The 57,237-nt window shown below is 71.6% G+C and carries 52 protein-coding genes and 1 tRNA gene (2 of these 53 running past the window's edge); 11 read left to right on the top strand and 42 right to left on the bottom strand.

The window, feature by feature from the left end; all coding sequences use genetic code 11:
- The 10 genes from der to ald all read right to left on the bottom strand — a co-directional run.
- Nucleotides 1–374: the start of a ribosome biogenesis GTPase Der gene (gene der / locus AC1DW8_RS00530; protein ID WP_056777170.1), read on the bottom strand. 1,126 nt of this gene lie to the left of the window's left edge; 374 of the gene's 1,500 nt are visible here — the first part of the coding sequence; it begins with the start codon at nt 372–374; the stop codon falls past the left edge of the window.
- Nucleotides 375–386: 12 nt separating this feature from the next.
- The gene (locus AC1DW8_RS00525) at nt 387–1,052 is read right to left on the bottom strand and encodes a lysophospholipid acyltransferase family protein (protein WP_056825378.1); all 666 of its coding nucleotides are present in this window, start codon (nt 1,050–1,052) and stop codon (nt 387–389) included.
- The gene (gene cmk / locus AC1DW8_RS00520; protein WP_056777177.1) at nt 1,049–1,756 is read right to left on the bottom strand and encodes a (d)CMP kinase; all 708 of its coding nucleotides are present in this window, start codon (nt 1,754–1,756) and stop codon (nt 1,049–1,051) included. The genes AC1DW8_RS00525 and cmk overlap by 4 nt, the downstream gene beginning before the upstream one ends.
- 59 nt (nt 1,757–1,815) lie before the next feature.
- The gene (locus AC1DW8_RS00515) at nt 1,816–2,898 is read right to left on the bottom strand and encodes a prephenate dehydrogenase (RefSeq protein WP_056777178.1); all 1,083 of its coding nucleotides are present in this window, start codon (nt 2,896–2,898) and stop codon (nt 1,816–1,818) included.
- A 46-nt stretch (nt 2,899–2,944) separates the two neighbouring features.
- Nucleotides 2,945–3,907 carry a pseudouridine synthase gene (locus AC1DW8_RS00510; protein WP_056777181.1) on the bottom strand — a complete coding sequence of 321 codons (963 nt, stop codon included), beginning with the start codon at nt 3,905–3,907 and terminating at the stop codon, nt 2,945–2,947.
- Entirely contained in the window at nt 3,904–4,560 is a 657-nt protein-coding gene (gene scpB / locus AC1DW8_RS00505; RefSeq protein ID WP_478091085.1) for an SMC-Scp complex subunit ScpB, read from the bottom strand. Before scpB ends, AC1DW8_RS00510 begins: the two co-directional genes overlap by 4 nt.
- Nucleotides 4,553–5,587, bottom strand: a complete 1,035-nt coding sequence (locus tag AC1DW8_RS00500) for a segregation and condensation protein A (RefSeq protein ID WP_478091083.1) — start codon at nt 5,585–5,587, stop codon at nt 4,553–4,555. The genes scpB and AC1DW8_RS00500 overlap by 8 nt, the downstream gene beginning before the upstream one ends.
- Before the next feature lie 14 nt (nt 5,588–5,601).
- On the bottom strand, nt 5,602–6,546 hold the full coding sequence (locus AC1DW8_RS00495) for a ParA family protein (RefSeq protein ID WP_478091434.1): 945 nt from the start codon (nt 6,544–6,546) through the stop codon (nt 5,602–5,604).
- Between the two features lie 96 nt (nt 6,547–6,642).
- Entirely contained in the window at nt 6,643–7,629 is a 987-nt protein-coding gene (gene xerD, locus AC1DW8_RS00490) for a site-specific tyrosine recombinase XerD (protein ID WP_478091432.1), read from the bottom strand.
- Nucleotides 7,626–8,741, bottom strand: a complete 1,116-nt coding sequence (ald, locus tag AC1DW8_RS00485) for an alanine dehydrogenase (protein WP_056777190.1) — start codon at nt 8,739–8,741, stop codon at nt 7,626–7,628. The genes xerD and ald overlap by 4 nt, the downstream gene beginning before the upstream one ends.
- A gap of 202 nt (nt 8,742–8,943) precedes the next feature.
- On the opposite strand from ald, the gene AC1DW8_RS00480 reads away from it, so the two are divergent.
- On the top strand, nt 8,944–9,315 hold the full coding sequence (locus AC1DW8_RS00480) for a hypothetical protein (RefSeq protein WP_478091080.1): 372 nt from the start codon (nt 8,944–8,946) through the stop codon (nt 9,313–9,315).
- Complete coding sequence (locus tag AC1DW8_RS00475; protein ID WP_056777197.1) at nt 9,312–9,923, top strand: hypothetical protein; 612 nt, start codon at nt 9,312–9,314, stop codon at nt 9,921–9,923. Before AC1DW8_RS00480 ends, AC1DW8_RS00475 begins: the two co-directional genes overlap by 4 nt.
- Nucleotides 9,924–9,954: 31 nt before the next feature.
- Here AC1DW8_RS00475 and hisS read toward each other — a convergent pair whose 3' ends face one another.
- Both hisS and AC1DW8_RS00465 read right to left on the bottom strand, forming a co-directional pair.
- On the bottom strand, nt 9,955–11,271 hold the full coding sequence (gene hisS, locus AC1DW8_RS00470; RefSeq protein WP_478091430.1) for a histidine--tRNA ligase: 1,317 nt from the start codon (nt 11,269–11,271) through the stop codon (nt 9,955–9,957).
- 29 nt (nt 11,272–11,300) lie between these two features.
- Nucleotides 11,301–12,002 (bottom strand): MBL fold metallo-hydrolase, encoded by a 702-nt coding sequence (locus tag AC1DW8_RS00465; RefSeq protein ID WP_056777199.1) that lies wholly within the window; start codon nt 12,000–12,002, stop codon nt 11,301–11,303.
- 228 nt (nt 12,003–12,230) lie between these two features.
- Between AC1DW8_RS00465 and AC1DW8_RS00460 the strand changes: the two genes are divergently transcribed.
- Together AC1DW8_RS00460 and AC1DW8_RS00455 are read left to right on the top strand one after the other, a co-directional pair.
- The gene (locus AC1DW8_RS00460; protein WP_478091078.1) at nt 12,231–13,073 is read left to right on the top strand and encodes a peptidylprolyl isomerase; all 843 of its coding nucleotides are present in this window, start codon (nt 12,231–12,233) and stop codon (nt 13,071–13,073) included.
- Nucleotides 13,070–15,181: a DUF349 domain-containing protein gene (locus AC1DW8_RS00455; RefSeq protein ID WP_478091076.1), complete on the top strand. Its 2,112-nt coding sequence runs from the start codon at nt 13,070–13,072 to the stop codon at nt 15,179–15,181. Before AC1DW8_RS00460 ends, AC1DW8_RS00455 begins: the two co-directional genes overlap by 4 nt.
- Nucleotides 15,182–15,277: 96 nt before the next feature.
- Here AC1DW8_RS00455 and AC1DW8_RS00450 read toward each other — a convergent pair whose 3' ends face one another.
- From AC1DW8_RS00450 to pdxT, 10 genes are all read right to left on the bottom strand, one after another.
- Nucleotides 15,278–17,563 carry a RelA/SpoT family protein gene (locus tag AC1DW8_RS00450; RefSeq protein ID WP_020144302.1) on the bottom strand — a complete coding sequence of 762 codons (2,286 nt, stop codon included), beginning with the start codon at nt 17,561–17,563 and terminating at the stop codon, nt 15,278–15,280.
- Between the two features lie 28 nt (nt 17,564–17,591).
- Nucleotides 17,592–18,116: an adenine phosphoribosyltransferase gene (locus AC1DW8_RS00445; RefSeq protein ID WP_082619858.1), complete on the bottom strand. Its 525-nt coding sequence runs from the start codon at nt 18,114–18,116 to the stop codon at nt 17,592–17,594.
- Between the two features lie 75 nt (nt 18,117–18,191).
- Nucleotides 18,192–19,346, bottom strand: coding sequence for a protein translocase subunit SecF (gene secF, locus AC1DW8_RS00440; RefSeq protein WP_056777207.1), 1,155 nt, complete (start codon nt 19,344–19,346; stop codon nt 18,192–18,194).
- Entirely contained in the window at nt 19,343–21,253 is a 1,911-nt protein-coding gene (secD, locus tag AC1DW8_RS00435) for a protein translocase subunit SecD (protein WP_478091072.1), read from the bottom strand. Before secD ends, secF begins: the two co-directional genes overlap by 4 nt.
- Nucleotides 21,254–21,260: 7 nt before the next feature.
- Nucleotides 21,261–21,623, bottom strand: a complete 363-nt coding sequence (gene yajC / locus AC1DW8_RS00430; RefSeq protein WP_478091070.1) for a preprotein translocase subunit YajC — start codon at nt 21,621–21,623, stop codon at nt 21,261–21,263.
- Between the two features lie 245 nt (nt 21,624–21,868).
- Complete coding sequence (ruvB, locus tag AC1DW8_RS00425; protein WP_056825368.1) at nt 21,869–23,005, bottom strand: Holliday junction branch migration DNA helicase RuvB; 1,137 nt, start codon at nt 23,003–23,005, stop codon at nt 21,869–21,871.
- Nucleotides 23,002–23,604, bottom strand: coding sequence for a Holliday junction branch migration protein RuvA (gene ruvA / locus AC1DW8_RS00420; protein WP_056777218.1), 603 nt, complete (start codon nt 23,602–23,604; stop codon nt 23,002–23,004). The genes ruvB and ruvA overlap by 4 nt, the downstream gene beginning before the upstream one ends.
- Nucleotides 23,601–24,257 (bottom strand): crossover junction endodeoxyribonuclease RuvC, encoded by a 657-nt coding sequence (ruvC, locus tag AC1DW8_RS00415; RefSeq protein ID WP_056777220.1) that lies wholly within the window; start codon nt 24,255–24,257, stop codon nt 23,601–23,603. Before ruvC ends, ruvA begins: the two co-directional genes overlap by 4 nt.
- A gap of 146 nt (nt 24,258–24,403) precedes the next feature.
- On the bottom strand, nt 24,404–25,165 hold the full coding sequence (locus AC1DW8_RS00410; RefSeq protein ID WP_056756635.1) for a YebC/PmpR family DNA-binding transcriptional regulator: 762 nt from the start codon (nt 25,163–25,165) through the stop codon (nt 24,404–24,406).
- Complete coding sequence (gene pdxT, locus AC1DW8_RS00405; protein ID WP_478091428.1) at nt 25,162–25,857, bottom strand: pyridoxal 5'-phosphate synthase glutaminase subunit PdxT; 696 nt, start codon at nt 25,855–25,857, stop codon at nt 25,162–25,164. Before pdxT ends, AC1DW8_RS00410 begins: the two co-directional genes overlap by 4 nt.
- A gap of 184 nt (nt 25,858–26,041) precedes the next feature.
- Here pdxT and kynU point away from each other — a divergent pair, with 184 nt between their 5' ends.
- The gene (gene kynU / locus AC1DW8_RS00400) at nt 26,042–27,295 is read left to right on the top strand and encodes a kynureninase (protein WP_478091065.1); all 1,254 of its coding nucleotides are present in this window, start codon (nt 26,042–26,044) and stop codon (nt 27,293–27,295) included.
- A 30-nt stretch (nt 27,296–27,325) separates the two neighbouring features.
- Here the strand turns inward: kynU and AC1DW8_RS00395 are convergent, their stop codons facing one another.
- The 9 genes from AC1DW8_RS00395 to thrS all read right to left on the bottom strand — a co-directional run bounded on the left by AC1DW8_RS00395 (nt 27,326) and on the right by thrS (nt 39,586).
- Entirely contained in the window at nt 27,326–28,345 is a 1,020-nt protein-coding gene (locus AC1DW8_RS00395) for a DUF4037 domain-containing protein (RefSeq protein WP_478091061.1), read from the bottom strand.
- Nucleotides 28,346–28,569: 224 nt separating this feature from the next.
- Nucleotides 28,570–29,508 carry a pyridoxal 5'-phosphate synthase lyase subunit PdxS gene (pdxS, locus tag AC1DW8_RS00390; protein WP_056825361.1) on the bottom strand — a complete coding sequence of 313 codons (939 nt, stop codon included), beginning with the start codon at nt 29,506–29,508 and terminating at the stop codon, nt 28,570–28,572.
- A gap of 101 nt (nt 29,509–29,609) precedes the next feature.
- Nucleotides 29,610–30,161: a LemA family protein gene (locus AC1DW8_RS00385; protein ID WP_056777231.1), complete on the bottom strand. Its 552-nt coding sequence runs from the start codon at nt 30,159–30,161 to the stop codon at nt 29,610–29,612.
- A complete protein-coding gene (locus tag AC1DW8_RS00380; protein ID WP_478091058.1) occupies nt 30,158–31,330 on the bottom strand; it encodes a glycosyltransferase family 4 protein in 1,173 nt (390 codons plus the stop codon). The genes AC1DW8_RS00385 and AC1DW8_RS00380 overlap by 4 nt, the downstream gene beginning before the upstream one ends.
- Entirely contained in the window at nt 31,327–32,346 is a 1,020-nt protein-coding gene (locus AC1DW8_RS00375; protein ID WP_478091056.1) for a phosphatidylinositol mannoside acyltransferase, read from the bottom strand. Before AC1DW8_RS00375 ends, AC1DW8_RS00380 begins: the two co-directional genes overlap by 4 nt.
- A complete protein-coding gene (gene pgsA, locus AC1DW8_RS00370; RefSeq protein ID WP_020144318.1) occupies nt 32,343–32,966 on the bottom strand; it encodes a phosphatidylinositol phosphate synthase in 624 nt (207 codons plus the stop codon). Before pgsA ends, AC1DW8_RS00375 begins: the two co-directional genes overlap by 4 nt.
- 93 nt (nt 32,967–33,059) lie before the next feature.
- Nucleotides 33,060–33,653 (bottom strand): HIT family protein, encoded by a 594-nt coding sequence (locus tag AC1DW8_RS00365; RefSeq protein ID WP_056825356.1) that lies wholly within the window; start codon nt 33,651–33,653, stop codon nt 33,060–33,062.
- A 466-nt stretch (nt 33,654–34,119) separates the two neighbouring features.
- Complete coding sequence (locus AC1DW8_RS00360) at nt 34,120–37,404, bottom strand: GH92 family glycosyl hydrolase (protein ID WP_478091053.1); 3,285 nt, start codon at nt 37,402–37,404, stop codon at nt 34,120–34,122.
- A 196-nt stretch (nt 37,405–37,600) separates the two neighbouring features.
- A complete protein-coding gene (gene thrS / locus AC1DW8_RS00355) occupies nt 37,601–39,586 on the bottom strand; it encodes a threonine--tRNA ligase (RefSeq protein WP_442296224.1) in 1,986 nt (661 codons plus the stop codon).
- A gap of 229 nt (nt 39,587–39,815) precedes the next feature.
- On the opposite strand from thrS, the gene AC1DW8_RS00350 reads away from it, so the two are divergent.
- Together AC1DW8_RS00350 and AC1DW8_RS00345 are read left to right on the top strand one after the other, a co-directional pair.
- Nucleotides 39,816–40,754, top strand: coding sequence for a GCN5 family acetyltransferase (locus AC1DW8_RS00350; protein ID WP_478091051.1), 939 nt, complete (start codon nt 39,816–39,818; stop codon nt 40,752–40,754).
- Nucleotides 40,755–41,687, top strand: a complete 933-nt coding sequence (locus tag AC1DW8_RS00345; protein WP_478091049.1) for a hypothetical protein — start codon at nt 40,755–40,757, stop codon at nt 41,685–41,687.
- Between the two features lie 16 nt (nt 41,688–41,703).
- Here AC1DW8_RS00345 and AC1DW8_RS00340 read toward each other — a convergent pair whose 3' ends face one another.
- Genes AC1DW8_RS00340 through AC1DW8_RS00330 form a run of 3 tightly spaced genes read right to left on the bottom strand, consistent with a single transcriptional unit; the run spans nt 41,704 to nt 45,186 of the window.
- Nucleotides 41,704–42,561 carry a MaoC family dehydratase gene (locus tag AC1DW8_RS00340; RefSeq protein ID WP_478091047.1) on the bottom strand — a complete coding sequence of 286 codons (858 nt, stop codon included), beginning with the start codon at nt 42,559–42,561 and terminating at the stop codon, nt 41,704–41,706.
- 7 nt (nt 42,562–42,568) lie between these two features.
- Nucleotides 42,569–43,888, bottom strand: a complete 1,320-nt coding sequence (locus tag AC1DW8_RS00335; protein WP_478091426.1) for a 3-oxoacyl-ACP reductase — start codon at nt 43,886–43,888, stop codon at nt 42,569–42,571.
- A 2-nt stretch (nt 43,889–43,890) separates the two neighbouring features.
- Nucleotides 43,891–45,186, bottom strand: coding sequence for an acetyl-CoA C-acetyltransferase (locus AC1DW8_RS00330; protein ID WP_056777258.1), 1,296 nt, complete (start codon nt 45,184–45,186; stop codon nt 43,891–43,893).
- A gap of 98 nt (nt 45,187–45,284) precedes the next feature.
- On the opposite strand from AC1DW8_RS00330, the gene AC1DW8_RS00325 reads away from it, so the two are divergent.
- Complete coding sequence (locus tag AC1DW8_RS00325) at nt 45,285–45,998, top strand: TetR/AcrR family transcriptional regulator (protein WP_478091045.1); 714 nt, start codon at nt 45,285–45,287, stop codon at nt 45,996–45,998.
- A 23-nt stretch (nt 45,999–46,021) separates the two neighbouring features.
- Nucleotides 46,022–48,061, top strand: coding sequence for an acyl-CoA dehydrogenase family protein (locus AC1DW8_RS00320; RefSeq protein WP_478091043.1), 2,040 nt, complete (start codon nt 46,022–46,024; stop codon nt 48,059–48,061).
- A gap of 108 nt (nt 48,062–48,169) precedes the next feature.
- On the opposite strand, the gene AC1DW8_RS00315 is transcribed toward AC1DW8_RS00320, so the two are convergent.
- From AC1DW8_RS00315 to AC1DW8_RS00305, 3 genes are read right to left on the bottom strand one after another with little or no spacing between them, the layout of a single operon-like run.
- Nucleotides 48,170–48,691 (bottom strand): flavin reductase family protein, encoded by a 522-nt coding sequence (locus AC1DW8_RS00315; protein ID WP_478091041.1) that lies wholly within the window; start codon nt 48,689–48,691, stop codon nt 48,170–48,172.
- A 49-nt stretch (nt 48,692–48,740) separates the two neighbouring features.
- Nucleotides 48,741–49,091 (bottom strand): hypothetical protein, encoded by a 351-nt coding sequence (locus AC1DW8_RS00310; protein ID WP_478091039.1) that lies wholly within the window; start codon nt 49,089–49,091, stop codon nt 48,741–48,743.
- A 10-nt stretch (nt 49,092–49,101) separates the two neighbouring features.
- Nucleotides 49,102–50,829, bottom strand: coding sequence for a SulP family inorganic anion transporter (locus AC1DW8_RS00305; protein ID WP_162263885.1), 1,728 nt, complete (start codon nt 50,827–50,829; stop codon nt 49,102–49,104).
- A gap of 227 nt (nt 50,830–51,056) precedes the next feature.
- Here AC1DW8_RS00305 and ppk2 point away from each other — a divergent pair, with 227 nt between their 5' ends.
- Nucleotides 51,057–51,917, top strand: coding sequence for a polyphosphate kinase 2 (gene ppk2 / locus AC1DW8_RS00300; RefSeq protein WP_478091037.1), 861 nt, complete (start codon nt 51,057–51,059; stop codon nt 51,915–51,917).
- A gap of 86 nt (nt 51,918–52,003) precedes the next feature.
- The gene (locus AC1DW8_RS00295) at nt 52,004–52,744 is read left to right on the top strand and encodes a phosphatase PAP2 family protein (RefSeq protein WP_478091035.1); all 741 of its coding nucleotides are present in this window, start codon (nt 52,004–52,006) and stop codon (nt 52,742–52,744) included.
- Nucleotides 52,745–52,820: 76 nt separating this feature from the next.
- On the opposite strand, the gene AC1DW8_RS00290 is transcribed toward AC1DW8_RS00295, so the two are convergent.
- The 5 genes from AC1DW8_RS00290 to AC1DW8_RS00270 form a co-directional block, all read right to left on the bottom strand.
- On the bottom strand, nt 52,821–53,453 hold the full coding sequence (locus tag AC1DW8_RS00290) for a phosphatase PAP2 family protein (protein WP_478091033.1): 633 nt from the start codon (nt 53,451–53,453) through the stop codon (nt 52,821–52,823).
- Nucleotides 53,450–54,805, bottom strand: a complete 1,356-nt coding sequence (locus AC1DW8_RS00285; protein WP_478091031.1) for a diacylglycerol/lipid kinase family protein — start codon at nt 54,803–54,805, stop codon at nt 53,450–53,452. The genes AC1DW8_RS00290 and AC1DW8_RS00285 overlap by 4 nt, the downstream gene beginning before the upstream one ends.
- The gene (locus AC1DW8_RS00280) at nt 54,802–56,553 is read right to left on the bottom strand and encodes a SulP family inorganic anion transporter (RefSeq protein ID WP_478091029.1); all 1,752 of its coding nucleotides are present in this window, start codon (nt 56,551–56,553) and stop codon (nt 54,802–54,804) included. Before AC1DW8_RS00280 ends, AC1DW8_RS00285 begins: the two co-directional genes overlap by 4 nt.
- Nucleotides 56,554–56,736: 183 nt before the next feature.
- Nucleotides 56,737–56,810 (bottom strand) — tRNA-Val (locus AC1DW8_RS00275).
- A 105-nt stretch (nt 56,811–56,915) separates the two neighbouring features.
- Nucleotides 56,916–57,237 carry the 3' portion of a TIGR02611 family protein gene (locus tag AC1DW8_RS00270; protein ID WP_442273393.1) on the bottom strand. Its footprint extends 158 nt past the window's final position, so only the last 322 of its 480 coding nucleotides appear in the window; its start codon lies off the right edge, out of view — the gene reads right to left on this strand; the stop codon is at nt 56,916–56,918.

Raw genomic sequence — 57,237 nt, 5'->3', positions numbered from 1 at the left:
TCCGCCTCCCAGCCGCCGGTGTCGACGATGGTGAAGCGGCGCCCGCCCCACTCGGCCTCGTAGGAGACGCGGTCACGCGTCACACCCGGCACGTCCTCGACGACGGCCTCGCGGCGCCGCAGGATGCGGTTGACCAGGCTCGACTTGCCCACGTTGGGTCGGCCGACCACGGCCACGACGGGCAGCGGGCCCTGCCCCGCGCCGTCGTCGGAGATCGGCCCCTGGGCGTCGAGCAGCGCCTGGTCCTCGGGGCTGAGCTCGAAGTCGTCGAGCCCGGCGCGCAGGGCGCGCTCCACGGCGGCGTCGTCGACGGAGGGGTCGGCGGTCGAGATCGGAGCGCCCTCGTCGATGGGGCGGGCGGTCTCGTCAGTCACGGTGTCCTCGAATCAGTGAACGTCTGTTGAGGAACCATTCTCCACCCGCGAGCGGCGTACATGTGACGCGAGGGCGTCCCGCAGGTGGTCACTGGCCAGCCGGAGACGGTCCCGACCGGGCGCAGAGGGGTCGACGACGAGCCGGAACGGGTCACCGAAGTCGACGACAAGCCGCGACCGGAAGGCCGGCCAGTCGTCCTTCGTCGCGCCCGGGATGCGCGTCCCGCTGACCGCGACCGGCACGATCTGCGCGTCGGTGCGCAGCGCGATCCAGGCGGCCCCGTGGTTGACCTGGTGCACCTCACCGTCACCGCGGTTGCCCTCGGGAAAGATCCCGATCGCACCCCCGCCCTCGAGGACGGCGCTGGCCGAGGCCAACGCCGCGCGGTCCCCGAGGGAGCGGTCGATGGGGATCTGGCCGACGTTGCGGATCGTCCAGCCCCAGAAGCCCGAGAAGGCCTCCTGCTTGACGAGGAAGCTCACGGCGCGCGGCGCCAGGCCGAAGACGAGGGGCCCGTCGAGGAACGCCGCGTGGTTGGCGACGAGGATGACCGGCCCCGTGAGCGGCACCCGCTCGGGGTGCAGGGCCGCGCCCCGGTAGAGGGTGCTGAAGATGACCTTGCCGATCGGGCGGCCGATCCGGGCCCGGTTCGGATGGGGAGCGACCGCCTGGCTCATGCCCGGGCCGCCTCGACCACCTGGAGCACCGCCTCGACCGAGCCCTCGAAGTCGAGGTGCGACGTGTCGATCGTCGTGACGCCGTCGGCGGCCACGGTGAACTCCGACACGGCGGAGTCGGCCTTGTCGCGGTCGACGATCTGGGACCGGGTCGCCGCGACGGCGTCGGCGTCGGCGGCGCCGTGCAGCTCGGTCGAGCGTCGTGCGAGCCGGGCCTCCTCGGACGCGGTGAGCAGGATGCGCACGGGCGCGTCGGGGGCGACGACTGTCGTGATGTCCCGTCCCTCGGCGACGACGCCACCGGTGGCCGCGGCGGCCTCGGAGATGAGGCGGCGCTGGAGGACCCGCAGGATCTCGCGCACGGGGATGACGGTGGCGACCGCGGAGACGCTGGTCGAGATCCCCGTCTCGCGGATGGCACCGGCGACGTCGGTGCCGCCGACCTCCACGGTCGGTGCGTCGGGATCCGTGCCGATGGACAGCGGAAAGCCTTGCGCCGCAGCGGTGATCGCGTCGGCGTCGGTCAGGTCGACACCCTCGTGGAGGCACCACCACGTGAGGGCGCGGTACATGGCGCCCGTGTCGAGGTAGCCGTAGCCGAGGGACCGGGCCACCTGCTTGCTGACGCTCGACTTGCCGGACCCCGAGGGACCGTCGACAGCGATGACGAAACCGGACAGGGGGTCCTCGGGGGTCTGCGACATGCGGACGAGGATAGTGCCTCGACCGGGCCGTCCCCGGACCCGCCCGAGGGGCGGCGCCGTCAGTCGTGCACGCGCCAGCCGAGGCGGGCGAGCTCGGCTCGCAACGGCTCGACGGACGCGGGCACGACCGAGATCTCGGCGACGCCGACGGCCTGCCCGAGCCCGTGCTCGAGGTGGAGGTCCTCGAGGTTGATGCCGGCGTGGCCGACGTCCGTGAGCAGTCGGGCCAGTGATCCCGGCTCGTCGGGGACGACGACGGAGACGACCTCGTACGCGGCGGGAGCCGCACCGTGCTTGCCGGGGATCCGTGCGTGGCCGAGGTTGCCCGCCTCGAGGACTCGGCTCAGCGTGCCGAGCGAGCCGGCGCCGTCGGCGTCCACGAGGGTGTCGAGGGCCCCGACGACGTCGTCGACCTGGTCGCGGACGTGGCGCAGGACGTCGCGCACGGCGGGTGCGTTGCCGGCGAGGATCTGGGTCCACAGCCGTGGGTCGCTCGCCGCGATCCGGGTCACGTCGCGCAGTCCCTGGCCGGCGAGACCGACGGCGGACTCGGGCAGCTCGCGCAGGCACGCGGCGACGATGCTCGCCGCGAGCTGGGGCACGTGCGAGACGGCTGCCACGGCCTCGTCGTGCTCGTGGGCCGGCATGACCCGCACAGCGGAGCCGACGGCGAGGGCGAGCTCCCGCACGCGACGCACCGCCGCGTCGGTCGAGGCCTCGTGCGGCACGACGACCCACGCCCGGCCGTCGAAGAGGTCGGCCCGGGCGGCTGCGGCGCCCGAGCGCTCGCGACCGGCCATCGGGTGTGACCCGACGTAGCGGCTCGCGTCGGCGCCCGAGTCGAGGACGACGCGGAGCACCGACTCCTTGACGGAGGCGACGTCGGTGACGACTGCGTCGGGCCACCGGCCCAGCGCGTCGACGACGACGCGAGCGGCGACGTCGGGCGGCGCCGCGACGACGACGACGTCCGGGGCGTCCGTCACGTCCTCGGCCATCTCGCCCGCCCGGAGGTCGCGCGCCAGCTGGACGGCCGTCGGTGATGGGTCGTCCAGCGACACCCGAAATCCGTTGTTGGACAGCGCGATCCCGAGACTGGTCCCGATCAGCCCAGCGCCGACGATGCGGACGTGCGTGCTCACCCCGTCAGCGTAGCGAGCCGGTCGTCCCGGGTCCGGGACGTCCGGATCACAGACCGGCGGCCTTGTAGAGCGCCCCGATCTCGGCCTTGTTGAGGCGTCGGGTGCGCCCGGACTTGAGGTCGGCGAGACGGATCGGGCCGACCTCGGTGCGGACGAGCTCGAGAACCGGGTGCCCGACCGCCTCGAGCATGCGGCGCACGACGTGCTTGCGGCCCTCGTGGAGCACCACCTCGACCATGGCCTTGCCCGGCTGGTGGTCGACGATCCGGAAGGAGTCGACGCTGACGGGACCGTCCTCGAGCTCGACGCCCTCGCGCAGGCGCTTGCCGACGTCGCGCTGCACCGGGCCGCGGATCGTCGCGACGTACGTCTTGAGGACGCCGTATGCCGGGTGCTGGAGCCGGTGGGCGAGGTCGCCGTCGTTGGTGAGCAGGAGCAGACCCTCGGTGTCGGCGTCGAGACGCCCCACGTGGAAGAGGCGCTGCTCGCGGTTGCCGACGTAGTCCTCGAGCGAGATGCGGCCGAGCTCGTCGTGCATCGTCGTCACGACGCCCTTGGGCTTGTTGAAGGCGAGGTAGACGCGGTCCTCGTCGAGGTTGACGCGGACGCCGTCGACGTGGACGACCTGGGTCTGCGGGTTGATGCGCACGCCGAGCTCCGTGACGATCTGGCCGTCGACCTCGACGCGCCCCTGCTCGATGAGGTTCTCGCAGACACGCCGCGAGCCGACGCCGCCGGCGGCCATGAGCTTCTGCAGGCGCACGCCGTCGGGGTCGTGGACGTCGATCTCGGGTGCGGGCTTGCGGTCGGGCAGCCTGGTGGGCTGGCTGGCCTTCGTCGAGCCTGCGAAGCGCGGGCCGGAGCCCTTGCCGCCGGTCTTGCCGCCGGCGCTCTTGCCGCCCGCCACGGGTCGGCCGCCACGGCGGGCGCCGCCGACGCTTCCGGGGCCTCCGGTGGGCCCGGACCCCTTCTTGCGCGGCTGGCGGGGGGACCTGGAGTACTCGCTCATGCGTGTCCTTCCTCGATGAGCTCGTCGATGACGTCGGCGTCCGGGAGGTAGGGCGCCAACGCCGGGAGGTCGTCGAGCGACGACAGTCCCATCCGCTGGAGGAAGTAGGGGGTCGTGCGGAAGAGCATGGCACCGCTCTCGCCCACGTCCTCGACCTCCTCGATGAGGCCGCGCGACGCCAGCGTGCGGACGACGCCGTCGACGTTGACGCCGCGGACGGCACTGACGCGGGCGCGGGAGACCGGCTGGCGGTAGGCGATGACGGCGAGCGTCTCGAGCGAGGCCTGGGTCAGCTTGGCCTGCTGGCCGTCGAGGACGAACTTCTCGACCACGGGCGCGAAGTCGGACCGGCTGTAGACGCGCCATCCGCCCGCCACGCTGCGGAGGGTGAACCCGCGCTGCGCGGCGGCATACTCCTCCTCGAGGGCGTGCAGGTGGATCCGCACGTCGTCGACGGGCAGCTCGAGTGCCGACGCGAGGGCGACCTCGGTCACCGGCTCGTCGACGACCATGAGCACGGCCTCGAGCGCCGAGCGGGCTCCGCCCGGGAAGTCGTTGATGTCGAAGGCGATCTGCTCGTCGGCACCCTCGCGGTCGCCGAGCACCCCGGGCTCGACGGTCGCGTCGGGCCCCTGCGCCGACTGGTCACTCATCGTCTGCTCCTCTTCGTGAGGTGGCGTCGCCACCCGTCTGCTCGGTGTCCGGCGTCGGTGCGTCACCCTCGGCGCCCTCGACGTCATCCTCGTTCTCGTCGTCCTCGTTCTCGTCGTCCTCGTCGAACTCGTCGTCGATGGCGATGTCGCCGTCATCGGTGCCCGTCCAGCGGATGTCGAGCTCGCCGAGCGCCTCGGCCTGCTCGAAGGCGATCGCCGCCTCCTTGAACAGCTCGAGCAGGGCGAGGAAGCGCGCCACGATGACGAGGGTGCTGTCGGCGTCGGCCACGAGGCTGCGGAACGAGACCTGTCCGCGGTGGCGCAGGCGCTCGACGATGATCGCCGCCTGCTCCCGGACGCTGACCTGCGGTGCGTGGAGGTGCTCGAGCCCGACGGTGGGCGCCACCTTCGGCGTCATCGCCCGGGCGGCGATCATCGCGAACTGCTCGGGTGTGATGGCGATGACGAGCTCGGGCAGCAGTGCCGCGAACTCCGGCTCGAGACCGGCCTGGCGCGGGGTGATGCGCCCGGCCGTGGCCATCCGCTCACGGAAGGTGGCCGCGATGTCCTTGTAGGCGCGGTACTGCAGGAGCCGGGCGAAGAGCAGGTCACGCGCCTCGATGAGCGCGAGGTCCTCGTCGTCCTGGGGGCCCGACTGCGGGAGCAGGCGCGAGGCCTTGAGGTCGAGCAGGGTCGCCGCGATGAGGAGGAACTCCGAGGCCTGGCCGAGGTCCCAGTCGCTGTTGGCTGCCTGGGCGGTCTTGATGTGCGCGACGAACTCGTCGGTGACCTTGGCGAGGGCGACCTCGGTGATGTCGAGCTTGTGCTTGCTGATGAGGCCGAGCAGGAGGTCGAAGGGCCCGGAGAAGACGTCGAGGTGCACCTCGAAGGGGGCCGCAGAGCGTCGCGTGATGACACCGCCGGGCGTCAGCTCCTGGGCTGGTGCGACCTCGGCTATCGGGTCCGGGGGCACGGCAGCGTCGTCGGCGTCGACCGCGGGGCGGTCGACGGTGTCCTGCTCGGTCATCAGATCACTGCGGATCAGGCCGCGCCGCCGCGCGCGATGAGCTCACGGGCGAGCTGGCGGTAGGCGTTGGCACCGGAGTGCTCGGACGAGTAGGACGTGATCGGCTCGGCGGCCAGGGTCGCGTCGGGGAACTTCACGGTGCGGCTGATCACCGTGTGGAAGACCTGCTCGCCGAAGTGGTCGACGACCGAGCGCACGACCTCCCGGCTGTGCAGGGTCCGGCTGTCGTACATGGTGGCGAGGATGCCGTCGACCTGCAGGCGCGGGTTGAGCCGGTCGGTGATCTTGTCGATCGTGTCGATGAGCAGGGCGACGCCGCGCATCGCGAAGAACTCGCACTCGAGCGGGATGATGACGCCGTGCGCGGCCGTCAGTGCGTTGACCGTGAGCAGGCCGAGCGACGGCTGGCAGTCGATGAGGACGAGGTCGTACTCGTCGACGACGGGGCGCAGGACGCGGGCGAGGATCTGCTCGCGGGCGACCTCACCGACGAGCTGGACCTCGGCCGCGGACAGGTCGATGTTGGCCGGCACGAGGTCGAGGTTGGGCGTGCGCGTGTGCTGGATGACGTCGTGGATCTCGTGGCCGCGCTCGACGAGGAGGTTGTAGATCGTCGTGTCGAGCTCCTGCGCGTTGACGCCGAGACCGACGGAGAGCGCACCCTGCGGGTCGAAGTCGATGACGAGGACCTTGCGACCGAGCTCGGCCAGCGCGGCACCGAGGTTGATCGTCGTCGTCGTCTTGCCGACGCCGCCCTTCTGGTTGCACATGGCGATGATGCGCGCGGGCCCGTGGCTCGATAGCGGCACGGGGGTCGGGAAGTCGGGCAGCGGACGGCCGGTCGGGCCCATGGCCCCGGAGCCGGCGGACTCGGTGCCGGGCAGGTGGGCGACCCGCGGGGCGGCACCGACCGGACTCTGTCGGGGCTGGTCGAGGTCCTCGGACGGCACGGACTGCATGGTGTCGTGTGACTCCTCGTTCACCGGGTGTTCCACTCCGCTCGGCCTTGCCCTGGGATGCTGCGGTCAGCCTCTCGCTGATCACGTGTGACCTTATCAGCGGGCACGGGGGTGGGCGCCCGCATAGACCTCGCGGAGTCGGTGGACCGACACCATCGTGTAGATCTGGGTGGTGGTCACGGAGGCGTGCCCGAGCAGCTCCTGGACGACGCGGACGTCCGCCCCGCCGTCGAGCAGGTGGGTGGCGAAGGAGTGGCGCAGCGTGTGGGGCGACACGTGCTCGGTGAGGTCGGCCCGCTCGGCGGCGCGGCGGATGATCGCCCAGGCCGACTGCCGCGAGAGGCGCGCCCCCCGCTGGTTGAGGAAGAGCGCCGGACCCCCTCCTCCGTGCGTGGCGAGGGCCGGACGGCCCCGGACGAGGTATGCCGTCACGGACTCGACCGCGTAGCGGCCGACGGGGACGACGCGCTCCTTGCCACCCTTGCCGTGCAGCCGGACGGACGCCACTCCCCCGCCGTTCGGGGCGGTCCCGGAGCCGTCTGCGGGTCCGGCGGTCTCGATGTCGTCGACGTCGAGGTCGACGGCCTCGCTGATGCGGGCGCCGACGCCGTAGAGGACCTCGAGGAGGGCACGGTCGCGCAGCGACTCGGGCGTGTCGCCGACCGATGCCGCCGCGAGCAGCCGTTCCACGGCCTCGATCGGGATCGCCTTGGGCAGCCGGGCGGGTGGCTTGGGCGGGGCGACGTTGGCCGCCGGGTCGCCGGCGACCTCGCCCTCGAGCGCGAGGAACCGGTGGAAGCCGCGCACGGCGACGAGCGTGCGGGCCGCGGACGAGGCCGCGAGCCCGCGCTCGCGCAGGGAGGCGAGGAAGTCGGTGACGTCGGCCTCGGTGACCCGGCTCGGGTCGTCGATCCCCTTGGCCGCCAGGAACGCTGCGTAGGAGCGCAGGTCGCGGGCGTAGGACTTGAGGGTGTTGTCGGACGCGCCCTTCTCGACGCGGACGTGGTCGAGCCACCCGCGGACGTCGCGCTCGAGGCGCGAGGGCCGTGCCGCGGGTGGCTCGGTGACGACCTGCTCGGTCAGGACAGGGCCTCGTCGAGACCGACCGACGTCATGCCGTGGGCCTCCGCGACGCCGGCGTACGTGACGTGCCCGTCGTGCGTGTTGAGACCGAGTCCGAGCGCGTGGTCGGCGCGCAGCGCGTCGCGCCACCCCTGGTTGGCGAGCTTCACGGCATACGGCAGCGTCGAGTTCGTCAGCGCGTAGGTGGACGTGTTGGGCACGGCGCCGGGCATGTTCGCGACGCAGTAGAAGACCGAGTTGTGCACCGTGTAGGTGGGGTCGGCGTGCGTCGTGGCGTGGCTGTCCTCGAAGCAGCCGCCCTGGTCGATGGCGATGTCGACGAGCACGGAGCCCGGCTTCATCTGGGAGACGAGCTCGTTGGAGACGAGCTTGGGGGCGGCCGCACCGGGGATGAGCACGGCCCCGATGACCATGTCGGCCTCCTGGACCTGCTGCTGCACCGTGAGGCGGTTGGACGCGAGGCCGTGGACCTGGTTCTCGTAGCGCCAGAAGGACATCCGCAGCTTGTCGAGGTCGGTGTCGAGCAGCGTGACGTCGGCACCCATGCCGAGCGCGATGTTGGCGGCGTTCTGGCCCGACACGCCGGCACCGAGGATGACGACCTTGGCGTTGGCCACGCCACCGACGCCGCCCATGAGCACGCCGCGGCCGCCCTGGGCGCGCATCAGCGCGTGGGCGCCGACCTGCGGGGCGAGACAGCCGGCCACCTCGGACATCGGGTAGAGCAGCGGCAGGGCCCCGGATGGCAGCTGCACGGTCTCGTAGGCGATGCCGGTGACCTTGCGCTTGACGAGCTCCTCGGTGAGCGGTTTGTCGGCCGCGAGGTGCAGGTACGTGAAGAGGGTCAGGCCCTCGCGCATCCGGTGGTACTCCTCGGCCACGGGCTCCTTGACCTTGAGCACCATCTCCGCCTCGCCCCAGACGTCGTCGGCGGAGCCGAGGATGCGGGCGCCTGCCGCGACGTAGTCGTCGTCGCTGATCTGCGAACCGACACCGGCGTCCTTCTCCACGATGACGTCGTGACCGTTCTCGGTGAGCTCGTGGACGCCTGAGGGGGTGATGGCCACGCGGTACTCGTGGTTCTTGACCTCGCGGGGGATGCCGACCTTCATGCTGCTGCACTTCCTTCCGGACTGACTCGACCATGGCGCCGTTGCCGTGGTGAGAAGGGGCCCGCAGGGGCCGCGAGCCCACTGTATCCATGGGTGTCACGGCCCGGTCACGACCTCCTGCAACTGCCGCTGACCGGCCCGGCCTCGTGCCACAGTGTGGTCACCGCCATCCGCGGCCGACGAGCTCGGAGAAGGAGGGGCCGTGACCGATCCGCCGGCGCACGAGGGATACAGCTGGCCGGTGGCGCCGGCCGGTTCACGGCCGCCGAGGCAGCGGAGGCCCTCGCGGTGGCCGGGCGGGGGCGCCATCGTGCTGACGCGGCGCCTGGGCGTCGTCGCCGGCGTGCTCTTCGCCGTGGCAGCCGTCTGGGGGCCGATCTTCCAGGGCGTGGAGCCACCCGAGGCGTTCGTGCTGCTCGTGATCGGCCTCGCGGTCGCGGCGGCGGCCACGGCTCTCCCGTCACTTCGCTCGTTCGCGGGGGGCTTCCTCGTGGCCTCCCTGGTGGGAGGATTCGCCGCTTTCATCGCCCTCGTCGTGTTCTTCGTCGTCGTCTTCGCCAACATGGGCCCGTGAAGCTCTACGCAGACACCCCCGCCCGACGCACCCGACAGCTGCTGTCCGACGTGCTCATGCTCCTGTGGATCGGCCTCTGGGTGTATGCCGGTCGCCAGGTCCACGACACGGTCGAGCAGCTGCGTGCCCCTGCGGACTCGATCACGTCGGCCGGGAAGTCCGTCAACGGGGCCCTCACGGGCGCGGGCGACCAGGCCGGGCAGCTGCCGCTCGTGGGTGACCAGCTGAAGACGTGGCTGACCCAGGCCGCCGGGTCCGGCACGACGCTCCAGCAGGCCGGGACGTCGATGGCCGACACGGTCGACACGCTCGCCCTCGGGCTCGGGATCGCCCTGGCGCTCGTGCCGATCGTCCTCGTCCTCGCGGTCTGGCTCTACGTCCGGGTTCGCTTCGTGCGCAACGCGACCCAGTCGCAGCGCTTCATCGATGCCGGTGAGGACCTCGACCTCTTCGCCCTCCGTGCGATGGCGACGCAGCCGATGCGTGCACTGGCCCGCGTCTCCGACGACCCCGCCGGGGCGTGGCGGCGCCAGGACCGTGAGGTCATCCGGGAGCTCGCCCTGCTCGAGCTGCGTGACCAGGGCCTGCGCCCGCCGCCCGGCACCTGACCTCCGCACGCGGTCGGTCGCGCACCTCGGGTCAGTCGGCTCGCGTGACCTGCGGCACGAGGTCGTCAGCCGGCGGGGTCCACGCGTCGGCGGTGGCCGGGACCTGCTCGCCGCTGCGGATGTCCTTGACCTCGTCGCCGGACTCCCCCGCCCCGGGGAACCACACGTAGGGGATGCCGCGACGCTCGGCGTAGCGGATCTGCTTGCCGAAGCGGGCTGCCGACGGTGCGACCTCGCAGGCGATCCCGCGGCGGCGCAGGGCCGTGGCCACGGCGACCGCACCCTCGCGCGACTCGTCGTCGGTCAGGGCGACGAGCACGGCGGCAGGCGTCGAGCGTGACGCGGTGACGAGCCCGCGGCCGATGAGCAGGCCGAGGATGCGGGTCACGCCGATGGAGATGCCGACGCCCGGATAGGTGTTCTTCCCGTCGCTGGCGAGGGCGTCGTAGCGGCCGCCGGAGCAGAACGACCCCCACGACTCGTGCCCGACGAACTGGGTCTCGTAGACGGTGCCGGTGTAGTAGTCGAGGCCGCGCGCGATGCGCAGGTCGGCGACGAGCTTGCCGGGGGCGTGGGCCATGCCGGTGCGGATGACGTCGGCCAGGGAGTCGAGCCCCTCGTCGAGGAGCGGGTGCTCGACGCCGAGGGCCCGGACCTGCTCGACGAAGCCGAGGTCGGCCGAGCGGATCGCGGCGAGGGCGAGGCACTGGTCGGCCTGCTCGTCCGTCGTGCCCGACTCCACGAGGAGCACCTTGACCTTCTCCGGGCCGATCTTGTCGAGCTTGTCGACGATGCGCAGCGTCCCGATGACGTCGGTGATGCCGATCCCCTGGTAGAAGCCGTTGGGGATCTTGCGGTCGTTGACCTGGATGACGAAGTCGCCCACCGGGAACCGGCTGAAGACGTCGGCGATGACGAGCGGCATCTCGGCCTCGAAGTGCGGCGAGAGCTGCCCCACGTCGACGACGTCGATGTCCGCCTGGGTGAACTCGCGGTAGCGCCCCTCCTGGGGTCGCTCCCCACGCCACGCCTTCTGGATCTGGTAGCGGCGGAAGGGGAAGGCGAGCTTGCCGGCGTTCTCGAGGACGTAGCGCGCGAACGGCACGGTCATGTCGAAGTGCAGGCCCCAGCGCGCGTCGTCGTCGCTGCCGCCGGCCAGGCGCGACACGGCGTAGATCTCCTTGTCGGCGTCCTCGCCCTGCGCGCTGAGTCGCTCGATCGGCTCGATGGACCGGGTCTCGACCGAGGAGAAGCCGTGCAGCTCGAAGGTCTCCCGGATGACGTCGAGGAAGCGCTGCTCGACGATGCGCTCGGACGGGAGGTACTCGGGGAAGCCGCTGATCGGCATGACCTTGGTGGCCTTGGGCTGCGGGGTGCTCACGCGGGCAAGTCTCTCAGGTAGGGGTTGGTGGCGCGTTCGTGGGCCATGGTCGTCGCCTGGTAGTGGCCGGGCAGCACGAGCGTCGTGTCCGGCAGCGGCAGGACGACGTCGCGCAGGCTGCGCTGCATCGCGGCCGGGTCGCCGCCCGGCAGGTCGGTGCGGCCCACCGAGCCGGCGAAGAGCACGTCACCGGTCACCATCGTCCGGTCGACGTCGACCTGGTCCCGGATGCCGTCGGGCACCCGGTCGATGCCGAACATGACCGAGCCCTCGGTGTGGCCGGGGGCGTGGAGCACGTCGAACTCCATGCCCGCGAGCGTCAGCCGGGTGCCGTCGGTGATCTCGACGACGTTGGTCGGCTCGGTCCACGTCGCCGCGGCGCCGAACTGCTGCTCGAGCATCGCGACGAGGCCCGGGTTGCTGCGTCCGAGCAGGTCGTGCAGGCGGTAGCGGTCGTCCGCGTGGATGTAGGCGGCCGTGTCGGCGCCGCAGACGGGGGTCACCGAGTAGACGTGGTCGACGTGCCCGTGCGTGAGCAGCACCGCGGCCGGCCTCAGCCGGTGCTCCGTTAGCACCTCGCGCAACGTCTCCTCCACGCCGATCCCGGGATCGACGATGACGCACTCCTCCCCGGCACCCGCGGCGAGCACGTAGCAGTTGGTGTCGAACGCCTGGGCGGGGAAGGCAATGGTCAGCACGCTGGGAGCCTAGCGACGCACCCCCACCGGGGCGGACGGCATACGCCCTCGGGACTCGGGACCGACACACTGGGTATGCCGTCCGCAGGGCTTCCGGGCGCAAATCCGCGCGTCGGAGGGGAGATGTCACGGACTCGTGACCCGTCCCGCTGCGTGCGCGCCGCAGTCGTTCCATAAAATGACCGAACGCCCGGGGACAGCCCATGTGGCCCGTACGAGGAGAGGTTCGTGACCAAAGAGCAGGAACGCGCACGTGCGCGCCGCCGCCACGAGGAACAGCAGAAGACCGCCAAGCCGCCGGTGAGCGACTCGACGCGCGACAAGCAGGTCTTCGGTGTGATCCTCGCGGTCATCCTCGTCATCGCTGCGGCCATCGTCGTGCCCAAGCTCGTCGGCAGCTCCGACACCGCCACCCCCGCGGCCGGGTCGACGACCCCTACGAGCACCCCGACGAGCTCGGGCGGGCTCGCTGCGGGCCAGAAGCTCGCGGCCGGCTGCACCGCTCCCCCGGCGAACCAGACCACCCCGAAGCAGCAGAAGCAGGTCCCGGCCAAGGCCACGGCTGCCGGCAAGACCTTCGTCGCCACGGTCAGGACCACGTGCGGCGACCTCACCTTCGAGCTCGACGGGACGAAGGCGCCGCAGACCGTCGCCTCGTTCATCAACCTGGCCAAGACCGGCTTCTGGGCCCCGAGCCCGTGCCACCGCGTCACGACCGAGGGCATCTACGTCCTCCAGTGCGGTGACCCCACGGGCACCGGTCAGGGCGGCCCGGGCTACACCTTCGGCATCGAGAACGCGCCCAAGGACGGGAAGTACCCCACCGGTGTGCTCGCCATGGCGCGCACCTCCGACCCGAACAGCAACGGCGGCCAGTTCTTCATCACCTACAAGGAAACCCAGTTGCCCACCGACGGCGGTGGCTACACGATCTTCGGGAAGGTGACCAAGGGCCTCGACATCGTCGACAAGATCGCCGCGAACAAGGCCCTGCCCCCCAGCCCGACGGACGGAACCCCCGTCTCCCCGATCAGCATCCTCAGCGTCAGCGTGACGGAGAAGAAGGCATGACCGACATCAAGCAGCCCGAGCCGGACGACACCACCGCCACCGCGACGGAGGAGCAGCCCAGCGAGGCCGCGATCGAACCGGCGGCCGAGAACGCCGACACCGTGGAAACCGTCGAGACGGTCGACGACACCAAGCCGGCCGACACGGCCGACACCGTCGAGACGGTCGACGACACCAAGCCGGCCGACACGGCCGACACCGTCGAGACGGTCGACGACACCGCGCCGGCCGACACGGCCGACGCTTCCACCCCGTCCGAGCCTGCGGCGACGACCGAGACGGCCGAGGCCGTCGCCTCGGTGGAGGCCACCGAGTCCGGCGACACGACCGAGAGCGTCGAGGCTGATGCCGAGGCCGTTCCCGTCGTCGAGCCCGTGGTCGAGCCCGTCGTCGAGACCGTGGTCGAGCCCGTGGTCGAGCCCGAGCCGGTGGCCGTGGCAGAGCCGGAGAGCGCCGAGCCGGCCGGCACCGCCCCGGAGGCAGCGGCCGAGGCGCCCGTCGCCACGCCCGAGGCCAGCGAGTCGGCCGTGGCCGAGCCCGTCGCGATGACGGCAGACGAGCCGGCGGCGGCCGCGGTCGAGACCGCGGAGGCCGCGGCGTCGGTCAGCAGCACCGAGTCCGGTGACGCCGGCGAGACTGCGGCGCCGGCGGAGACCGCGGCACCGGCGGAGGCCACGGAGGCCACGGAGGCCACGGAGGCCGCGGAGGGCGAGGAGGTCGCGGCACCCGCTGCGCCGTCCCCGGGGAGCATCCCCAAGCCCTCGTCGATCCCGACACCGGCGGCACTCGCCAAGGCCGTCCCGCACCCGACGGTCACTCCCGCCGCGCCGGCGCCGATCACGACCGACCACTCGGCCTCGGCGGCCTTCGGACGCGTCGACGAGAACGGCACGGTCTTCGTCCGCACCAAGGACGGCGAGGAGCAGGAGGTCGGCTCCTATCCCGGCGCGAGCGACCAGGAGGCACTGACCTACTTCGCGCGCAAGTACGACGAGCTCTTCGCATCGGCGGTGCTGCTCGAGCAGCGCCTGTCGCAGCCCGAGGTCCCGTCGAAGGACGTCGGTGAGGGCCTCAAGACCCTCGCGGCACAGGTCAAGGACGCGACCGTCGTCGGCGACCTCGACGCCCTCGCCACCAAGCTCGACCAGATCCAGTCCGGCCTCGCCGCCAAGCGCAACGTCGAGCAGCAGCACCGCGCCGAGGCGCGGGTGGCCGCCACGGCCGAGCGCGAGAAGATCGTGGCCGAGGCCGAGTCGATCGCCGGCCAGCCGGAGAACCGGATCCAGTGGAAGACGAGCGGCGCCCGGATGCGTGAGCTGCTCGACGAGTGGAAGGCGCACCAGCGCTCCGCCACCCGCCTCGACCGCGAGACGGAGTCGAACCTGTGGCAGCGTTTCAGCAGCGCCCGCAACGGCTTCGACAAGGCACGACGCAGCCACTTCGCCGGGCTCGACGCGCAGCACGCCGACGCCAAGGGTGCCAAGGAGCGGCTCGTCGCCGAGGCCGAGAAGCTCGCGACGAGCACCGACTGGGCTGCCACCGCAGGGGCGTTCAAGCGCCTCATGGACGAGTGGCGCCGCGCCGGTCGGGCCAGCAGGTCCGACGACGACAAGCTGTGGGCGCGCTTCAAGGCGGCGCAGGACACCTTCTTCACGGCGAAGGACGAGGTCGTCGCTGCCGAGGAGGAGCAGTACCGCGGCAACCTCACCGTCAAGGAGGCCCTGCTCGTCGAGGCCGAGGCGATCCTGCCCGTGACCGACCTCGAGAAGGCCAAGGGCCAGCTGCGCGTCATCCAGGACAAGTGGGATGCCGCCGGCAAGGTCCCGCGGTCCGACATGGAGCGCGTCGAGAAGGCCATGCGCCGCGTCGAGCAGACCGTGCGGGACGCCGAGGACCGCAAGTGGAAGTCGAGCAACCCCGAGGTCGCGGCCCGTGCCCGGGCCATGGTCGACCAGCTCGAGCGTGCCGTCGCGGACCTGCAGGACGACCTCGCCAAGGCCGAGGCGTCCGGCAGCGCGAGCAAGATCAAGAAGGCCCGCGAGGCGCTCGACGCGCGTCAGGTCTGGCTCGACCAGGCCCGCGCCGGCGTCGCCGAGTTCGGCGGCTGACGACCAGCCCCACCCACGAAAGGGCCCACCCGACAAGCGATCTCGTCGGGTGGGCCCTTTTGCGTGCCGCGTGCTGCGGTGTCCAGAGGCCGACGGCTACATCGTCGACTTGCCACCGTTGACACGGTAGACGTCGAAGACCCCGTCGATCTTGCGGACCGCCTGCATGACGTGGTCGAGGTGCGCCGGGTCACCCATCTCGAAGGTGAAGCGGGAGATGGCCACCCGGTCGCGCGACGTCTGGACCGATGCCGACAGGATGTTGACGTGCTGGTCCGACAGGACGCGGGTCACGTCGCTGAGGAGGCGATTGCGGTCGAGAGCCTCGACCTGCAGCTGCACGAGGAAGACGCTGGCGGAGCTCGGCGCCCACTCGACGTCGATGAGCCGCTCCGGGTTGGCCGTCAGCTGGTCGGCGTTGGTGCAGTCGACGCGGTGCACCGAGACGCCGTTGCCGCGCGTCACGAAACCGATGATCGGGTCGCCCGGCACCGGGGTGCAGCACTTGGCGAGCTTGACCCACACGTCCGCCGTGCCGACGACGACGACACCGGGGTCGCCCGGCTTGCGCCGGCTTGCGGCCCGCGTCGGGACCGTGGCCTCGGCGAGGTCCTCGGTGGCGCCGTCGACGCCACCCATCGACGCGACGACCTTGCCGACGACGTGCTGCGCGGAGACGTGCCCCTCGCCCACCGCGGCGTACAGCGCCTCGATGTCCTGGTAGCGCAGGTCGGTCGCGACGGCGGTCATCGACTCGTGGCTCATGAGCCGCTGGAGCGGGAGGTTCTGCTTGCGCAGCGCCTTGGCGATCGAGTCCTTGCCGGCCTCGATGGCCTCCTCGCGGCGCTCCTTGGAGAACCACTGCTTGATCTTGTTGCGGGCCCGGGGACTCTTGACGAACTGGAGCCAGTCGCGCGACGGGCCGGCGCCGTCGGCCTTGGACGTCAGCACCTCGACGACGTCGCCGTTCTCGAGGGTCGACTCGAGGGGCACGAGGCGCCCGTTGACGCGCGCGCCGATGCAGTGGTGCCCGACCTCGGTGTGGACGGCATACGCGAAGTCGACGGGCGTGCCGCCCATCGGCAGCGCGACGACCGAGCCCTTCGGGGTGAAGACGTAGACCTCGCTGCTGCCCATCTCGAAGCGCAGCGAGTCGAGGAACTCGCCCGGGTCCTCGGTCTCGCGTTGCCAGTCGAGCAGCTGGCGCAGCCAAGCCATGTCGTTCTGCGGCGTGATCTCGCCGGGACGGGCGGGGCCGCCGCCGTTGCTCTGGTCCTTGTACTTCCAGTGCGCGGCGACGCCGTACTCGGCGCGGCGGTGCATCGTGTGCGTGCGGATCTGGATCTCGACCGGCTTGCCCTGGGGTCCGATGACCGTCGTGTGCAGCGACTGGTACATGTTGAACTTCGGCATCGCGATGTAGTCCTTGAACCGGCCCGGGACCGGGTTCCACCGCGAGTGAAGGGCGCCCAGCGCCGCGTAGCAGTCGCGCACCGTGTCGACGAGGACGCGGACGGCGACGAGGTCGTAGATCTCCTCGAAGTCGCGGCCCCGCACGATCATCTTCTGGTACACGGAGTAGTAGTGCTTGGGCCGGCCGGTGACGACGGCCTTGATCTTGGCGGCCGTGAGGTCCTCGGTGACCTGGGTGCGCACCCCGGCGAGGTACTCCTCGCGGGCCGGCGCGCGCTCGGCGACGAGACGCACGATCTCGTCGTAGACCTTGGGGTAGAGCGTCGCGAACGAGAGGTCCTCGAGCTCCCACTTGATGGTGTTCATGCCGAGGCGGTGCGCGAGCGGGGCGTAGATCTCGAGCGTCTCGTTGGCCTTGCGCTTGGCCGACTCGGGGCTGACGTAGCGCCACGTGCGGGCGTTGTGCAGCCGGTCGGCGAGCTTGATGACGAGGACCCGGATGTCGCGCGCCATCGCGATGACCATCTTGCGGACGGTCTCGGCCTGCGCGGCCTCGCCGTAGGTGACCTTGTCGAGCTTGGTGACGCCGTCGACGAGCATGGCGATCTCGTCACCGAAGTCGTGGCGCAGCTCGTCGAGGCCGTATGCCGTGTCCTCGACGGTGTCGTGCAGCAGCGCCGCCGCGAGGGTGGGCGGCGTCATGCCGAGCTCGGCGAGGATCGTCGTGACGGCGAGCGGGTGCGTGATGTAGGCGTCGCCGCTCTTGCGCATCTGGCCCTCGTGGGCGCTCTCGGCGACGGCATACGCCCGCTCGATGACCGAGAGGTCGGCCTTCGGGTGGTTCTGGCGCACCGCGGTCATGAGCGGCTCGAGCACGGGGTTGCCCGCCGGCCGGGTGGCCCCGAACCGGGCGAAACGGGCGCGCACCCGCGACGGGGTGGACAGCTCGTTGCGGACGTCCTCGCTCATGCAGAGAGTCTAGGCGGTCCCTCTGTGATCAGACGGTGAGGATGGCGTTGACCGGCCGGCCCGCGAGACGGCTGCGTCCCTCGAGGAAGGCCAGCTCGAGCACGACCTCGATCGCGGCGACCGTGGCGCCGGCCCGCTCGACGAGCTGCGCGCACGCCTCGGCGGTGCCGCCCGTGGCGAGCACGTCGTCGAGGACGAGCACGCGCTGGCCGGGCTCGAAGGCGTCGGTGTGCACCTCGATCTCGGCCGTGCCGTACTCGAGCGCGTAGGACTCCTTGAGGGTCTCCCCCGGAAGCTTGCCGGCCTTGCGCACGGGCACCATGCCGAGGCCGAGCTCGTAGGCCACGGCCGCGCCGAGGATGAAGCCGCGGGCCTCGATGCCGACGACGACGTCGACCTGACCGGCATACCGCTGCGCGATGTCGCGGACGAGCTCGCCGAGGGCGGCACCGTCGGCGATGAGCGGGGTGAAGTCCTTGAAGAGGACCCCGGGCTTGGGGAAGTCCGGGATGTCACGCAGCTTGCTCGCGACGAGGTCACTGATCTGGCTCACGCCGTCTCCTGAGGTGGTCGAACGGGCGGTGCACGAACCGCGTGCGGAGGCGGGGCCGCGGATGCGGCCCCGCCGTCAGCGTCGCGACTTCGGCGCGCGCTTGGGCTGGTTGCGCGGTCCGGCCTGGGCGTACTTGTGCACGGGACGCGGTGCGCCCTCGACCGCGGAGTCGGCGCCGTCGTCGGCAGCAGCACCGGTGGCGTCCGCGCCGACGTAGGCCGGCTCACCGCCGAGCTGTGCTGCGGAGGCAGCCTGCTTGGCACCATGGCGCGCGACGTACTTGTCGAGCTCACGGACGGCGGGCTCGTTGCGACGCAGGTCGACGAGCAGCGGGGTCGCGATGAAGATCGACGAGTAGGCGCCGACCGCGATGCCGATGAAGAGGGCGAGCGACAGGTCGAGCAGCGTGCCCGGGCCGAGCAGCGTGAAGCCGACGAAGAGCACGGCCGCGATCGGCAGCAGCGCGACGACGGTCGTGTTGATCGAGCGGACGAGCGTCTGGTTGACCGCGAGGTTGGCCGCCGCGGAGTACGTCATGCGCTTGGTCCGGAACGCGTCCGCGGTGTTCTCGCGCACCTTGTCGAAGACGACGACGGTGTCGTAGAGCGAGTACCCGAGGATCGTGAGGAACCCGATCATCGACGAGGGCGTGATCTCGAAGCCGAAGAGCGCGTAGATGCCGACGGTGATGACGAGGTCGTGCAGCAGGGCCACGAGACCGGACACGGCCATCTTCCACGTGCGGAAGTAGAGCGCCATGACCGCCGTCACGATGACGAGGAAGACGATGAGTCCCCGGATCGCCTGCTGGCTGACCGACTGCCCCCAGCTCGGACCGATGAGCGACGCGCTGACCGCGCCCTTGTCGACGCCGAACTGCTGGGCGAGTGCGGTGCTGGCCTCGTCGGTGCGGTCGGCCGCAGCCTCGGACTGCACGCGGACGGTGTCCTGGCCGACGATCGTCGTGACGACGTTGCCCTCGATGCCGGCGCTGGCGATGGCGCTCTGGGCCTTCTCCTCGTAGCCCTGGCTGTTGGACACGCCCTGGACGCGGAACTCCGACCCACCGCTGAACTCGATGCCGAAGTTCAGGCCCTTGACGAAGATGCCGACGAGTGCGAGGACGATGAGCACCGCCGAGATGGCGTACCACGTCTTCTGGCGCTTGATGAACTCGATCGAGCGCTTGCCGGTGTAGAGGTCGTTGCCGACCTGGGCGAAGTTGATCATGCCTGGGCCTTCCCATCGGCGACGCGGGCCGAGCCCACGGTGGCGGGCGGGCGCTGGACGCCGGGTGCCCCGAACTGGCCGCGGCCGCGGTAGCGGACCGCCTCCTTGGCGCCGAGGCGCTCAGGGTCGAGACCCGACCACTTGTGGCCGCCGCCGAAGAACTTCGTGCGGGCCAGCAGCTGCACCGTGGGGTGCGTGAAGAGGATGACGACGAGCAGGTCGATGAGCGTCGTCAGTCCGAGCGTGAACGCGAAGCCTCGGACGTTGCTCGAGGCGAGGAAGTAGAGCACCCCGGCCGCGATGAAGTTGACGCCGTCGGCCGCGATGATCGTGCGGCGGGCGCGCTTCCACCCGGTCTCGACGGCAGCCACGAGCGGGCGACCGTCACGCACCTCGTCGCGGATGCGCTCGAAGTAGACGATGAAGCTGTCGGCCGTGACACCGATGGCCACGATGAGACCCGTCACCCCGGCCATCGTCAGGCGGAAGCCGTGCGTCGTACCGAGGACCGTCACCGCGAGGTAGGTGATGACGGAGGCCACGACGAGCGAGGCGACCGTGACGAGGCCGAGCGCGCGGTACTGGAGCAGCGAGTAGATGACGACGAGCAGCAGACCGATGAAGCCGGCCAGCAGGCCGATGCGCAGCTGCTCCTCACCGAGCTGGGGCGTGATGTTGTCCTGCGTCTGCAGGGCAAATGAGATCGGGAGGGCACCGAACTTCAGCTGCTCGGCGAGCTGCTTGGCCGAGTCGATGGTGAACGAGCCGGTGATCGAGGCCCGACCGTCGGTGATGACGGCGCGGGCCTGCGGTGCCGTGATGACGGCCTTGTCGAGCACGACTGCGAACTGGTCGAGCGGCGGCTGGGACTGCAGGCCGTAGAGGCGCTTGGTCACGGCCGCGAACTTGGCCTTGCCGGCGTCCTTGAAGGACAGTGCGACCTCGACGATGGAGGTCGGCTGGCCGTTCGGGCCGGGCTGGTAGCCGCTCGTGGCGTCGGCGATCTCGCTGCCGTCGATCTCGCTCGGGCCGAGGACGTACTTGGTGACACGGTCCTCGCCGCACGTGGCGATGGGCTGGGCTGGGTCGTCCTGGATCTTGTCGACCGCCCCGGGAGCCGAGCAGTCGAGCGCGGTGTACTCCTTGGCGACCTTCGTCGCAGCTGCGTCGGCCTTGGCCTTGTCCCAGCCGAGCCCGACGAGGCCGGTGCTCACCTGCGTCTTGATGGCGGCCTCGGTCTGCGCGGCCGTCGGCGCGGGGGCCTCGGTGGCGGCAGGTGCCGGCGTCGTCGCCGTGCCCGACGGCGTGGCCGACGGCGTCGGGGTCACCGGGGTCGTGGCGGCGCGCAGCGCGTCGGGGACGACGCCGTTCTGGGCGGTCGCGGACGTCGAGGGCGTCGCAGTGCCCGTGGCCTTCGGCGTGCCCGTGCCGGTCGCGGTGCCGGAAGGCGTCGCCGTGCCGGTGGACGTCCCGGTCGGCGTGCCGCTCGGGTTGGCCTGGCTGGCGTTGGGGTCGAGCGCCTGCACGTAGACGGCGCGGAAGCGCAGCTGAGAGGGCTTCTTCAGCGCGTCGAGCTGCTCGGCCGTCGGCTGGCCGGGGATCGCCACGACGATGCTGCGGCCGCCCTGCGTGGTGATCTCGGCCTCGGAGACGCCGTTGGCGTCGATGCGCTGGCGGATGATGTCGACCGCGCGGTTGACCTGGCCCTCGCTGATGGTCTCGGTGCCGTTGAGCTGGGGCTGGAGCACGAGCTCCGTGCCGCCCTCGAGGTCGAGCCCGAGGCGAGGGTTCATCGACCCGTCGGCCCACTTCGTCAGGCCGGCGGCGAGACCGCCGAGGGCGAGGATGATGACGACGAGCGCCAGGAGGCTCCGTCTCGCCGACTTCTTGGTGGAGCTGCGTGCCACGAAACCCTCACTGACCGTTCTGGTGGGAACCCGGGTTCGCACCCGGCGCGTCGTCGACGGGGGCGTCGTGGGCGGCCGAACCAGCGGCTGCCGCGTCGGCGGCAGCCACGTCGGCCTGCTTCATCGCCAGGGCTCGCCGGTCGAACCGGACGGTCGTGCCCTCGGCGATCTCGAGCCACGCGCTGCTGTCGTCGAGGTGCTTGATCGTGCCGTAGATGCCCGACGAGGTGACGACCGAGTCTCCGACCTCGAGCGACGAGCTGAAGTTGCGCATCTGCTTCATCCGCTTGTTCTGGGAAAAGAACAGCCAGCCCAGCAGCAGCAGGGGCAGGGCGAAAATCAGCAACGAGAGGGCCCCGTTGTTGTTCATGTCAGCTCAGTCCTTCGTGTCTTCGTCCGGTCAGCGCGCAGGCGCGCCACGACCCGTTGATCGGGTCGGCTGTCGCGTCAACGACCGGGAGCACCGGATGGTGCCGCGGCAGCGGCGATGGTGCCCGCAGGAGTCTACGTGCGCCGGTGCCGTTTGTCAGACCAAGACGGAACGGTCCCGCAGCGTGCGCGGGTCACGTTTTGGTCGCGCTCGGTGCGGGACGCGCGACCACGCCGGGCCCGGCCTCAGGCGTCGAATCGCGCGCCGCCGGCCTCGTCGATGGGCAGGGTGGCGGTCCAGAGGGCCTGCGAGTCGTGCGGTGGGGTCAGGCCCAGGTGCTCCCAAGCGAGGCTCGAGGCGGCCCGGCCACGGGGGGTGCGGACCATGAAGCCCTCGCGCACGAGGTAGGGCTCGGCGACCGTCTCGACGGTGTCGGGCTCCTCGCCCACGGCGACGGCGAGGGTCGAAAGGCCTACGGGCCCGCCGTTGAAGCGGCGGCAGAGCGCCTCCAGGACGGCTCGGTCGAGGCGGTCCAGGCCGCGCTCGTCGACGTCGAACAGCTCGAGCGCCTGACGCGACGCGGAGTGGGTGACGCGGTCCTCGCCGTGCACCTGGGCCCAGTCGCGGACCCGGCGCAGCAGGCGGTTGGCGATGCGCGGCGTGCCACGCGACCGCAGGGCGATCTCGCGGATGCCGTCCTCGTCGGCGTCGAGGCCGAGCAGGCGTGCCGACCGGTGCAGGATCGTCACGAGGTCGGCCGCGGCGTAGTAGTCGAGGTGACCCGTGAAGCCGAAGCGGTCGCGCAGCGGCGCGGGCAGCAGCCCGGCACGCGTCGTCGCACCGACGACGGTGAAGGGCGGCAGCTCGAGCGGGATGGCCGTCGCGCCGGGACCCTTGCCGATGATGACGTCGACCCGGAAGTCCTCCATCGCGAGGTAGAGCATCTCCTCGGCCGAGCGCGACATCCGGTGGATCTCGTCGAGGAAGAGCACCTCCCCCTCGGCGAGCGACGAGAGCACCGACGCGAGGTCGCCGGCGTGCTGGATCGCGGGCCCGGACGTGATGCGGATCGGCTGCTCGAGCTCGCCGGCGACGATCATCGCCAGGGTGGTCTTGCCGAGGCCGGGCGGGCCGGAGAGCAGCACGTGGTCGGGCGGCGTGCCACGACGCTTGGCGGCCTTGAGGACGAGCCCCAGCTGGTCGCGGACCCGGGTCTGTCCGGGGAAGTCGTCGAGTCGCTTGGGACGCAGCGCGGCCTCGACCTGTCGCTCGTCGGTGTCGCCGGCCGCGTCGACGATGCGCGCCGTCGCGTCGAAGGAGCCGTCGTCCCAGACGTCCGGCTCGGCCCCGGTGTCGAGCTCCCAGGAGCGGTCGACGCTCATCGGCCGAGCTCCTGCAGGGCGGCCCGCAACAGTGCCGACACCCCGGCGCCGTCGGCCGCGAGGGGAGCGATCTTGTCGAGCGCGTCGTCGGCCTGGCGCACGGTCCACCCGAGTCCGACGAGCGCCTCCCGGACCTGCTCGCGCCACGCCTCGCCGGCGTCGAGGTGGACGTGGTCGCTCTGGCCGGCCGAGCCCGGCAGGGCGCCGAGCTTGTCCTTGAGCTCGAGGACCATCCGCTCAGCGCCCTTCTTGCCGATGCCCGGGACCTTGGTCAGCGCGACGAGGTCGCCCGTGCCCAGCGCGACCCGGACGGCGTCGGGCGAGTGGACCGCGAGCACGGCCAGCGCGAGGCGGGGCCCGACCCCCGAGACGGTCTGGACGGTCTCGAAGACGTGCTTCTCGTCGTCGGTGGCGAAGCCGTAGAGCGTCAGCGAGTCCTCGCGCACGACGAGACTGGTGGCGAGCTCGGTGGGCTGGCCCAGGCGCACGGACGTCGCCGTGGCCGGAGTGGTGTGGACGAGCATGCCGACACCGCCGACGCCGACCACGACCGAGTCGAGGCCGACCTTCAGGACGGTGCCGGAGAGCGAGGCGATCATCGGGGCTGGGCTCCAGGGTGGGGTCGGGCGGTCTGGCCGGTGCGGGTGGGCTGGGTGGTCGCGGCGCGCAGCCGCTGCAGCGGTGGGGCGGCTCCCGGTGGGACCCGGCGGGGTATGCCGCTCCCCCGGTTGCCCGTGCGCGCGAGCACCTCGAGCCGCGCCTCCTCGAGCCGGCTCTGCGTGCCTCCGCGCCACACGTGGCAGATCGCGAGGGCGAGCGCGTCGGCGGCGTCGGCGGGCTTGGGCGGGGTGTCGAGCCCGAGGAGCCGGGTCACCATCGTCGTCACCTGCGCCTTGTCGGCGCGTCCGCTGCCGCTGACCGCAGCCTTGACCTCGGTGGGTGTGTGGAGGGTGACGGGCAGGCCGAGCCGCTCGGCCATGATCATGACGATCCCGGTCACCTGAGCGGTGCCCATCACGGTGGAGACGTTGGTGTCGGCGAAGACGCGCTCGATGGCCACGGCCTCGGGACGGTGCCGCGCGAACCACTGCCGCATCTCGTCCTCGACGGCGACGAGGCGCTTCGGGGTCGGGTCGCCGGACGGCGTGCGGATGACCCCGACCTCGACGAGCGACAGCTTGCGCCCCGGGACTCCGTCGACCACGCCGACGCCGCAGCGGGTGAGCCCGGGGTCGACCGCGAGGACGCGCACGGCATACCTCCCTGGGGCGTGGGGCTCTGGACGATCCGAACAGGTGTTCGGGACAACGCTAACGGGCCTCCCCCGAAAGGACGGGAGGCACGCCGGTCTCGGCGTGCCTCCTCGTCGAACCTCGGGCGCACGAGCCCTCGGCGCGGTCAGTCCTCGTCGTCGTCGAGCTGCGCGAGGACGTCGTCGGGGATGTCGCCGTTGGCGAAGACGTTCTGCACGTCGTCGCTGTCCTCGAGGGCCTCGATGACGCGGATCATCTTCTTGGCGCCGTCGAGGTCGAGCGGGACCTGGAGGTTCGGGACGAACGACGCCTCGGCCGACTCGTAGTCGATGCCGGCATCCTGGATCGCCTTGCGGACCGCGACGAAGTCGGTGGCCTCGGAGATGATCTCCCACGTGTCACCGTTGTCGTTGACCTCCTCGGCACCCGCCTCGAGCACCACTTCGAGGATGTCGTCCTCGGAGCCGGCGTCCTTGAGGACGGTCACGACACCCTTGCGGTTGAAGACGTAGGACACCGAGCCCGGGTCGGCGAGCTGGCCGCCGTTGCGGGTCAGCGCGGTGCGCACCTCGGCGGCAGCCCGGTTGCGGTTGTCGGTGAGGCACTCGATGAGCACGGCGACACCGTTGGGGGCATAGCCCTCGTACATGATCGTCTGCCAGTCGGCCGCGCCCGCCTCGGCACCCGAGGCGCGCTTGACGGCGCGGTCGATGTTGTCGTTGGGCACCGACGTCTTCTTGGCCTTCTGGATGGCGTCGTAGAGCGTCGGGTTGCCGGTGGGGTCGGCGCCACCCTGACGGGCCGCGACCTCGATGTTCTTGATGAGCTTGGCGAAGAGCTTGCCGCGCTTGGCGTCCTTGGCCGCCTTCTGGTGCTTCGTGGTGGCCCATTTGGAGTGGCCGCTCATGCAGTGTCCTCGCGTTCCGGTGACTGGCGTGCACCCGACTGCTGGAGTCGGTGCTCTCTGACGATCGAGACGAACTCGGCGTGGATCCGGCGGTCTGCCCCCACCTCGGGGTGGAAGGACGTGGCCATGAGGTTGCCCTGCCGGACCGCGACGATCCTACCGGCGGCCGGGCCCTCGCTGACGCGGGCGAGGACCTCGACGCCCGGACCTGCCTGCTCGACCCATGGGGCGCGGATGAAGACGGCGTGCACCGTGCCGGTCGTCGAGGGGTCGCCCCAGGCGTAGTCGAGGTCCTGCTCGAAGGACTCGACCTGACGGCCGAAGGCGTTGCGCCGCACCGTGATGTCGAGACCCCCGAGCGTCTGCTGGTCGGGACGCGCGTCGGCGATGCGGTCGGCGAGCATGATCATCCCGGCGCACGAGCCGTAGGCGGGCATGCCCTCGGCGATGCGCCGCAGCAGGGGCTCCCGCAGGTCGAAGGCGCGGACGAGCTTGTCCATGACCGTCGACTCGCCACCGGGGATGACGAGGCCGTCGATGGCCTCGACCTCGGCCGGACGCCGGACCGTGACGCCCTCGGCGCCGAGCGCGGTGAGGGCTGCGAGGTGCTCGCGGACATCGCCCTGGACGGCGAGGACGCCGATGCGCGGCACGCCGACGCCTTCGGCGCGACGGTCGGCGCCAGGGTCCACGGCGGGGTCCGCGGCGGGGTCGGCGGTCGTGCCGGGGAACGTGCTGATGGTGCTCACCGGGTCAGCGTAGAGCGCTCGTCGTGACGGACGCGCCACGGGTCGGGCTGCGAGAACCGTCTCGGATGCCAGACGTCCGCGGAGGCGGCCCTGACATCGGCACGATGCCACCGGATACGTTGCGGCCATGACGACGGTGCACACCCACGACGACCTGACCGCCCGCGCCGAGCAGGCCGATGCCGCCTCCCCGCTCCGGGGCACCCGCGACCTGTTCACCCTCCCCGACGACGTCATCTACCTCGACGGCAACTCGCTCGGCGCCCTGCCGAGCGCGGTTCCGGCCGTCATCGACGACGTCATGCACCGCCAGTGGGGCGAGCGCTTGATCCGATCGTGGAACGAGGCCGACTGGTGGGGCGCGCAGACCCGCGTCGGCGACCTCGTCGGCCGTCTCGTCGGTGCTGCTCCCGGGCAGGTGGTCGTGACCGACTCGACGTCGGTCAACCTCTTCAAGGCGGTCATCGGCGCCGGACGGCTGCGGCCCGGCCGCCGCGTCGTCATCACCGACCCCGACTCCTTCCCCACCGACCTCTACATGACCGAGTCCGCGGCCGAGCTGGCCGGCCTCGAGGTGCGCCGGGTCCACCCGCGCGACGCCGTGGCCGCCATCGCCGAGATCGGTGACGCCCTCGCGCTCGCCTCCTACTCGAGCGTCGACTACCGCACGGGCGAGCTCTGGGACCTGCGCGCGATGACCGAGGCCGCCCACGCCGTCGGCGCCCTCGCCTGCTGGGACCTCTGCCACTCGGCCGGCGTGATCGCGGTCGAGCTCGACGAGGGCGGCGCCGACCTCGCGGTCGGGTGCGGCTACAAGTACCTCAACGGCGGCCCCGGCGCCCCCGCCTTCCTCTACGTCGCGACCCGCCACCAGGACGACTTCGACCAGCCCCTCACCGGCTGGCAGGGACACGCCCACCCCTTCGAGATGCGTCCGGACTACGAGCCCGCGCCCGGCATCACCCGGGCCAGGGTCGGGACCCCGCCCCTGCTCTCGGTGCTCGCCCTCGAGGCCGCGCTCACGGCCTACGACGGCCTCTCTCCCGCCGACGTGCGCGCGGCGTCGCTCTCCGTGACCGGCACCTTCATCGACGCCCTCGACGCGCTCGGGATCGACCTCCCGCTGGCGACGCCGCGCGAGCCGGAGCGCCGCGGGTCCCAGGTGTCCCTGCGCCACCCCCAGGCGTTCGCCGTCGTGCAGGCCCTCATCGCCCGTGGTGTCATCGGGGACTTCCGCGAGCCCGACATCATCCGGCTCGGCTTCGCGCCGCTCTACGTCACCCACGTGGACGCGGTGCAGGCCGCGGTCCACGTCAAGGAGGTCCTCGACGGGCGCGAGTTCGAGCGTCCCGAGTTCGCCGAGCGCGGCGCCGTCACCTGACGCATCGCCGGGTCAATGGTGCTGCGCCCGTCATCGCGTGGGCCGGCGTCGACGGGCGTCCGTCAGCACGTCGACGTTGTCGCTCCACTGCTCGGCGGAGCCCACTCCTCGGGGCAGTGCCCGCACGGCCGGATCGGTGACGCTGGCCTCGAGGACCTCGACCACCGCGCCACGCACGCCGCGGTAGGGCCGGTCCCAGAACGGCTCGACGGGGTCGGCGACGGTGGGCAGCCCGACCTCGCCCTGGACCACGGCCAGCACCCGCAGCGCCTCGACGAGACCGTCCTCCCGCTGCCGCCAGTCGGGCGATGCCACCGCCCGTTCGAGCGGCTCGAGGGTGACCGCGGACCGGGGCAGCCGGGCGAAGCTCGTGCCGAGCCACTTGGCGTAGGGCGGCCAGCGCCGCTCGAGCAGGTGGCCCAGGTGCATCGCGATCCCGGCCAGCCGCGCCGCGACGACACGCGAGCCGAGGTCGTCGCCGCGCTCCCCCGTCCGGCCGACGAAGGGCAGCTCCTGCCCGAGCCGGACCCAGTCGGTCGCGACGACGTGGCGCCAGACGTCGTCGGGACACCACGCGAGGCGCTGGCGTATGCCGGCCAGCTCGCCCACGTCGTCGACGAAGACCGCTCCGCCGGTGACCTCGAGGACGGCCTGGCCCGTCAGGGAGAGCCAGTCGGCCACCGTCAGGTCGCGGGTGGGGTCGACGCCGAGGCGCGAGACGGCGAGGTCGCGGGCCGTCTCGACCTGCACCCGATGGCGCACAGCCGGGTCCCACGTCGTCGCGAACCGGGTGGGGTGGCCGGCGAACGACGCAGGCAGCTGCTCGGCGAGGTGGTCGTCGACGGCCATGACGACGTCGTCCGGGACGAGGAGGTTGAGCCTCAGGCCCCAGTCGTGGTCGCGCGACATCGCGTCGTCGAGCCCGAGGACGTCGGACCCGCTCCCGAGACGCGCTGCGGCACAAGGCATCCCGGGCCAGTGGTCACGCACGAGGGGCTCGACGACCCGTTCGAAGTAGGTCCGCGACAGCTCCGCTCCGGTGGCGCTCACGCACCCGATCGTGCCAGCCCCGAGCCCCCGCAACACACCGTGCAGGTCACAACCCAACGGGATCCGACGCCGGTGGGTTGTGACCTTCTCGGTGTGTTCGGGTCTGCGCGACGCGGGTCAGGGTGGCCCGCGGTGCCGGACCGACCGGGGCCCAGGACGGCGTATGCCGCCGCGCCCGGTCGGGCACGGCGGCATACGTCAGCGTGGAGCTGGGAGTGCGGAGGTCACCAACCGCGCTCGGAGAGACGGTGCGGCTGGGCGATCTCGTCGACGTTGATGCCGACCATGGCCTCGCCGAGGCCACGCGAGACCTTGGCGATGACGTCGGGGTCGTCGTGGAAGGTCGTGGCCTTGACGATGGCCTCGGCGCGCTGGGCCGGGTTGCCGGACTTGAAGATGCCCGAGCCGACGAAGACACCCTCGGCGCCGAGCTGCATCATCATCGCGGCGTCGGCAGGCGTCGCGATGCCACCGGCCGTGAAGAGCACGACGGGGAGCTTGCCGGCCTCGGCGACCTCCTTGACGAGCTCGTAGGGAGCCTGGAGCTCCTTCGCCGCGACGTAGAGCTCGTCGGGGCTCATCGAGTGAAGGCGGTTGAGCTCGGCGCGCAGGGTGCGCATGTGCGTCGTCGCGTTGGAGACGTCACCGGTACCGGCCTCACCCTTGGAGCGGATCATCGCCGCGCCCTCGGTGATGCGGCGCAGCGCCTCGCCGAGGTTGGTCGCACCACAGACGAAGGGCACGGTGAACTGCCACTTGTCGATGTGGTTGGCGTAGTCGGCCGGCGTCAGCACCTCGGACTCGTCGATGTAGTCGACGCCGAGGCTCTGGAGCACCTGCGCCTCGACGAAGTGGCCGATGCGCGCCTTGGCCATGACGGGGATCGAGACGGCCTCGATGATGCCGTCGATCATGTCGGGGTCGCTCATGCGCGACACGCCGCCCTGGGCGCGGATGTCGGCGGGGACCCGCTCGAGGGCCATGACGGCGACGGCGCCGGCGTCCTCGGCGATCTTGGCCTGCTCGGCCGTGACGACGTCCATGATGACGCCGCCCTTGAGCATCTCGGCCATGCCGCGCTTCACGCGCGTCGTGCCGGTGTGGCTCGTGCCGCTCTGCTGGTCAGCCGCGGGCGTGCTGCCCGAGGTCGGGGTGGTGCTCACGATGTCCTGCTTTCCCGTGATCTGGGTTCGGTGTGCCTCAAAGCGTAGGCCCCCGCGAGAGGTGCGGACGACGCGGTCCGCGGTCCTGCGCGTGGGGCCGGTCACACGAGGGCGAGGTGCTCCGGCGAGTCGTCGTTGAACTCGATGGTGTGCGGCATCGGGGTGTAGCCCGCGAGGTGGAACATGCGGATGGTCCACTTGCGCCGCACCCGGCGGACGTCGGTGACGGCGTCGTTGTGGAAGCGTCGCGCCAGCTGCACGCGGGTGCAGGCCGAGGAGAGCCGGGCGAGCACGTCCTGCCCCAGGGCCGTCGAGCGCAGCGTGCTGACGGCCTGCGGGGTGAGGGCGAGCTCGAGGGCCTCGGTGAGGTCGTTCTCGGCGAGCTCGCGGGCGTCGCCGTGCTCCGACGGCGCCTCGAGGGACTCCGCCGCGGCGTTGGCCAGGATGAGCGCGGTCGCACCGTCGAGGAGCCCGCTGTTGGCCAGCTCGACGGCCGCCTCGGCCCGGCGAACCAGCCGGGCGTCGAGGGCGGCGAGGGTGCCGCTGAGGCGGACGTGGAGCCGGTCGAGGCGGGCCGCCGTGTAGGAGAGGTACCAGGCGATGACGACGAGGACGAAGAGGATCGCGAAGACCCACGAGAGGACCTCGCTCACCGCGCACCCCCGCGCAGGAAGCGGTTCCAGCGTCCCTGCGGCTCGAGGTGCGCGGCCGCGACGCCCTCGATGACGGTCTCGTAGACGGCGAGGATCTCGTCGGCGACGACCGACCAGTCGAAGAGCCGGGCCCGGTGCTGGCCGGCGGCGGCGAGCTCGGCACGACGCTCGGGTCGTCGCAGCAGGTCGACGAGCGTGCGCGCGAGGTCGTCGGGCTGCTCGTTGGCGAACATCGCGCCGGCCGTGCCGCCGTCGAGCACGCGGGAGAACGCCGAGAGGTCGCTGGCGAGGACGCAGGCGCCGGCACTCATCGCCTCGATGAGGATGATGCCGAAGCTCTCTCCCCCGGTGTTGGGCGCGACGTAGACGTCGACCGACGCGAGCAGCGACGCCTTGTCGTCGTCGGAGACGGAGCCGAGGAACTCGCACGCGGCGACGACCTCGGGGGGCCAGCCCTCGGTGACCTCCTCGGGGTCACCGGGCCCGGCGACGAGGACGCGGAGTCCCGGGACCGAGCGGAGGATCTCGGGCAGGGCAGCCGCGAGCACCGGGAGTCCCTTGCGCGGCTCCCCCATCCGGCCGAGGAAGGCGATCGTCGGCGATGCGGGCGCGCCCATCCACGCCGAGCGCCGCGGGGCGCTCGCGAACCGGTCGACGTAGACGCCGTTGGGGATGACGACCGCATCGCCGCCGACGTGGGTCGTGACCGTCCGGCGGGCGTCCTCGCTCACGGCGATGCGGCCGGCGATCTTCTCGAGGCTCGGTCGGATGATCGGGTAGGCCGTCTGCATCGTCCGCGACCGCAGCATCGAGGTGTGGAAGGTCGCGACGATGGGTCCCTCGGCCGCCATGAGTGCGAGCACGCTGACACTGGGGGTGACCGGCTCGTGGAGGTGGAGCACGTCGAACTGGCCGGCGTCGAGCCACTTGCCGACCTTGGACGCCGTGACGGGGCCGAAGTTGAGACGGGCGACGGAGCCGTTGTAGCGCACGGCGGTGGCCCGGCCGGCCGACGTGACGTAGTCGGGCAGCTCGGTCTCGCTGTCGGCCGGCGCGAGTACCGACACGTCGTGCCCCTGGCCGATGAGGTGCTCGGCGAGGTCGCGCACGTGGAACTGCACCCCGCCCGGGACGTCGAACGAGTACGGGCAGACGATCCCGATCCTCACGTCGTGCGTCCCGTCGTCGGCTGCGCCGGCTGCGCGGAGGTCATCGCGGAGGTCTGCGCGGCGGCGTCCGAGGACGCCGCAGGGGCGTCGAGGTCGTCGACGAAGACCCGCTGGAGCATGTGCCAGCTCGACGTGTGCTCGCGGATCGCGACGGCGACGTGGTCGGCGCACTGCTGGATGAGGTCGGCCGCCTTGACCGCCGTCGTGCCCTCGACACGGGGCACGAGGCGGTTGCTGAACTCGATGACCGTGCGGTGGCCGCCGAGGCCGGAGCCAGCGGGAGCGGGTTCGTACCAGATCCGGGCCGCGAAGAGCGGTGCACCGGTCATGAGCGACAGGACGGCCGGCCCCTTGGCCATCCGCGCGCGGTGGCCGAGGAGGTCGACCTCGACACCGCCGTTGGTGAGGTCGCGGTCGGCGGCCAGGGCGATGAGCCTCCCGCCGCTCCGTGTCGCGTCGAGCAGCCCGTGGAAGGGGTCGTCCCCGCCGGTGAGCGGGATGATGTCCATGTCGATGCTGCGCCGGAACGCGACGAACTCCTGAAAGACCTCTTCGGGCTTGAGCCGCTCGGCGACGGTCGTCACCGGCATGAGGCTGCCGGCGGACCAGGCCGCGGCGAGGTCGAAGTTGCCGAGGTGGCCGACGAAGACGACCCCGGCGTCGCCGCGCGCGCACAGCTCGCGGATCTCGGCGTCGCCACGGACGACGACCGCCCCGTCGATCTGGGCCCGGGTCAGGGACGGGAGCCGGAACGCCTCGCAGTAGTAGCGCATGTAGGAGCGCATCCCCTGACGCACCAGGGAGTCGAGGTCGGCGTCGGACAGCTCGGGCCGCACCCGACGGTAGTTCGACCGCAGCCGGTCGATGCCCTTCCCACCGCGCCGGACGGAGATGGCGGCCACCCGGTCGAAGAGGGCGTATGCCGCGCGCTCCGGGAGGGCGCGGACGACGGACCACCCGAGCTTGAAGCCGAGCACGCTGACGGTGTCGGTGGCGCGGCGTGCGAGGTCGCTCACGCGCCCACCTCGCCGGAGGCGAGGGCCTGCCGACGCACCGTCAGCATCCGCTGGAGGACGGTGACGAGGCTGGCGACGGCGAGCAGGCCCAGGACGACGCCGAGCAGGATCGTCGAGTTGAAGAGGTCGGCGAAGAAGGCCGCGACGAGAACGGCGACGAGCCGGTCGGCGCGTTCGGCGATCCCGACGTTGGCCGTGTAGCCGAGGCCCTCTGCCCGCGCCTTGGCGTAGGACACGACGCTGCCGAGGATGAGGCAGCTGAGCGCGAGGCCGGCCATGAGCTGGTTGTTGCCCTTGCCGGCGTAGAAGAGCACGAGGCCGCCGAAGATCGCGGCGTCGCCGATGCGGTCGAGCGTGGAGTCGAGGTAGGCGCCCCACTTGCTCGAGCGGCCGGACTCGCGGGCCATGATGCCGTCGACGTTGTCGGAGAAGACGAACGCGGTGATGACGAGCACGCCGACCCAGATCTCACCGCGGGGGAAGAACGCCAGTGCCCCGGCGCAGACCCCGAGGGTGCCGACGACCGTCACGACGTCGGGACTGATCCCGAGGCGGAGGAACAGGTGGGCGATCGGACCGAGGATCTTGGTCAGCGACGCGCGCAGGAGTCTGTTGAGCATGGTGGTGACAGCGTACTGACCGGTCGGGCGTGCTCGGGCCCGGCGCACGCACCGTGGCGCGTCCGTGACCTGCGGGCCCGCGCCCGGTGGTCCTCAGTCGGTCGGCCAGGCATCGACGAGGCGCGCGCGGGTGTCCTCGAGCAGGACGGGCAGCGCCTTGGTCTGGCCGACGATGGGCAGGAAGTTCGAGTCGCCGCTCCAGCGCGGCACGACGTGCTGGTGCAGGTGGGCTGCGACCCCGGCGCCGGCCACGGCTCCCTGGTTCATGCCGAGGTTGTAGCCGTGCGGCTCGGAGGCTGCCTGCAGGGCACGCACGGCCTGCTTGGTCAGCGCCGTGAACTCGGCCGTCTCGTCGTCGGTCAGGTCGACGTAGAGGGAGACGTGACGGTAGGGGCAGACGAGGACGTGGCCCGGGTTGTAGGGGAAGAGGTTCATCACCACGTAGCAGTGCTCGCCGCGGTGGACGATGAGGCCCTCCGCGTCCGTCTTGCCCGGAGCGGCGCAGAACGGGCAGCCGTGCCCGGCCTCCGCGGTGGGTCGGTCCCCGAGGATGTACGCCATCCGGTGCGGGGTCCAGAGCCGCTCGAAGCCGTCCTCGACGCGGGCGAAGGCGGTCGCCGGCTCGAGAGTGGGCTCGGGGGCGGGGCTCCCACCCGTGGGCGTCGGGCCACTCCCCTGCGTCGTCATGGTGACTGATCCTAGGACGACGCCCGCGACGCGCGACGACCCGCCTGCCGCGTGTCGATTTCCCCATCGGCCCGAGCTTCGGTTCAATGGAGTCGGCCCTGCGGTGTGTGAGACCGCAGGGCCTTCGTCGTACCCGGGACCTCGACAGGACCCGGACAGGGAACAGCCCTGCGGGTGTGAGAGCCGCAGGGCCGGGATCCTCGGACGCGCAGGTCTCGACGGACTCGTCGGTCGACCGGTGCGACGGAAGGTGAAGGCCCGGGAAGTATGAGTTCCCGGGCCTTCTGTTCGTCCTCGCCGAAGCGATTCGGAAACCGATCCGCCGAAGCGGTTCGGTTCCTCATTTGTAACCCCGCGGACGTCGGCGCGCAAGCCCTTGTCGGCAGTTTCTTCACCGCGACCCGGAGGGGGCGGCGTGTCGCCCTGACACGCCGCCCCCTCGCCCGCGGGAGGGCCTTCAGACCCGTCAGCGGAGCGTCAGGGCGTACACCTCGAAGCGGTCGTCGGCGGGCAGGGTGACGGCCTGGAGCTGCCGGGCGGGGTCGACGGCGACCGCCGTGCCGAAGATCTGGACCGGAGGTCCGTCGACACCCGCACCGCCCTTGATCCGATGGTCCATGGCAATCGCCACCGTGTTGCCGTTGTGCCCGCTGCCCGCGGCCCAGTCGGTCAGGGCGACCGGGACGGACTGGACGCTGCCGTCCGTGTAGGTCAGGCGCAGGGCCGTCCCCACGTCGCCGTTGTGCGTCGACCCGACGAGATGGATCGTGGAGCGGCTGCCGGCCTGCACGAGCAGCGTCTGACCGCGTCCCTCGACGAAGTTCGGCGTCGTACCGGAGGTGACCGGAGCGGCATACGTGGTCCCGTCGTGCACCCACGGGCCCGGGGTTGGCAGCAGGGCGGCGTCGTAGCTCCAGCCGCTGCCGTCGAAGTTGCCCTCGCTCGGTGCGGCGACGGTCGCCGTGCCGTCGTGGTTGCGGGCCGGCGCCAGGTCCACGGCGCATCCCGGTGCGCCGCCGACGCAGTCGAGGGCCTCGCGGACCTGAACGGGCACGGTGCGCGTCACGGGATCGACACCCGGTGCCGTGGCGGTGACGACCACCTCGTGGTCCCCCACCCCCAGGCCGGCGGGGAGGCGCAGGGTCACCGGCACCGTCGCGCTCGCGGGGACGCCGTCGCTGTGCAGCACGGCGGCGCCCTCGTCGCCGGAACCCACGTCGGCCGTCCAGCCTGCGGGGGCCGTCACGGACACGTCGACGGGCAGGCTCTTGGGGGCCTGGCCCACGAGGTCGACGGTGAGGCGGGCCTCACGCGCCCCGGTCGGCACGACCACGGGGTTCGGACGAGCGGCCATCGAGAGCGACAGGCGCGGGTCGCGTCCGGCCTGCACGGCCGACGGCGGCACGTCGGCCGGCGTCGTGCCCCACCGGCTCGGGGTCGTGCCCACCGTGTGCGCGATGGACCCACCGTGTCGGATGGCGTCCCAGCCGACCCAGCTCTTCGTGCTCTTCGTCCCGTCGACCGTGAGGCTCTGGACGTAGCGCCGGTCGTCGGAGACACCGGGTGCGGTGATCGTCAGGTGACCGCCCTGTCCGGTGCGCACCGACGTCGGTGAGGCGACGGCGACGTCGACGCGCTCGAACTGGGGCGAGCTGACGACGAAGACGTTCGACCCGCTCATCGTCGGGTAGAGCCCCCAGGACGAGAAGACGTACCACGCCGACATCGTGCCGAGGTCGTCGTTGCCGGTCATGCCGTCGGGGCCGTCGGTGAAGAGGGTGAAGGCCGCCCGCGCCACCGTCGCGATCTTGGCGGGCTGCTGGACCCAGGCGTAGACGTACGGCGCGAGCAGGTCGGGCTCGTTGTTCGGGTTGTAGGTGGGCTTGCTGTAGTAGGCGTAGGTCGCCTCGATCCAGTCGGTGCGTGCGGTGCCGGCCGGGTCGGTGAGCAGCTTCGGGTAGGCGAAGAAGTCGTCGAGGCGCTTCTCGGTCGCCGCCCGACCACCCATGAGGCGGGTCAGGCCGGCCGGGTCCTGCGGGACGAGCCACTGGTACTGGTACGAGCCGCCCTCGTGGAAGGCGTGGGACGCCTCGACGGGGTCGTACGGGTCGAGCCACGTCCCGTCGGCCAGGCGTGGGCGGAACGTCTGCGTCCCGGCGTCCCAGAGGTTGCGGTACCAGCCGCTGCGCTCGGTGAGCATCGCCGTGTCGGCGGTGTGGCCCAGTCCCTTGGCCATCAGCGCGAGTGACGCGTCGGCGGCGGAGTACTCCATCGTCGCCGAGGCCGGGTGGGCGCAGTCGTTGTCCCCGCCGTGCGACACGCAGTCGGTGCCCACGTCCAGACCGAACGGGATGTAGCCGAGCTTCTCGTACCAGTGCTGCCCGGCGCGGCCGTTGGACTGGCTGTCGGCCGGCGGGCGCTCGGTCGCGTTCTGCTTGAGCAGCGCGTACGCCTCCGCCTCGTGGCCGGCGAGGAAGCCCTTGCTCCAGCCCTCGACGAGGAACGGGGTGACGGGGTCGCCGGTCATGATGTTGGTCTCGCTGTTGACGAGCGCCCAACGGGGCAGCCACCCGCCCTCGCGACCGATGGCGAGCACGGACAGGTACGAGTCGCGGGCCACGTCGGGCGCCAGGACCTCGAGCAGCTGGTTCTGCGGGCGGTAGGTGTCCCACAGCGAGAAGTTCTGGCGCGGCGTGTAGCCCTGCGCCACATGGTTCTTCCCGTCCCAGCCGTGATAGCGACCGTCGACGTCGGACGCGAGGTTCGGGTGCATGAGCGAGTGGTAGAGCGCGGTGTAGTAGGCGGTGCGGCGCTCGCTCGTGCCGCCGGTCACGCGCGCCTTGTCGAGCTCGGACTCCCACCGCTGCCCGAGCGCGGCTCGGGTGGCGTCGAAGTCGAACGAGTCACCGGTCTCGCTGGTCAGGTTGGTCCGCGCGCCCTCGGGGCCGGTGTAGCTGAGGGCGACCTTCATCGTCACCGACGTCGTGCCGGTCGGGAAGGTGACCGCGGCGCCGTTGCCGCCGTCCTTCGTCGAGGCGTCCCGGGCGCCCGAGGTCAGCGTCGACCCGCTCCACGTGCCGAACGAGCTGAACGGGCGGTCGAACTCGGCACGGAACCACACGGTGTGCTCGTCCTTGCCCGCGCAGAAGTTGCCGTCGTGGATCCGGCCCTCGACGACCCGGTCACCGACGACGTGCACCTCGGAGTCGAAGACGCGCATGTTGGCCTTGCCGGTGTTGAGCAGGACGTTCGGCTGCTTGTCGGCCGGGAACGTGTAGCGCTGCCAGCCGGTGCGGTCGGTGGCGGTCAGCTCGGCCTGGACTCCGTGGGTCGCCAGACCGACGCGGTAGTAGCCGGGCTCGGCCTCCTCGTCGGCGTGGCTGTAGGTGGACCGGTAGCGGTCCGGGTCCACGCTCGTCACGGAGCCGGTCGTCGGCATCACCGGCAGCTCGCCGACCACCGGGCATCCGACGCCCGACAGGTGGGTCTGGCTGAAGCCGTAGATCGAGCCCTGGGAGTGGTCGTAGCCCCCCTCTCCCCCGGTGTCGGGACTCACCTGCACCATCCCGAACGGGGCGCTGGCCCCCGGGAAGGTGTTGCCGTTGTCCTGGGTGCCGATGAACGGGTTGACCGCGTCGACGAGCCGCTCGGCCGGAGCGGCCGCCGCGGGTGGCGCCCCGGAGGGCAGGACGGGGCCGAGGACGGCGGCGGCGAGGACGGCGGTGCCGAGCGAGCGGAGCACGGTGCGCATGGAGGTTCCTTCACGGGCGACGACGATGTCCTGCCCGAGACTCGTGACGACCGGCGCGACGGTCAACCGGTGGCCGGTGTCCTGTCCGATGGACGTGCGACATCGGACAGAAGCGGACGTATGCCGCCGGGCCGGGGCCCGGTGAGGGGCACCCGGCCCGACGGCATACGTCCGTGGCTCCGGTCGGGGACGGCGCTCAGACCTGTGCGCGGCTCTCGATCGCGGCGAGGATCTCGCTGATGGCGTCGTCGACCGGCACGCCGTTCTTCTGCGAGCCGTCGCGGTAGCGGAACGAGACGGCGCCGGCGGCGCGGTCGTCCTCGCCCGCGATGAGCGTGAAGGGCACCTTCGACTTGCTCGCGTTGCGGATCTTCTTCGGGAAGCGGTCGTCGCTCGCGTCGAGCTCGACGCGGACTCCCTTGCGCTTCAGGCGGTCGAGGACCTCGCCGAGGTAGTCGGCGTAGTCCTCGGCGACCGGCACGCCGAGGGCCTGGACCGGTGCGAGCCAGACCGGGAAGGCGCCGGCGTAGTGCTCGACGAGGACCCCGAGGAAGCGCTCGATCGAGCCGAACTTCGCCGAGTGGATCATGACCGGCTGCTGGCGCGACCCGTCGGCGGCCTGGTACTCGAGGCCGAAGCGCTCGGGCTGGTTGAAGTCGTACTGGATCGTCGACATCTGCCAGGTGCGGCCGATGGCGTCGCGCGCCTGCACCGAGATCTTCGGACCGTAGAAGGCCGCGCCGCCCGGGTCGGGCACGAGCTCGAGACCGGAGGCGGTGGCGACCTCCTCGAGAACCTTGGTCGCCGCCTCCCACTGCTCGTCGGAGCCGATGAACTTCGAGGACTTCTCGCCCTCGGTGTCGCGGGTCGACAGCTCGAGGTAGAAGTCGTCGAGGCCGAAGTCCCCCAGCAGGCCGAGCACGAAGTCGAGCAGGTGCTTGATCTCGGCCGGCGCCTGCTCGGCGGTGACGTAGCTGTGCGAGTCGTCCTGCGTCATGCCCCGCACCCGGGTCAGGCCGTGCACGACGCCGGACTTCTCGTAGCGGTAGACGCCGCCGAACTCGAAGAGGCGCAGCGGCAGCTCGCGGTAGGAACGGCCCCGCGACTGGTAGATGAGGTTGTGCATGGGGCAGCTCATCGCCTTGAGCTGGTACTTCGCGCCCTCGAGCTCCATCGGCGGGAACATCGTGTCGGCGTAGTACGGCAGGTGCCCGGAGGTGTGGAAGAGCGCCTCCTTGCTGATGTGCGGCGTGCCGACGTAGGAGAAGCCCTCCTCGATGTGCCGGCGCCGGACGTAGTCCTCCATCTCACGCTTGATGACGCCGCCCTTGGGGTGGAAGACCACGAGGCCCGAGCCGAGCTCGTCGGGGAAGCTGAAGAGATCCATCTCGGCGCCGATGCGACGGTGGTCGCGGCGCTCGGCCTCGGCGAGGCGGTCGAGGTAGGCCTTGAGCTCGTCCTTGGTCGGCCACGCGGTGCCGTAGACGCGCTGCAGCTGCGGGTTCTTCTCCGAGCCGCGCCAGTAGGCAGCCGCCGAGCGCATCAGCTTGAAGGCGTTGCCGATGAGCTTGGTGCTCGGGATGTGCGGGCCGCGGCACAGGTCACCCCAGGCGCGGGTGCCGTCACGTCGGATGTTGTCGTAGATGGTCAGCTCGCCTGCTCCGACCTCGACCCCGGCGCCCTCGGCCGCCTCGTCGGCGTTGCCGCCCTTGAGTCCGACGAGCTCGCACTTGTAGGGCTCGTCCTTGAGCTCCTCGAGCGCGTCGGCGTCGGTGACGACGCGTCGCTCGAAGGTCTGCCCCTCGTTGATGATCTTCTGCATGGCCTTCTCGAGGGCCTTGAGGTCATCGGGGTGGAACGGGGTCTCGACGTCGAAGTCGTAGTAGAAGCCGTCACGGATGGGCGGGCCGATGCCGAGCTTGGCGTCGGCGTGGAGCGACTGGACGGCCTGGGCGAGCACGTGGGCCGTCGAGTGGCGCAGGACGGCCAGGCCGTCCTCGCTGTCGACCGTGACGGGCTCGACGACGTCGCCGTCGGCGAGGGCGTGGAAGAGGTCGCGCAGCTGACCGTTGACGCGCGCGACGACGACGGCGCGGTCACCCTCGAAGAGCTCACCCGCCGTCGTCTGCTCCGCTACCGCTCGCTCGCTTCCGGCGACGGTGACGGTGATCTGTGCAGACACGGTTGGTGCTCCTCGTTCGAACGGGACCCGCCGGCGGGCGGCGGGTCGTGGGGGCTGCCGCTGCAGGCGGCTCGTGCAAGCGTATCGAGGCTTCGCGGGACCGGGCGACACGGTTTGGTCGTGGGACCACTCGGCTGGCCCGAACTGGCCTCGCGGGACGGCTCCCGAGCGGATACTGGTGAGCCGGGCGGCCGTCTCGGAGCGCGCCCCGGCACAGGAGGGGACGCCCGTGGAGCAGACGACCGACAGCCCGTCACCACCGGCCGAGGCGGCCGAGCCGGCCGAGCCACCCGTGCCGCCGGTGCCGCCGGTGCCCGGGTGGGAGTCGCTCGGGCTCGACCGGGCGACGGCGCTCGCCCTCGCCGAGACGGCCGAGGCGGAGTTCATGATCGCGCTGCACGACGGCGCACCCGCCGAGGCGAAGGCCGCGCTGGGCATGCGGTCCGAACGCCTCGCCGGTGGCGTGGCCGTCGTCATGGCCAACGACCCCACGGGCGGCTACTGGAACAAGGCCCTCGGCTTCGGCGTCACCGAGCCGGTCACGGACTCGCTCGTGGCGCACCTCGTCGACCTCTACGCGTCCGCCGGCGCCCCGGCCCTCTGCCTACAGGTCGCGCCTGCCGCTCTCCCGGCCGACTGGGACGACATCTGCGTGCGCCACGGCATCGTGGGTGGGTCCGTCTGGGCCAAGCTGCTCCGGCCGGCGGCCACGCCGACGACCCCGTCGACGACCGACCTCCGGGTGGGCACGATCGGCCCCGAGGACGCCGAGGCGTACGCCCGCGTCTTCGCCGGCGGCTTCGGGATGCCGCCCGAGCCGCACCTGCTCTCGATGTTCGCCGCCGCCGGGGGCAGCGGGCCGGGGTTCACCGCCTACGGCGCCTGGGACGGGGATGAGCTGGTGGCCGCCGCGAACCTGCACGTCGCGGGACCCGCGGCTGCCTTCTGCGGGGCGGCGACGCTTTCCGAGGCGCGCGGCCGTGGTGCCCAGTCGGCCTTCATGCAGCTGCGGGTCGAGGCGGCTCGCGCGGCCGGCTGCACGTGGATGAGCGCGGAGACGTGGCAGGAGCTCGAGGGAGCCCACAACCCGTCGCTCCACAACATGCTGCGCTCTGGCTTCGTCGAGGTCTACGACCGCCGCAACTGGGTCTGGCGGCCGGGGGCCTAGATGACCACGTCCGTCACCGTGACGCTGGCGTCGCCCGCTGCCCACCAGGACGTCATCGAGCTCGTCGGCGCTCGGCTGCAGCACCTGACGAGGGCCGAGGTGACCTGGCCGTTCGAGTCGCCCGAGGTGTTCACCCATCTCGTCGTGGCCGTCGCGAGGGACGACGACGAGCACCTGCTCGGTGTGGGCCTGTCGCTCCGGCCCACGTTCGCACCGCCGGACAGGTCGATGCTCCGGGTCGTCGTCCCCCGTGACCACGAGGGCCACGGTGTGGGAAGCGCCCTGCGCCGGTTCCTGCTCCCCCACGTCCCGGACACGACCCGACGGCTCGGCGGAGGGGTCTACGACGACGAGCCGAGGTCGCTCGAGATCGTCCGCCACTGGGGTTTCGGCGTCGAGGAGCACGCCATCGACTCGGCCCTCGACCTCGTCGAGCACCCGCCCGAGGCCCCCGTCGTGCCGGCAGGGGTCGACCTCGAGGAGGTCCCTGACCTCGAGTTCGACGACGAGGGCGCGGTCGAGGCCATGCTCCGGGCGAGCCAGACCAACCCCGAGGCGGCGGTCGGCTTCGTCATGACGCTCGAGAAGTTCCGCACGATGACGACGAACGGCGACATCCCGATCTGCGTCGTCGCGCGCGTCGACGGTACCCCCGCCGGGATCTCCTACGGGACGGTCAGCGCAGGCGAGCTCTTCATCGCCTACAGCGGCATCGACCCCACGTTCCGGGGTCGCGGCCTCATGCGCCTCGTCAAGCAGCAGGCGCACGTGGCCGCGACCGGGGCAGGCGCGACGAAGGCCCGGACGAACAACGAGGAGCACAACGCCGGGATCCGCCGGATCAACGCCGAGCTGGGCTACGTCGTGCAGAGCGGGGTGTACCGACTCGTCCAGGACCTCGCCGCCGACGCCTCACGGTGCGCGGCGCCGTGAGCTGCGCCGTCGCCGGTCACCAGGTGTTCTCGACGATGGCGTGCTCGATCTCGCCCTTGGCGTGCTCGAGGACCGAGAGCGTGCGCGACGCCTCGAACGCCGTGCGCAGTCGCACCGACGACGGCAGCCGCACCGGCTTGCGGAACCACACGCGGCTCGTGAGCCCGGCCTCCGGCAGTCGCGGTCCGAGTGCGGCGAGCACCCTGGCGTAGGAGTACATCCCGTGGGCGATGGCGCTCGGGAAACCGAGCGGCTTGGCCGTCAGCGCGTGCACGTGGATGGGGTTCCAGTCACCCGACACGGCGGCATACGCCCGTCCCGTGCCCTCGCCCAAGCGCCACAGCGGCCCCGTCGTGACGGCAGCGAGCGGGTCGGTCGACGGTGGTTCGGACGGCTCGGCGTCGGGGTGCTCGGCCCCGCGTGAGAGGTAGGTGCTCACACCGCGCCACACGACCTCGCCCCGCACCCCGACCTCGGACACGAGGTCGACCTGCCGGCCGCGGCGGTGAGGTCGGAGGTCCTGCGCCCAGACCGAGACGTCCAGCGGCTCGTCGAGCTGGACGGGTCGCAGTGCCTCGATGCGGTTCTCGACGTGGACGGCACCGAGCAGCGGCAGGGGGAAGCGGTCGCCGCTCATGACCGCCATCTGGAGCGGGAACGCGACGAGGTGCGGGTAGGTGGGCGGCAACGTGCCGGACACCGGGAAACGGCACACGTGGGCGTAGGCGACGAGGTCGTCGACGTCGACGCGTATGCCGGCCCGTGACCAGCGGACGTCGGGCAGCGTGTCGCTCGCGTTGCCCCTGCGGAGCGCGGCCGTGGCGTAGATGCGGCGCAGGTCGGGCGCCGCGTCGAGGGTGATCTCCTTGGTCATGGGGCGCTCACGCCCCGAGCAGGCTCTGGCCGCAGACGCGGACCACCTGCCCCGTGACGGCGGCGGACCCGGGCTGGGCGAACCAGGCGATGGTCTCGGCGACGTCCTTCGGGTGCCCTCCCTGCTGGAGGGAGTTCATCCGGCGCCCGATCTCCCTCGTGGCGAAAGGGATCCGTGCCGTCATCTCCGTCTCGATGAAGCCGGGCGCGACGGCGTTGACCGTGATCCCGCGGCCCGCGACCTGGCGCGAGAGCGCGGTGACGAGGCCGATGACACCGGCCTTGCTCGCGCCGTAGTTCGTCTGGCCGCGGTTGCCGGCGATGCCCGCGATCGAGGCGACGCAGACGATGCGGCCGCCGTCGGCGAGTCCGCCCTCGCCCAGGATCGCGTCGTTCATCCGCAGGACCGAGCGGAGGTTGACCTCCATGACGCTGCGCCAGCGGTCGTCGTCCATGTTGACGAAGAGCTTGTCGCGCGTGATGCCGGCGTTGTGCACGACGACGTCGAGGCCGCCGTGCCGCGTCGTGGCGTGCTCGACGATGCGGGAGCCCGCATCGTCCGCCGTGACGTCGAGCTGGAGCGCCGTGCCCCTGACTTCGTTGGCCACCTTGGCCAGCGCATCCCCGGCCGACGGGACGTCGACGGCGACGACCGTCGCGCCGTCACGGGCCAGCACGCGGGCGATCTCGGCACCGATGCCTCGTGCGGCGCCGGTCACGACGGCCACCTTGCCGTCGAGCGGTCGCAGCGCGTCGACGTCGCCGCTCGTGGACTCGTCGACCCGGACCACCTGGCCGTCGACGTAGGCCGAGCGTCCGGACAGGAAGAACTCGACGGCGGATCTCACGCCGTCGCGTGCATCCCCCTGCGCGAGAACGAGGTTCGCCGTCGCTCCCGAACGCAGCTCCTTGCCGATGGAGCGCACGGCGCCCTCGAGGGCACGTTGGGTCGTCACCTCGGCGACGTCCGTCAGCGTCGCCGGGTCCGTGCCGATGACCACGACGCGACCGTTGCGCCTGAGCGCCTTGACCGCGGGGGCGCCGAGCAGGCGCAGCTGGTCGAGCTCGGCCGGGTCGGTGGCGGCGCTGAGGTCGAGCACCACGGCCCCGACCTTGTCGCCCGAGTCGGGCAGCGTGGACACCGCGCCCACCCCCTCACCCCCGAGCCAGGCGGCGATGCCGTCGGCGAACCGCCCGCCGCCCGCGACGAGCACCGGTCCCTCGCAGAGCGGCATACCGGGCTCGTAGCGGCGCAGCCGGGTCGGCTGTGGCACGCCGACCCTTCGGGCCACGGGCGAGCTGACGATGGTCGTGAAGAGGTCGGTCATGCTCATGCCTCCAGGATCGCGACGACGCCCTGCCCACCGGCAGCGCAGATGGAGATGAGACCTCGGCCTCCGCCGGCCTCCTTGAGCTGCTTCGCGAGCGAGGCCACGATGCGACCGCCCGTCGCGGCGAAGGGGTGGCCCGCGGCGAGCGAGGACCCGTTGACGTTGAGCCTGCCGCGGTCGATGGAGCCGAGCGGCGCGTCGAGGCCGAGGCGCTCCCGACAGAAGTCGGGGTCCTCCCAGGCCTTGAGCGTCGTGAGCACCGTCGCGGCGAACGCCTCGTGGATCTCGTAGAAGTCGAAGTCCTGCAGGGACAGGCCGTTGCGGGCGAGCAGGCGAGGGACGGCGTACGCCGGGGCCATGAGCAGGCCCTCGTCGCCGTGGACGTAGTCGACGGCCGCCGTCTCGGCGTCGACGAACCAGGCGAGTGGGGTCAGCCGGTGCTCGGCGGCCCACTCCTCGCTCGCGAGGAGCACTGCAGAGGCGCCGTCGGTCAGGGGGGTCGAGTTGCCGGCGGTCATCGTCGCGCCGTCGCCCTTGCCGAAGACCGGCTTGAGGGTCGACAGCTTCTCGACCGTGGAGTCGGCGCGGAGGTTCGTGTCGCGCGAGACGCCGAGGTAGGGCGTGACGAGGTCGTCGAAGAAGCCCCGCTCGTAGGCGGCGGCGAGGTGCCGGTGGCTGGCGGCCGCGAGCTCGTCCTGAGCCTCACGGGTGATGCCCCACTGCGCGGCGGTCAGCGCCATGTGCTCACCCATCGAGAGCCCGGTGCGCGGCTCGACGTTCTCGGGGATGGCCGGCACGAGGTGACCCGGACGCAGGCCCGTGAGCGCCTTCGCGCGCTCCCCGGCGGACCGCCCGCGGTTGACGGCGAGGAGCGTCTGCCGCAGGCCCTCGCTCACGGCGATGGGGGCGTCGCTGGCGCTGTCGACGCCACCGGCGATGCCGGCGTCGACCTGTCCGAGCGCGATCTTGTTGGCGACGAGGACGGCCGCCTCGAGCCCGGTGCCGCAGGCCTGCTGGACGTCGTAGGCCGGGGTGGCGGGGTCGAGGCGGGTGCCGAGCACGGTCTCACGGGTGAGGTTGAAGTCGCGGCTGTGCTTGAGGACCGCGCCGGCCACGACCTCGCCGAGCCGCTCCCCCGCGAGCCCGAAGCGGGCCACGAGTCCGTCGACGGTCGCGGTCAGCATGTCCTGGTTGGACGCCTTGGCGTAGGGGCCGTTGGACCGGGCGAAGGGGATGCGGTTGCCCCCGAGGACCGCGACTCGACGCGGCGCGCGTGGGCTGGACTGGGAAGCCATGGGTCTCTCCTGCTGTCGGATGTCTGACCTGTTGTTCTCGACCAAGATAACCGAAACCGGCAGTAGTCGATACAGCCAGTACCTGTTACTTTCGTGAGATGGACAACGACGTGGATCGTCCGGGACAGGCTCCCGCCGCCCCTCGGGACGGGCGGGACTCGCGCTGGGAGCGCCACCGCGAGGAGCGCCGCGCCGCCCTCGTCGACGCGACGATCCGCGCGATCCGCACCCACGGCGCCGGCGTCGGGATGGACGACATCGCGGCCGAGGCCGGCACGTCCAAGACCGTCATCTACCGCCACTTCGACGACAAGGCCGGTCTCTACCGCGCCGTGGCGGCCCGCATCGACGGACGCGTCGTCGGCAACGTCGGGGCGGCGCTCGGCCGGTCGAGCACACCGCCGGCGGACACCCGCGAGCTCGTCGCGTCCACGGTCGAGGCCTACCTTGCCCTCGTCGAGTCCGACACCGAGGTCTACCGCTTCGTCGTCAACCGGCCGCTCGTCGACCTCCCGCTCGCCGACGACCCCGTCGGAGGCACGGTCGACCAGGTCACCGACCAGCTGACCGGACTGCTCCTCGAGGCACTGCAGTCACCGGCGACCGATCCGTCGCGGGCCCGCACGTGGGCGATCGCGCTCGTCGGCTCCGTGCGTGCGGTCGCCGACGACTGGCTCGCCACCCCCGAGGCCGACCGCGCCCCGCGCGCCGCCGTGGTCGACTCCCTGACCGACCTCGCCTGGCACGGGCTCGCCCCCGTCCTCACGGCCCACTCCCACACGTCCACCTCCCCGACCACCGCGACCTCCTGAGGTCCAGACCGGAAGGCACCGAGATGTCCACGGCCACAGACTCCCCCACGAGCTTCCCCGCCGACTCACGCGGCAGCTCCCCCGTCGGCTCACCGGCACCTCATCGCTCCCCGGCACCCGAGCACCGCGACCCGGGCCAGCACCCCACGACCCAGACCGGCCCCGCGCTGACCGCGGCGCTCCGAGCCCATCTCGACGGCCCGTTCGGCGAGGTGCGGGACCACTGCCGAGCGCTCGACGCCGCGACGTTCGGACCGCCGTCGGCCCCGCTGTCGATGGACGAGCACCGCTCCCGTGTCACCGCCCAGCTCGCAGCCCTGGCCGCGGAGCCGTACGCCGCTCGCGGCTTCCCCGAGCACCAGGGCGGCACTGCTCGCTACGGCGAGGCCGTCGCCGCCTTCGAGATGCTCGGTCACACCGACCTCTCGCTCTTCGTCAAGGCCGGCGTCCAGTGGGGCCTCTTCGGCGGCGCCGTCTCCCTCCTCGGTACGAGCCGCCACGACCACCTCCTGCCCCGCATCACGTCCGGCGAGCTGCAGGGCTGCTTCGCGATGACCGAGACCGGCCACGGCAGCGACGTGCAGAGCCTGCTGACGACCGCGACCTTCGACCCGGCGACCGACGAGATCGTCGTCCACTCGCCCGTGCCCGCGGCACGCAAGGACTACATCGGCAACGCGGCCCGCGACGGTCGCCTCGCGGCGGTCTTCGCGCAGCTCGTCGTCGACGGCGAGTCCCGCGGCGTGCACTGCGTCCTCGTCCCGATCCGCGACGAGTCCGGCACTCCCGCAAGGGGTGTCACCATCGAGGACTGCGGTCCGAAGCTCGGACTCGCCGGCGTCGACAACGGACGGCTGCTCTTCGACCACGTCCGGGTGCCGCGCACCAACCTGCTCGGCCGCTACGGCGACATCGGCGACGACGGCACCTACACGAGCCCCATCGACAACCCCGGCCGCCGCTTCTTCACGATGCTCGGCACGCTCGTCCGCGGTCGCATCTCGGTGGCCGGCGGAGCGGGCGCTGCCGCCCGCTCGGCCCTCGCCGTCACGACGACGTATGCCGCCGGGCGCCGCCAGTTCGCCGCCCCCGGCACCGAGGAGGAGACGACCGTCCTCGACTACCGGACCTACCAGCGGCGCCTGCTACCGAGGATCGCGACGGCATACGCCCTCCAGCTCGCGCAGCACGAGCTCGTCTCCGCCATGGACGACGTGCTCGCCGGGCGCGCGACGTCCGAGGAGGACCAGCGCCGGCTCGAGACCCGGGCCGCCGGGATCAAGGTGCTGACGACCCGGCACGCGACCGACACCATCCAGGAGTGCCGCGAGCTGTGCGGCGGTGCCGGCTACCTCTGGGCCAACCGCCTCGCCGCGCTCAAGGCCGACACCGACATCTTCACGACCTTCGAGGGCGACAACACCGTCCTGCTCCAGCTCGTCGCCAAGTCGCTCCTCGGCGAGTACCAGGCGACGTTCGGCGACCTCGACACGGCCGGCATCGTGCGCTTCGGCGCGCGGCTCGTCGGCGGCACCGTCATCGAGCGGTCGTCGGCGCGGGGGATCATCCAGCGGCTCGTCGACGCTGCGCCGGGCCGCGACGAGGACGTCACCTTCGGCATCCGCGGCACCCAGCTGCGCCTGCTGCGCGAACGCGAGGAGCACCTCATCGAGGGCCTGGCCCGACGGCTCCGGCGGGCCACCGCTCCGGGCGCCGACGCGTTCGCGATCTTCAACGCGACGCAGGACCACCTCGTCGAGGCCGCGACGGCCCACGTCGAGCGCACCGTCGCCGAGACCTTCGCCGCCTCGGTCGAGTCCTGCTCCGACGACGAGGCCCGCGCCGTGCTCGCCCGGGTCTGCGACCTCTACGCCCTGTCGACGATCGAGCGCCACAAGGCGTGGTACCTCGAGCACGACCGGCTGAGCCCTGCGCGCGCCAAGGCCCTCACCGCCCTCGTCAACGAGGTCTGCGCGGAGCTGCGCCCGCACGCCACGACGCTCGTCGACGCCTTCGGCATCCCCGAGGGCCTGCTGACGACGGAGATGTCAGGGACCGCCTGATCCGGCGTGAGATCGCGCGGCTCGGATCGCCCGAGCGCACACACTGCGCGATCTCACGCGCGATCTGCCGCCCGAGGTCGTATGCCGTCCCGCACCGTCAGTCGTGCGTCACTCGGTCGCGCGCTGGTAGCGACCGCGCCGGTGCACGAGCGGGGCGTCCTCGACCCCGACCTCGGCGTGCTCGATCGTCGCCTCGACGAGCACCGACCACCCGACGTCGCGACGGCTGCCCGGGTCGAGGCGCACGCCCATCCAGGTCGTGGCGTGGCGAGGGCGCGGACCCCACTCGGTCTGCTCCCACTCGATGAGCCGGAAGGCCCCGCCGGGCGCGGGCATGACGCCGGCGAAGACGTCGGCGAGGCGCTCGTCACGCGCACCGAGGAGCGTGACGACGGCCGTGCCGGTCTCCTCGAGGGCGTCGAGCACGTCGGAGTCGGGATGGAGGAGCCCGACGACCCGGCCGGGGTCCCCGGTGGCGACGAGGTAGGACGAGACCGTCAGGCCGACCCGCTCGATGCCTTCCCCTGCCGTCCAGAGCGACACCGTGCCACCGATGCGCCCCCGCAGTCGCCGGACCGGGTCGCGGTCCTCGTCAGGAGTGTCGAACGGGTGCTCCGTGTGGATCGTCATGTCGCGTCCCAGCCGGGGAGCGGTGCGGGCCGGTGAGCCGGGCCGGTGCTCACTCGGCCTCGGCGACGAGCAGCGCGTCGTCGACCGACACCTCGCCCGGCTCGACGACGCGGGCGTAGACGCCGGCGCACTGCGAGGGTGTCTGGGTCACCTCGAGCGTGCACTCGCCGAGACGGACGATGCGGCCCACGAGCTTCTCGAGCACGGACGACTCCATGTCGAGGACGATGTTGGCCTTGGGGTGGGTCGCGACGAAGTCGTCGACCGCGACCAGGTGCACGGCATGCCTCTTCGAGCGGTTGCCCTCAGGGCCGGTCTCGGTGACCTCGACGGAGGCGAGCTCCTGGCCGGGGGCGTCGGAGTCGGGATAGATGAACAGGCTCGAGACCGTGGCGATCATGGTCGCAACGCTAGTGCGTGCAGGCCTGCACCGCCGCGGTCACCGTGCCGTGGAAGTGGTCGGCACCGATGGCCTCGACCAGCCCGACCGAGTCCAGGCGGTCCCTCAGCTCCTGCGCCGCCCGTGCCACGTGGAGCTCGATGTTGCGCTCGCGGAGCCCGTCGAGCACCTCGCGCAGCGCGACCTCAGCGCTGGCGTCGAGGTCGCTGATGAACGAGCCGTCGAGCACCACGTGCCGCACGGGCTTGGGCGCACCGTCCACGGCGGCCCACAGCCGGCGCTTGAAGTAGTGGGCGTTGGCGAAGAACAGCCGGTCCTGGATGCGGTAGACGACGACACCCGCGCTGACGCCCGCGTCGGGCTGGTCCGCGACGTCGACGTAGCGGTCGTCACGGGCGGACCACCCCAGCACGGCGTCGGCGGGTCGTGCCGCCCGACGCACGATGTCGGCGACGGACAGCAGGACCGCCACGATGATCGCCTGGAGGACCCCGACCGCCACGACGCACACGACCGTGATGGCGGCGATGACGACCTCGACCCTGCTGCTGCGGGCCAGCTCGCGCCACTGCACCGGGTCGATCAGCTTGGCCGCCGCGTACACGATGACCGCACCGAGGACCGCCGAGGGGAGGTACTCGATCGGCGCAGTGAGGAAGAGCAGGATGACGGCGATCGTCCCTGCGGCCGCGAGCCCGCTGACCTGGCTCGTGGCCCCCATGTCGTCGTTGACCGCGGTGCGCGACCCGCTCGTCCCGACCGGGATGCTCTGCGTGACGCCGGCCGAGATCTGGGCTACCCCGAAGGCGAGGAGCTCCTGGTTGGCGTCGACCACCTCGTGGTGGCGCGCGGCGAAGGAGCGTGCCGTGAGGATGGAGTCCGAGAAGGCGACGAGGAACACCGCGAGGGCCGCGACCACGAGCGTCCCGAGGTCTGCGCGTGACACGTCCGGCAGCTCGAGCGACGGCAGTCCCCGCGGCACGGGCCCGGTGACCGAGACCCCGTGGGCGACGAGGTCCAGGGCCCAGGACGCGGCGATGCCGAGGATCACGACCGCGAGGGCACCCGGCAGCCGCTTGCTGATCCGACCGGCGACGACCAGCAGGGCCAACGAGACGAGACCCACGAGGACCGTGGCGCCGTTGGCGCTGCCGAGGTGGCCGACGATGTCGACCGTCTCGGGGATGGCCCCCTCCGCGTCGCTCGAGACGCCGAGCAGCTTGCCGAGCTGGCCGAGGATCAGCACGACGGCGACGCCGGTGATGTAGCCGACGAGGACCGCCTGCGAGAAGTAGTCGGCGATCCAGCCGAGGCGGGCCAGCCGGGCCGCCAGGAAGACGACCCCCACCATGATCGCGAGCAACGAGGCCAGCGCGGCGTACTGGGCGCTGCCGCCGGCGGCCAGCGGCGCGACCACGGTCGCGATCAACAGCGACACGGTGCCCTCCGGGCCGACCACCACCCGGGGCGCCGACCCGAGGACCGCGTAGGCCAGCACCGGGAGGAGCAGGGCGTAGAGGCCGGCGCTGACCGGGACGCCGGCCAGCTCGGCGTAGGCCATCGCCGACGGCAGGGCCAACGCCGCCACCGTGACACCGGCGACGAGGTCCGTGCGCAGCCGCGGCCGCGTGTACGCCGCGAGGGACCGCGCGAAGGGAACGTACCGCGTCGTGATCGGCGGTCGAGTCGCGGACGCGAACGCACCGCGACCCTTGTAGGCCCTGTCGAACGGCTGCACGGCTCCAGCCAAGCCGTCTGCGCGACGACCCGCATCGCCCGAAGAGGACCACGTGCGTCGGCCGGTCGGTGACCAACCAAGGACGCGAACGGTCACTCGGCGGTTCGCCGAGGTTTGAGGAAGGCTCGACCGCTGCGACCGCGTCGGAGGTAGCCTACGAAGGCGGCGAGGCGAGACCCTGGACCGGACGACGCCCAGACGCGACGACGCAGCGCCGGAGGCCAGCGATGAGCAAGAAGAAGGCCAGGAAGTCGAACCCCAGCGAGGTGTTGCGCGCCCGGACCGCAGGTGAGCGCGACGCGTCCTCGGCCGGGCCGAAACTGGGTCGAAAGGCCTACGAGGCGGAGCTCGCGGTGCTGCAGGCGGAGCTCGTGGCCATGCAGGAGTGGGTGAAGGCGTCCGGTGCCAAGGTGTGCGTCGTGTTCGAGGGGCGGGACACGGCCGGCAAGGGCGGCACGATCAAGCGCATCGTCGAGCGCGTGAGCCCGCGGGTCTTCCGCGTGGTCGCGTTGCCGTCGCCGACTGACCGGGAGCGGTCACAGATGTACATCCAGCGGTACATCAAGCACTTCCCGGCGGCCGGTGAGGTCGTGATCTTCGACCGCAGCTGGTACAACCGAGCGGGGGTCGAGCGGGTGATGGGCTTCTGCACGCCCGCCCAGACCGACCGCTTTCTGGAGCAGGTCCCTGCCGTCGAGAAGGCCATCGTCGACTCGGGCATCATCCTGCTCAAGTACTGGCTCGAGGTCGGTTCCGACGAGCAGACCCGCCGGATCGAGAACAGGATCCATGACCCGCGCAAGGTGTGGAAGCTCTCTGACATGGACCTGGAGTCCTACAGCCGCTGGTACGACTACTCCCGGGCTCGCGACGCGATGTTCGCCGCTTCGGACACCCCGTGGGCCCCGTGGAACGTCGCCTACACGGACAGCAAGAGGCGTGGCCGGCTGAACGTCATCAGCCACCTGCTGAGCCAGGTGCCCTACGAGCCGCTCGAGTCGAAGGACGTCGAGCTACCGGAGCGTCAGGCGCCGGGTGACTACCGTGCCCCGGCCCTGCCGCCGCGCTTCATCCCGACTCCGTTCTGAGTGCGTCCCTTGTCCAACCCGAGACTCCAGTGGGGTGCCCGGTTCCCCTGCCGGGCGAGCGAGCCGACGTGCAGGAGGTCACCCCGATGACCGTCGACGACACAGACCGGACGACAGCGGACGAGAGACCGGGGCGCGGCGCGTTCACGACGCGCACCCGCCGGCTGTTCCTGGCCTGGGGCACGGCGAGCACCGCGGTCTGCCTGGCCCTCTGCGCCCTGGCCGTGGCCCATCCGGAGATCCTCGACCGCTGGGACCACGTCCTGCAGCTCGGTCCCGACGCGTGGCGTGCCGGTTCACCCTGGCTCGAAGGCCCGCTGGTGGGGATCTCCTACGCCTTCGGCACCGTGGCCAGCGCGGTCGCGACGGCCCTCGTGGCCGGTGTGCTGGTGATCAGGAGGCAGGGTCGGGCGGCCGCGTACGTCGTGGTGGTCATCGCCGGCACCTCGCTCGTGACCAGTGTGCTCAAGCACTACGTCGACCTGGGAAGGCCCGTCGTGGCGCACCCGATCATCGAGTACACGTCGAGCGCGATGCCGAGCGGCCACGCGTCGAACATCGCCGCGGCCGTCACGACCGCGTGTGTGCTGTCGGCTCTGTTCCTCCGCCAGCGCGCGCGTCGCCGACTCCTCCTGGTGGTCGGTGTGCTGGTCTCGCTCGTCGTCGGCCTCGATCGGCTCATGCTCGGGGTGCACACGCCCACGGAGGTGGTTGCCGGCTACGCCCTCGGAGTCGGAGTGGGCCTGATCGCCGCGTACGTCGTCGCCCCGGCGGCGCGGGTCCGTACGGAGCAGGTGGCAGGGTCCCGCCGTCCGGGATCACGCTGAAGGGCGCTTCGCTCGTGAAGCGTGACTCGAGGACCTGACCCGGTGACCAATGGTGCCGGAGCGCCGGGAGCTGCGGTCATCGGCGGCCCAGCCGCGAGGCCACGGTCGAGGACGCGCGTCCGAGTCCGGCACCGACGGAAGCGCCGACCAGCACGTCGCCGGGGTAGTGCACCCCGGTGTACACGCGCGAGAACGCCACGACTGCCGCAGACACTCGTAGGGGCCATCGCAGCCCTGGCACCATCGCGCTGGTCGCGACGCAGAATGCCGCCGCGGACGCTGAGTGCCCCGAAGGAAAGGAGGCCGATGACGGCATGCCCACCCATCGGGACTCGGGCACGCCCAGCTCGATGCGCCGCGGGCGACGACGGGCTGCCAGCTTCATCGGCTGGTTGACCAGGAGGGAGGTCACCCCGATCGCGGCTACCCCCGTGAGGGCGGCACGGCGCCCGCTCGCCCCACCGAATGCGGCCAGGCCCCCCGCCACGAGGAGCCAGGGTTTGGAGAAGTTGGCGAAGTCTGACGCCCGGCGTAGCGGCTCGTCGAGCCACGGTGTGTTCAGCTCTGCCACGACGCGATAGGCGCTGCGGTCGGCCGCGTCCAATCTCCGCAGCAGCCGCACGACCCCGGCCAGGCGAGGCGAGCCGCGACTCTCGAGGCCCTTGGCGAGCAGCGCTTCGACAGGCTCGGGCGGGGTCGGACCGCTCATCCGGCCCCCGCTTCCCGCCCGGTTGCAACCTGCCAGAGCGCAGCGAGTGTCGACCTGGCAGTGATGCGTGTGGGGCGCGCAGCACGCGACCGTCGAAGAGCCGCGCGCGGAAGTCGGACCGTGACCGCGCCGGGGCGGATGGTGAAGCGCAACGGGGGGTCGAGGACCAGTGCCTCGCCATCGACGCCGACCTCCACGCGCCCCGCAGAGCGCACGTCGAACTCGGACGCCGTCCACTCATCCCACCCGGAGAAACGCTGGACCTGACCGGTCATCTCCAGAGCAGCGAGCTTCTCGGCGTCCGCCGCCGAGCCGACTCGCAGCGAGACGACCCCGAGCACGCCGCTGTCGAGCCGCTCTCGCGTGCCCCCGCCGCGGAGGTGAGCGAGATCGTAGGGGTTGTTGGAAACCAGCAGCAGCTGACCCGGAACCGCCTCCTCACCGGAGGGCAGCGTGTAGTGCAGGTCGAGAGCGTTGGCCCCGGGTCCGAGCATGTCGGGCAGCAGGGCCGAGGCGGTCTGCACCTTCGCGTCCCGGTAGTCCGCCGACTGCACGACCTTGGCGTAGACGCCCATCGACGCGTTGTTGACGAAGACGCGCCCGTTGATCTCAGCGAGGTCGACCCTCGTGTCGACTCCGTCGTCGAAGGCATCCAGCGCACCGGGCACGTCTTCGCGGTCGATGCCCAGGTCGAGCGCGAAGTGGTTGCGCGTCCCTGCGGGCACGACGACGAAGGGAAGACCGTGCCGACTCGCGATCGAGGCGACGAGCGCAAGCGAGCCGTCCCCTCCGGCCATCCCCAGCAGATCCGCGCCGCGCGCGACCGCGTCCTCGGCCACTGCTCGCAGGTCGTCGCCGGGGTTGAGGACATAGGGCTCCACACCACGCTGCCGGCAGAGGTCGACGAGGCCGAAACGCTCGACCTTGCCCCCGCCGGACCGCGGGTTCATGATGAGGACCGCCTGCCTCGCCCTGGGTGCGGCCTCGGCGTCGTCGGCCTGGGCTGTCGGGGCCAGTGCGTAGCCGGCCGCTGCGGTGGAGACCGCGGCGAGTGCGAGCCCGACCGCCAGCACACGACCGCTCTGGCTCGCGAGGATCACCGCGACGAAGCCGACCAGGGCGATGGCCCCGAGCGCAGCGGCAGCTGCTCGGACGGCGCCCCTGCGGGACACGACGTACCACGCAGCCACCACCGCCACCCCGAGCGAGACCACACTGGCCAGCAGGACGTCCCAGCGGCGGATGGAGACGACCGCGAGGAACAGCAAGGCGGCAGCGAACGCTGTCAGCGCGAGTGCTGCCGAGGCTCTGCGAGCGGCGCTGCGTCTGCCGCCACTGTCGGACGTCGTCATGCCGGCTCCTTCGGAGAGCGCCAGCCGGCACCGGTCTGGCGCCGGAACTCGGCGACGGCCTCGTCGACCGTCGGGAGGAAGTGCTCCGGGGAGATGGTGCGGGTCAGCTCGTACCGCTCGATCTTCGCACGCACCGGATCCTTCATCTCCGCAAAGACGAGAGACACCCCACGCTCGTTGAGCCACGTGTCGAGGTCCTCCAGCATGTCCGAGGCCGTCGTGTCGACGTCCGTGATCGGCTCGGCGGCGACGACGATCCAGCGCAGCGCCGGGTCGTCGTCGACCATCGCGCGCACGTTCTCGCCGAAGCCCCGGGCGTTGGCGAAGATGAGCGGCGCGTCGAACCGATAGACGATCAGCCCGGGCAACCGCTCCGCGTCCGGGTAGCTCTCGGTGTCGTGCAGTCCCGCAACCCCCTCGACGCGCCCGAGCTCGGCCTGGTGCGGCCACCAGGTGCGGCGAAAGACGTTGAGGATGGACAGACCCACCGCGATGAGGATGCCGGGCAGCACCCCGAGGAGGGCCACACCGAGCAGGGCGATGAGGGACAGGAGGAACTCCGTCCGGCGCTGCAACCAGAGCCGACGAGTGCCGGCGACGTCGGTCAGCGACACGGCCGCCGCGATGACGATGGCGCCGAGCGTGGGTTGCGGCACGTACTGCATGAGGGCGTTGGCGAAGAGCAGGACGGCGGCGATCACTGCGGCGCCGACCACCCCGGTGACCTGGGACCGGGAGCCGGCCTGTTCCGCCACCGCGGTCCGCGAACCGCTGGTGCTGACCGGGAAGCCCTGGAACGCGCCGGCGGCGATGTTGGCTGCTCCGATGCCGATCATCTCCTGGTTTCCCTGGACGCGTTCGCCCTGACGGGCCGCGAAGGCCGAGGCCGTGGACATCGTGTCGGCGAGAGCGACGACGGCGATGGCCAGCGCCCCGAGGAAGAGGGGCGGGACGTCGCCCCAGCCCACCTGCGGGATGGTGAACGTCGGGAGACCTTGTGGGAGGACCCCGACCGTGTCGACCCCGTGGGCCTGGAGCTCTAACACCTTGACCAGGAGAGCGGTCAGCACCACGATCACCAGCACGCTCGGGACCTTCGGGATGAACCTGTTGAGGAGCAGGATGCCGGCCAGGGCACTGACCCCGATGACGGCCGCCGTACGGTTGGCCGAGCCCGTGAACAGCCCGGACACGAAGGCGTTCGCCTCGGCCACGAGACCGCTCGCGTCGGTGGAGAAGCCGAAGAGCTTGGGTAGCTGGCCGACGATGATCGTGAGCGCCAGCCCGTTCATGTAGCCGATCTGGGTCGGCTTCGACAGCAGGTCAGCGACGAAGCCGAACCGGGCCAGTCCCGCAACGACCATGACGACGCCGACGAGGACCGCCAGCATCGACGCGAGCGCGACGGCTCGGGCAGGGTCTCCACCGGCGAGCAGGAGGGGAAGGATCGTCGCCGCGATCATGGGCCCCAGCGACGAGTCCGGTCCCAGCACGAGGACCCGCGAGGGCCCGAAGACCGCATAGCCGATCAGGCACAGGATCGAGGTGTACAGCCCCGTGACGGGCGGAAGCCCGGCGAGCTGTGCATAGGCCATTCCCTGCGGCACCAACAACGCGGACAGGACCAGACCGGCGACGACGTCCTTCGGCAGCCAGGACCGCTCGTAGGAGCGCACCAGTCGCAGACCGGGGACGTGCTCCTTCCACGTGCGCTCTCCGACATCAGGTCGGTCGGTGGGCGCGGCCACGGTCAGCCGAGGTTCTGGGTGCGCATGCCGCGGCCGGCTCGGCCTGCGCCCGAGCGGTCTCGTCCCGCGTGAAGAGCGTTCACAGGTGGAGCCTACAGGCGGGGCGAGCGCCCGTCCCCGTGCTTCATCCGGTTCGTCGAGCCGTCGTTCCGTGGACGGCTCGCCCCAATGTTCGTCGGGCGGTGGACGTGAAGGGACTCGAACCCCTGACCTCTCGCGTGTGAAGCGAGCGCTCTAACCAGCTGAGCTACACGTCCGGGCACCCCTGTGCCGACGTGCTGTCCGGCTGGCGTCGGGGTGACGGAGGGAAACAATAGCCGGTGGTGGCGCGGTCACGGTAATCGCCCCTCGCGAGGCGCCGGTCAGTCGACGCCGGGCACCTGAGTCAGCAGCTGCTCGGCCCACTGGGGCACGAACTGCGGGATGCCCGCCCACGCGAGGTAGCCCCAGATGACGCCCCACACGATGAGCAGGGTGCCGAGGGCGACGAGACCGCGCACCCAGATCGCCTGGTCCATGATCCAGTCGTTCCAGCGGCTGACGTGGCGCCTGGCGAAGTCGAGCCAGCGTTGGGCGAACTCGAACTCGCTCGCGAGGATGAGCAGACCGAAGAAGACGACGAGCCATCCGGGCCCGGGCGCGGGGACCATGATGAGGCCACCGATCGTCACGACGCCGCCGACG

Source organism: Terrabacter sp. P2_E3 (assembly GCF_056403915.1).
This window is presented reverse-complemented; position numbering and strand designations above follow the sequence as displayed.

Coding starts and splice junctions, on each gene's coding strand:
- AC1DW8_RS00525 (WP_056825378.1), bottom strand. CDS start 1,052: ATGAGCCAGGCGGTCGCTCCCCATCCGAACCGGGCCCGGATCGGCCGC.
- cmk (WP_056777177.1), bottom strand. CDS start 1,756: ATGTCGCAGACCCCCGAGGACCCCCTGTCCGGTTTCGTCATCGCTGTC.
- AC1DW8_RS00510 (WP_056777181.1), bottom strand. CDS start 3,907: ATGAGCGAGTACTCCAGGTCCCCCCGCCAGCCGCGCAAGAAGGGGTCC.
- scpB (WP_478091085.1), bottom strand. CDS start 4,560: ATGAGTGACCAGTCGGCGCAGGGGCCCGACGCGACCGTCGAGCCCGGG.
- AC1DW8_RS00500 (WP_478091083.1), bottom strand. CDS start 5,587: ATGACCGAGCAGGACACCGTCGACCGCCCCGCGGTCGACGCCGACGAC.
- AC1DW8_RS00495 (WP_478091434.1), bottom strand. CDS start 6,546: ATGCAGTCCGTGCCGTCCGAGGACCTCGACCAGCCCCGACAGAGTCCG.
- ald (WP_056777190.1), bottom strand. CDS start 8,741: ATGAAGGTCGGCATCCCCCGCGAGGTCAAGAACCACGAGTACCGCGTG.
- hisS (WP_478091430.1), bottom strand. CDS start 11,271: ATGCCGATCAGCGGCTTCCCCGAGTACCTCCCGTCCGAGCGCATCGTC.
- AC1DW8_RS00455 (WP_478091076.1), top strand. CDS start 13,070: ATGACCGACATCAAGCAGCCCGAGCCGGACGACACCACCGCCACCGCG.
- AC1DW8_RS00450 (WP_020144302.1), bottom strand. CDS start 17,563: ATGAGCGAGGACGTCCGCAACGAGCTGTCCACCCCGTCGCGGGTGCGC.
- secF (WP_056777207.1), bottom strand. CDS start 19,346: ATGATCAACTTCGCCCAGGTCGGCAACGACCTCTACACCGGCAAGCGC.
- yajC (WP_478091070.1), bottom strand. CDS start 21,623: ATGAACAACAACGGGGCCCTCTCGTTGCTGATTTTCGCCCTGCCCCTG.
- ruvB (WP_056825368.1), bottom strand. CDS start 23,005: ATGAGCGTCGACCGCTCCTGGGAGCTCGACACCGGGGCCGAGCCGGAC.
- ruvA (WP_056777218.1), bottom strand. CDS start 23,604: ATGATCGCCTCGCTCTCCGGCACCGTCCTGAAGGTCGGCCTCGACTCG.
- AC1DW8_RS00410 (WP_056756635.1), bottom strand. CDS start 25,165: ATGAGCGGCCACTCCAAATGGGCCACCACGAAGCACCAGAAGGCGGCC.
- kynU (WP_478091065.1), top strand. CDS start 26,042: ATGACGACGGTGCACACCCACGACGACCTGACCGCCCGCGCCGAGCAG.
- pgsA (WP_020144318.1), bottom strand. CDS start 32,966: ATGCTCAACAGACTCCTGCGCGCGTCGCTGACCAAGATCCTCGGTCCG.
- AC1DW8_RS00365 (WP_056825356.1), bottom strand. CDS start 33,653: ATGACGACGCAGGGGAGTGGCCCGACGCCCACGGGTGGGAGCCCCGCC.
- AC1DW8_RS00360 (WP_478091053.1), bottom strand. CDS start 37,404: ATGCGCACCGTGCTCCGCTCGCTCGGCACCGCCGTCCTCGCCGCCGCC.
- AC1DW8_RS00345 (WP_478091049.1), top strand. CDS start 40,755: ATGACCACGTCCGTCACCGTGACGCTGGCGTCGCCCGCTGCCCACCAG.
- AC1DW8_RS00340 (WP_478091047.1), bottom strand. CDS start 42,561: ATGACCAAGGAGATCACCCTCGACGCGGCGCCCGACCTGCGCCGCATC.
- AC1DW8_RS00335 (WP_478091426.1), bottom strand. CDS start 43,888: ATGACCGACCTCTTCACGACCATCGTCAGCTCGCCCGTGGCCCGAAGG.
- AC1DW8_RS00330 (WP_056777258.1), bottom strand. CDS start 45,186: ATGGCTTCCCAGTCCAGCCCACGCGCGCCGCGTCGAGTCGCGGTCCTC.
- AC1DW8_RS00325 (WP_478091045.1), top strand. CDS start 45,285: ATGGACAACGACGTGGATCGTCCGGGACAGGCTCCCGCCGCCCCTCGG.
- AC1DW8_RS00320 (WP_478091043.1), top strand. CDS start 46,022: ATGTCCACGGCCACAGACTCCCCCACGAGCTTCCCCGCCGACTCACGC.
- AC1DW8_RS00315 (WP_478091041.1), bottom strand. CDS start 48,691: ATGACGATCCACACGGAGCACCCGTTCGACACTCCTGACGAGGACCGC.
- AC1DW8_RS00310 (WP_478091039.1), bottom strand. CDS start 49,091: ATGATCGCCACGGTCTCGAGCCTGTTCATCTATCCCGACTCCGACGCC.
- ppk2 (WP_478091037.1), top strand. CDS start 51,057: ATGAGCAAGAAGAAGGCCAGGAAGTCGAACCCCAGCGAGGTGTTGCGC.
- AC1DW8_RS00295 (WP_478091035.1), top strand. CDS start 52,004: ATGACCGTCGACGACACAGACCGGACGACAGCGGACGAGAGACCGGGG.
- AC1DW8_RS00290 (WP_478091033.1), bottom strand. CDS start 53,453: ATGAGCGGTCCGACCCCGCCCGAGCCTGTCGAAGCGCTGCTCGCCAAG.
- AC1DW8_RS00285 (WP_478091031.1), bottom strand. CDS start 54,805: ATGACGACGTCCGACAGTGGCGGCAGACGCAGCGCCGCTCGCAGAGCC.